General features: G+C 72.1%; 52 protein-coding genes, 5 tRNA genes and 1 pseudogene (2 of these 58 cut by a window edge). 38 read left to right on the forward strand and 20 right to left on the reverse strand.

All coding sequences use genetic code 11. From position 1 onward, the window contains the following. Both LP52_RS28910 and LP52_RS05500 read right to left on the reverse strand, forming a co-directional pair. Window positions 1-57, reverse strand: partial view of a VanZ family protein gene (locus LP52_RS28910; protein WP_157036226.1) — the 5' portion only. Its footprint begins 105 nt before the window's first position; only the first 57 of its 162 coding nucleotides appear in the window; the start codon lies at window positions 55-57; its stop codon lies off the left edge, out of view. Next, window positions 14-331 (reverse strand): hypothetical protein, encoded by a 318-nt coding sequence (locus LP52_RS05500; protein WP_040271308.1) that lies wholly within the window; start codon window positions 329-331, stop codon window positions 14-16. The genes LP52_RS28910 and LP52_RS05500 overlap by 44 nt, the downstream gene beginning before the upstream one ends. A 545-nt stretch (window positions 332-876) precedes the next feature. Between LP52_RS05500 and LP52_RS25625 the strand changes: the two genes are divergently transcribed. Together LP52_RS25625 and LP52_RS05510 are read left to right on the forward strand one after the other, a co-directional pair. Further along, complete coding sequence (locus LP52_RS25625) at window positions 877-1368, forward strand: hypothetical protein (protein ID WP_157036217.1); 492 nt, start codon at window positions 877-879, stop codon at window positions 1366-1368. Between the two features lie 200 nt (window positions 1369-1568). Continuing rightward, window positions 1569-2066: a hypothetical protein gene (locus tag LP52_RS05510; protein WP_040271310.1), complete on the forward strand. Its 498-nt coding sequence runs from the start codon at window positions 1569-1571 to the stop codon at window positions 2064-2066. A gap of 469 nt (window positions 2067-2535) precedes the next feature. Here the strand turns inward: LP52_RS05510 and LP52_RS05515 are convergent, their stop codons facing one another. The 6 genes from LP52_RS05515 to LP52_RS05545 all read right to left on the reverse strand — a co-directional run bounded on the left by LP52_RS05515 (window position 2536) and on the right by LP52_RS05545 (window position 9817). Beyond that, complete coding sequence (locus tag LP52_RS05515; RefSeq protein ID WP_040271311.1) at window positions 2536-2853, reverse strand: transposase; 318 nt, start codon at window positions 2851-2853, stop codon at window positions 2536-2538. A 707-nt stretch (window positions 2854-3560) separates the two neighbouring features. Beyond that, a complete protein-coding gene (locus tag LP52_RS27985) occupies window positions 3561-5261 on the reverse strand; it encodes a restriction endonuclease (RefSeq protein WP_202966047.1) in 1701 nt (566 codons plus the stop codon). Between the two features lie 443 nt (window positions 5262-5704). Beyond that, complete coding sequence (locus tag LP52_RS25630) at window positions 5705-7558, reverse strand: caspase, EACC1-associated type (protein ID WP_052809467.1); 1854 nt, start codon at window positions 7556-7558, stop codon at window positions 5705-5707. Then, a complete protein-coding gene (locus LP52_RS27090; protein ID WP_052809470.1) occupies window positions 7555-7944 on the reverse strand; it encodes a hypothetical protein in 390 nt (129 codons plus the stop codon). The genes LP52_RS25630 and LP52_RS27090 overlap by 4 nt, the downstream gene beginning before the upstream one ends. A gap of 161 nt (window positions 7945-8105) precedes the next feature. After that, the gene (locus LP52_RS25640; RefSeq protein WP_052809472.1) at window positions 8106-9257 is read right to left on the reverse strand and encodes a DUF429 domain-containing protein; all 1152 of its coding nucleotides are present in this window, start codon (window positions 9255-9257) and stop codon (window positions 8106-8108) included. A 487-nt stretch (window positions 9258-9744) separates the two neighbouring features. Beyond that, window positions 9745-9817, reverse strand: a tRNA-Lys gene (locus LP52_RS05545). Window positions 9818-9978: 161 nt separating this feature from the next. Between LP52_RS05545 and LP52_RS05550 the strand changes: the two genes are divergently transcribed. Next, a complete protein-coding gene (locus tag LP52_RS05550; RefSeq protein WP_040271315.1) occupies window positions 9979-11040 on the forward strand; it encodes a glucose 1-dehydrogenase in 1062 nt (353 codons plus the stop codon). Between the two features lie 183 nt (window positions 11041-11223). Then, window positions 11224-11487, forward strand: coding sequence for a PspC domain-containing protein (locus tag LP52_RS05555; protein ID WP_040271316.1), 264 nt, complete (start codon window positions 11224-11226; stop codon window positions 11485-11487). Between the two features lie 269 nt (window positions 11488-11756). Here the strand turns inward: LP52_RS05555 and LP52_RS05560 are convergent, their stop codons facing one another. Together LP52_RS05560 and LP52_RS05565 are read right to left on the reverse strand one after the other, a co-directional pair. Continuing rightward, window positions 11757-13280, reverse strand: a complete 1524-nt coding sequence (locus tag LP52_RS05560) for an MFS transporter (RefSeq protein ID WP_238580742.1) — start codon at window positions 13278-13280, stop codon at window positions 11757-11759. A gap of 267 nt (window positions 13281-13547) precedes the next feature. Next, entirely contained in the window at window positions 13548-13901 is a 354-nt protein-coding gene (locus LP52_RS05565) for a metallopeptidase family protein (RefSeq protein ID WP_040271318.1), read from the reverse strand. Between the two features lie 100 nt (window positions 13902-14001). On the opposite strand from LP52_RS05565, the gene LP52_RS05570 reads away from it, so the two are divergent. The 6 genes from LP52_RS05570 (at window position 14002) to LP52_RS05595 (ending at window position 16887) form a co-directional block, all read left to right on the forward strand. Beyond that, window positions 14002-15651: a metallophosphoesterase family protein gene (locus tag LP52_RS05570; protein ID WP_084722949.1), complete on the forward strand. Its 1650-nt coding sequence runs from the start codon at window positions 14002-14004 to the stop codon at window positions 15649-15651. A gap of 104 nt (window positions 15652-15755) precedes the next feature. Beyond that, window positions 15756-15828: transfer RNA gene (locus LP52_RS05575), tRNA-Glu, on the forward strand. Between the two features lie 106 nt (window positions 15829-15934). Further along, window positions 15935-16009, forward strand: a tRNA-Asp gene (locus LP52_RS05580). 26 nt (window positions 16010-16035) lie between these two features. After that, window positions 16036-16109 (forward strand) — tRNA-Phe (locus LP52_RS05585). Window positions 16110-16251: 142 nt separating this feature from the next. Continuing rightward, a complete protein-coding gene (locus LP52_RS05590; protein WP_040271319.1) occupies window positions 16252-16596 on the forward strand; it encodes a VOC family protein in 345 nt (114 codons plus the stop codon). 48 nt (window positions 16597-16644) lie between these two features. After that, on the forward strand, window positions 16645-16887 hold the full coding sequence (locus LP52_RS05595) for a hypothetical protein (RefSeq protein WP_040271320.1): 243 nt from the start codon (window positions 16645-16647) through the stop codon (window positions 16885-16887). A gap of 457 nt (window positions 16888-17344) precedes the next feature. On the opposite strand, the gene LP52_RS05600 is transcribed toward LP52_RS05595, so the two are convergent. Then, entirely contained in the window at window positions 17345-17722 is a 378-nt protein-coding gene (locus LP52_RS05600) for an RNA-binding S4 domain-containing protein (protein WP_040271506.1), read from the reverse strand. Between the two features lie 522 nt (window positions 17723-18244). Between LP52_RS05600 and LP52_RS05605 the strand changes: the two genes are divergently transcribed. The 8 genes from LP52_RS05605 to LP52_RS05635 all read left to right on the forward strand — a co-directional run bounded on the left by LP52_RS05605 (window position 18245) and on the right by LP52_RS05635 (window position 27897). Further along, a tRNA-Asp gene (locus LP52_RS05605) sits at window positions 18245-18319 on the forward strand. Between the two features lie 67 nt (window positions 18320-18386). Continuing rightward, window positions 18387-19115 (forward strand): rRNA methyltransferase, encoded by a 729-nt coding sequence (locus LP52_RS05610; RefSeq protein WP_040271322.1) that lies wholly within the window; start codon window positions 18387-18389, stop codon window positions 19113-19115. A gap of 543 nt (window positions 19116-19658) precedes the next feature. Next, window positions 19659-20297: a nitrate reductase molybdenum cofactor assembly chaperone gene (locus LP52_RS05615; RefSeq protein WP_084722927.1), complete on the forward strand. Its 639-nt coding sequence runs from the start codon at window positions 19659-19661 to the stop codon at window positions 20295-20297. A 345-nt stretch (window positions 20298-20642) separates the two neighbouring features. Next, window positions 20643-22121, forward strand: coding sequence for an alanine/glycine:cation symporter family protein (locus tag LP52_RS05620; protein ID WP_040271323.1), 1479 nt, complete (start codon window positions 20643-20645; stop codon window positions 22119-22121). 647 nt (window positions 22122-22768) lie between these two features. Continuing rightward, on the forward strand, window positions 22769-23368 hold the full coding sequence (locus LP52_RS05625; protein ID WP_040271325.1) for a GNAT family N-acetyltransferase: 600 nt from the start codon (window positions 22769-22771) through the stop codon (window positions 23366-23368). A gap of 241 nt (window positions 23369-23609) precedes the next feature. Continuing rightward, window positions 23610-23768, forward strand: coding sequence for a hypothetical protein (locus LP52_RS27095; protein ID WP_157036219.1), 159 nt, complete (start codon window positions 23610-23612; stop codon window positions 23766-23768). 142 nt (window positions 23769-23910) lie between these two features. Then, window positions 23911-26250: a heavy metal translocating P-type ATPase gene (locus LP52_RS05630; protein ID WP_052809476.1), complete on the forward strand. Its 2340-nt coding sequence runs from the start codon at window positions 23911-23913 to the stop codon at window positions 26248-26250. Window positions 26251-26514: 264 nt separating this feature from the next. Beyond that, the gene (locus LP52_RS05635) at window positions 26515-27897 is read left to right on the forward strand and encodes a cytochrome P450 (RefSeq protein WP_238580743.1); all 1383 of its coding nucleotides are present in this window, start codon (window positions 26515-26517) and stop codon (window positions 27895-27897) included. A 75-nt stretch (window positions 27898-27972) separates the two neighbouring features. Here LP52_RS05635 and LP52_RS05640 read toward each other — a convergent pair whose 3' ends face one another. Beyond that, complete coding sequence (locus LP52_RS05640; RefSeq protein WP_052809477.1) at window positions 27973-28674, reverse strand: AAA family ATPase; 702 nt, start codon at window positions 28672-28674, stop codon at window positions 27973-27975. A 75-nt stretch (window positions 28675-28749) separates the two neighbouring features. After that, window positions 28750-29112 carry a TFIIB-type zinc ribbon-containing protein gene (locus LP52_RS05645; protein WP_084722929.1) on the reverse strand — a complete coding sequence of 121 codons (363 nt, stop codon included), beginning with the start codon at window positions 29110-29112 and terminating at the stop codon, window positions 28750-28752. A 293-nt stretch (window positions 29113-29405) separates the two neighbouring features. Between LP52_RS05645 and LP52_RS05650 the strand changes: the two genes are divergently transcribed. From LP52_RS05650 to LP52_RS05660, 3 genes are all read left to right on the forward strand, one after another. Then, a complete protein-coding gene (locus LP52_RS05650; RefSeq protein ID WP_040271328.1) occupies window positions 29406-31064 on the forward strand; it encodes a serine/threonine-protein kinase in 1659 nt (552 codons plus the stop codon). Window positions 31065-31136: 72 nt separating this feature from the next. Continuing rightward, the gene (locus tag LP52_RS05655; protein WP_040271330.1) at window positions 31137-31592 is read left to right on the forward strand and encodes a TIGR03668 family PPOX class F420-dependent oxidoreductase; all 456 of its coding nucleotides are present in this window, start codon (window positions 31137-31139) and stop codon (window positions 31590-31592) included. Between the two features lie 221 nt (window positions 31593-31813). Then, the gene (locus LP52_RS05660; protein WP_040271331.1) at window positions 31814-32212 is read left to right on the forward strand and encodes a hypothetical protein; all 399 of its coding nucleotides are present in this window, start codon (window positions 31814-31816) and stop codon (window positions 32210-32212) included. Window positions 32213-32318: 106 nt separating this feature from the next. Here LP52_RS05660 and LP52_RS05665 read toward each other — a convergent pair whose 3' ends face one another. Both LP52_RS05665 and LP52_RS05670 read right to left on the reverse strand, forming a co-directional pair. After that, window positions 32319-33566 (reverse strand): cytochrome P450 family protein, encoded by a 1248-nt coding sequence (locus LP52_RS05665; protein WP_040271333.1) that lies wholly within the window; start codon window positions 33564-33566, stop codon window positions 32319-32321. A gap of 385 nt (window positions 33567-33951) precedes the next feature. After that, window positions 33952-35106 carry an acyl-CoA dehydrogenase family protein gene (locus LP52_RS05670; RefSeq protein ID WP_040271334.1) on the reverse strand — a complete coding sequence of 385 codons (1155 nt, stop codon included), beginning with the start codon at window positions 35104-35106 and terminating at the stop codon, window positions 33952-33954. Window positions 35107-35284: 178 nt separating this feature from the next. Between LP52_RS05670 and LP52_RS05675 the strand changes: the two genes are divergently transcribed. Then, window positions 35285-36028: a TetR/AcrR family transcriptional regulator gene (locus tag LP52_RS05675; RefSeq protein WP_040271336.1), complete on the forward strand. Its 744-nt coding sequence runs from the start codon at window positions 35285-35287 to the stop codon at window positions 36026-36028. 71 nt (window positions 36029-36099) lie between these two features. Next, window positions 36100-36567 carry a YbaK/EbsC family protein gene (locus tag LP52_RS05680; RefSeq protein WP_040271340.1) on the forward strand — a complete coding sequence of 156 codons (468 nt, stop codon included), beginning with the start codon at window positions 36100-36102 and terminating at the stop codon, window positions 36565-36567. Window positions 36568-36602: 35 nt separating this feature from the next. Here the strand turns inward: LP52_RS05680 and LP52_RS27100 are convergent, their stop codons facing one another. Continuing rightward, the gene (locus tag LP52_RS27100; protein ID WP_157036220.1) at window positions 36603-36749 is read right to left on the reverse strand and encodes a hypothetical protein; all 147 of its coding nucleotides are present in this window, start codon (window positions 36747-36749) and stop codon (window positions 36603-36605) included. A 204-nt stretch (window positions 36750-36953) separates the two neighbouring features. Here LP52_RS27100 and LP52_RS28240 point away from each other — a divergent pair, with 204 nt between their 5' ends. From LP52_RS28240 to LP52_RS05740, 13 genes are all read left to right on the forward strand, one after another. Beyond that, window positions 36954-37196, forward strand: a complete 243-nt coding sequence (locus LP52_RS28240) for a methyltransferase family protein (protein WP_238580744.1) — start codon at window positions 36954-36956, stop codon at window positions 37194-37196. Then, window positions 37127-37303 carry a hypothetical protein gene (locus tag LP52_RS28245; protein ID WP_238580756.1) on the forward strand — a complete coding sequence of 59 codons (177 nt, stop codon included), beginning with the start codon at window positions 37127-37129 and terminating at the stop codon, window positions 37301-37303. The genes LP52_RS28240 and LP52_RS28245 overlap by 70 nt, the downstream gene beginning before the upstream one ends. A gap of 316 nt (window positions 37304-37619) precedes the next feature. After that, window positions 37620-38909 carry a citrate synthase gene (locus LP52_RS05690; protein WP_040271345.1) on the forward strand — a complete coding sequence of 430 codons (1290 nt, stop codon included), beginning with the start codon at window positions 37620-37622 and terminating at the stop codon, window positions 38907-38909. Window positions 38910-39109: 200 nt separating this feature from the next. Further along, window positions 39110-39706: an HdeD family acid-resistance protein gene (locus LP52_RS05695; protein WP_052809478.1), complete on the forward strand. Its 597-nt coding sequence runs from the start codon at window positions 39110-39112 to the stop codon at window positions 39704-39706. A 192-nt stretch (window positions 39707-39898) separates the two neighbouring features. Next, a complete protein-coding gene (locus LP52_RS05700; RefSeq protein ID WP_238580745.1) occupies window positions 39899-41179 on the forward strand; it encodes a sensor histidine kinase in 1281 nt (426 codons plus the stop codon). Window positions 41180-41275: 96 nt separating this feature from the next. Next, the gene (locus LP52_RS05705) at window positions 41276-41941 is read left to right on the forward strand and encodes a response regulator transcription factor (RefSeq protein ID WP_040271350.1); all 666 of its coding nucleotides are present in this window, start codon (window positions 41276-41278) and stop codon (window positions 41939-41941) included. Between the two features lie 294 nt (window positions 41942-42235). After that, entirely contained in the window at window positions 42236-44707 is a 2472-nt protein-coding gene (locus tag LP52_RS05710; protein WP_040271351.1) for a serine/threonine-protein kinase, read from the forward strand. 208 nt (window positions 44708-44915) lie between these two features. Further along, window positions 44916-45962, forward strand: coding sequence for a PP2C family protein-serine/threonine phosphatase (locus tag LP52_RS05715; protein WP_040271353.1), 1047 nt, complete (start codon window positions 44916-44918; stop codon window positions 45960-45962). Continuing rightward, a complete protein-coding gene (locus LP52_RS05720; protein ID WP_052809479.1) occupies window positions 45959-46723 on the forward strand; it encodes a hypothetical protein in 765 nt (254 codons plus the stop codon). Before LP52_RS05715 ends, LP52_RS05720 begins: the two co-directional genes overlap by 4 nt. A 19-nt stretch (window positions 46724-46742) precedes the next feature. After that, entirely contained in the window at window positions 46743-47474 is a 732-nt protein-coding gene (locus tag LP52_RS05725; protein ID WP_040271355.1) for an FHA domain-containing protein, read from the forward strand. Window positions 47475-47483: 9 nt separating this feature from the next. Then, entirely contained in the window at window positions 47484-48977 is a 1494-nt protein-coding gene (locus tag LP52_RS05730; protein WP_052809480.1) for a hypothetical protein, read from the forward strand. Window positions 48978-49068: 91 nt separating this feature from the next. Next, window positions 49069-49899 carry a glutamate ABC transporter substrate-binding protein gene (locus LP52_RS05735; RefSeq protein WP_040271357.1) on the forward strand — a complete coding sequence of 277 codons (831 nt, stop codon included), beginning with the start codon at window positions 49069-49071 and terminating at the stop codon, window positions 49897-49899. Between the two features lie 251 nt (window positions 49900-50150). After that, entirely contained in the window at window positions 50151-50450 is a 300-nt protein-coding gene (locus LP52_RS05740) for a DUF6221 family protein (RefSeq protein WP_040271358.1), read from the forward strand. A 13-nt stretch (window positions 50451-50463) separates the two neighbouring features. On the opposite strand, the gene LP52_RS27105 is transcribed toward LP52_RS05740, so the two are convergent. Together LP52_RS27105 and LP52_RS05750 are read right to left on the reverse strand one after the other, a co-directional pair. Next, complete coding sequence (locus LP52_RS27105; RefSeq protein WP_157036221.1) at window positions 50464-50859, reverse strand: hypothetical protein; 396 nt, start codon at window positions 50857-50859, stop codon at window positions 50464-50466. Window positions 50860-51631: 772 nt separating this feature from the next. Continuing rightward, a complete protein-coding gene (locus tag LP52_RS05750; protein WP_040271362.1) occupies window positions 51632-52987 on the reverse strand; it encodes a dihydrolipoyl dehydrogenase family protein in 1356 nt (451 codons plus the stop codon). 334 nt (window positions 52988-53321) lie between these two features. On the opposite strand from LP52_RS05750, the gene pgi reads away from it, so the two are divergent. Next, window positions 53322-55016: a glucose-6-phosphate isomerase gene (pgi, locus tag LP52_RS05755; RefSeq protein ID WP_394298184.1), complete on the forward strand. Its 1695-nt coding sequence runs from the start codon at window positions 53322-53324 to the stop codon at window positions 55014-55016. Between the two features lie 137 nt (window positions 55017-55153). Further along, window positions 55154-55756, forward strand: coding sequence for a histidine phosphatase family protein (locus tag LP52_RS05760; RefSeq protein WP_040271365.1), 603 nt, complete (start codon window positions 55154-55156; stop codon window positions 55754-55756). 66 nt (window positions 55757-55822) lie between these two features. On the opposite strand, the pseudogene LP52_RS29095 reads toward LP52_RS05760, so the two are convergent. Together LP52_RS29095 and LP52_RS05770 are read right to left on the reverse strand one after the other, a co-directional pair. Continuing rightward, a pseudogene (locus LP52_RS29095) lies at window positions 55823-56918 on the reverse strand (IS30 family transposase). A 78-nt stretch (window positions 56919-56996) separates the two neighbouring features. Then, window positions 56997-57006, reverse strand: partial view of a sensor histidine kinase gene (locus LP52_RS05770; protein ID WP_052809483.1) — the 3' end only. Its footprint extends 1469 nt past the window's final position; the window shows 10 of its 1479 coding nt (coding positions 1470-1479); its start codon lies off the right edge, out of view; its stop codon occupies window positions 56997-56999.

Below are 57006 nucleotides of genomic sequence, written 5' to 3' on the forward strand. Positions count from 1 at the left end.
GTTGAGTAGAACGTCATCGATCGAGGTGACGCGGCCGCCGGTCAGTGTGTACTGCAGGCACGTTCTTCTCGCGGCGGTGCACCTGCTTGGAGTAGAAGCACCAGGCCATCCGGCGCATCAATCCCGGCAGGCTGTCGACGGGCTTCGCGGCCTCCAGGCGTCGGCGAGCCTCACGGTAGGCGTGGGCTGCGGAATCCTCAGCATCCGCCGGCGGTACGCCGCGGAAGAGCAGGTAGGAAACGGTCTTCGCCGTGGTGTCGATCAGCTCCTCAAGGGAGTACTGCCTCTCATCCTCCGCCGAGGCGTGCTGGGTGGAATCGTGGTCTGCCATGGATGCCCTTTCTTGATAGCGAGCCGGGGTGGGCTCATTGGCACCACCCCTGTCGTCCGGCAAGCAGTTCAGTCGCGACGGCAACTGGGAATCGGGAACTGCCAACTGCTCCCCTTGACCTGCTAATACGCAGATGGGGTGCCGGGCGGAGCTGGGGGCACATCACGGCCCTGTGGAGGGTGCCGACCTCTCGGTCAGCGCTCCTCAGCGCAGCCGCTGCGTGCACCTGCACCGTGCAGGCGCACACAACGGCGATGATGCCGTGGAGCAGGCGGACCAGTCGGTCGACCTGCTCCTCACCCAATTCGGCTCCTTAGCTGGCTGTTGGGCATCCATGAGGCTCCTTTCCTGTTCGCCGGGGCGGTGCCTATCCGCCTCGGTTGCTCGATAGTGGCTCCGAGGCCTTGGATTTGTGACGCTCCGAGGCGTGAACTGCGTCACGCCCAGGGGAACCCGCGCCCTGTGGGCACGTACTGGCGGGACCGCTCGAAAGCCGATAATCAAGTGCGTGCCAGGGGAGCCTGACGCCATTTTCGGGATTGCTCTTGTGTGCGTCAGGGTGTCCTGACAGATTCGGCGGTCAGGAAACCCTGACACCGGGAGCGCACCTGGGGTACTTCCTCGAAGGTCTGGACGGCCACGAAGGCTTCACCGCCGCCGTGCTCAACAACGGCACCGACAACGACGGCATCTGGACCACCGACTTCGCAGAGCGGGTGGTGGGCTGGCGGGTGGCGTGCAGCTGCGGATGGCGCGGATTCCGCTTCCACGCCCTCGCCGACCACCCTGACGCCGAAAGCGCCGACGGCTACGGCCCTTTCCCGCCCGCGGCCCTGGGGCGGCTGATCCGCGGCGAGCTGCGTCTGGCGGCCGAGGCCGCAGCCGAGGCCCAGGAGCGGCTGGCCGCCGCAGTGAAGGCCGCACGCGAGCAACTCGCCACCGGGGAGGAGATCGATCAGGAGCTGGACGTCAGTCGTCAGAGCGCTTGGGAGCGCTGGCGCCACGTGACCATCGACGACGCCCAGGAGGCGACCTGATGACGACCACCGGCGAGACCGTGTCCGTCCTGCTGCCCGAGCTTGAGGGCGACCTGTCCCACGAGCTGACCGCGTTGGAGGAGTGGGCGATCGAGCTGTAGATCACCGACGAGGACGGCGCGGAGTTGGGCGTCGACGCTGCCGCAGTGCGCGCCGCGCTCGCGGTGAATTCCCGTCTCACCAGGAAGGAAGGGCCACGTATGGAAGAAGAACCGGAGACGCCGAGCGCAGGCTTGATCACTTTGAAGGAATGGGTCGGCCAGTGCGGCTATAGCCACTCCTACGTCGTGCATGTTATGCCGCGCTATTACCCGGATTTTCCCGCCCCGGAGCGGACGCGGCAGGGAGCAACCGACAAGGGCGGCGGGGGCGGGAGCAACCTTTATGACTCTGCCAAGCTCGAACCGTTCCGCCCTCGCAGGCCGGATCCTGTGGAACTTCCCGCCGAATTCTTGGACGAACAGGTCACCCTTGGACGCTTCGCCCGGATGATCGGCGTCCACGGGCGCAGCGTGAGCCAGATCAAGGATCAACGCCCCGATACCGTGCCGCCCACGGTGGACGGCAGTCGGCACTGGTATCCGCGCGCCCGCTATTTCGTCCGGGATCTGCTGTTGATGTGGAACAGTCGCCCCGGTCGAGGGCAGGGCTCGGACAAGCGTCGGCCGCGTCTGCCTTGGCAAGCGGAGTCCGAGTAGGGGCGACGCTTCTCTGCGAGTAGGGAGCGCGCAGGGATCACAGATCCAGCGCCATGATCCGTCTTTCTGCCGGGGGAGCGCAGGCCCCCGGCCCTCCAACGGGCCGGGAGGGTGCTTCTATGGGTTGTCAAGCCGCTTGCGCGACCGGTGGTTGGTAGGACGTGCCGTCGCGCAGCATCGCGAACAGCACGTCGCAGCGCAGCCGTGGTTATGAAGTGATCATGACCGTAATTCTCGTCGAACACCCGTGTGATCCGCTTTATCAATTCCTCGTCCCGGAGCCTGCGCGCCGAGGGTGCGCGCTCCTTCGATGCGTCATAGGTCCTCGGTGCGATCCGCGCCCCTGCTTGGTTCAGGACGGCGCAGATCGGCTCGACTCCGAGCCTTTGCCCTTCGACGACGCGGTCTGGGTGGCCGTCGATGTAGTCGATGACCGGAACCTCGCGCCTGCGGCCCGAGGACGCGGGGATTACTTGGTCTTGCGGTCGAACTCCGCTTGCGCGAAGAACGCCGCGGACGTCGTCAGGATCTCGTTAGCCCGCCGCAGTTCCCGGTTCTCGCGTTCGAGTTCGGCAATCCGCTCGGTGACCTCGCTGGTCTGGCCGGGTGCCCGGCCGGCGTCGATCTCGGCCCGCTTGACCCACGACCGCAGCGCCTCGGGATGGATGCCCAGTTGCCGGACGATCTGGCGGATCGGGCCCATCCTCTGGCTCTTGGCCGCGATCGCCTCCGCCATCCGCGTCGCCCGCTCACGAAGCTCGTCGCTGTACTTCTTCGGTGCTGCCATGCTCGGCATCCTTCCTGCCTGGGAGGAATCAGAGCCTGCACAGAACCCGAGGCGCAACAGGACGCCCGCCCATCGTATGGCTACATGCTCGAAGACATCGGCCCCCACCCCGATCCCTCCAAGGCCGCCGACGGCAAACGCGCGCATCGCTTGGTACCTGACCCCAACACCGAGTGAGTGGTCCGGCTGATCTTCGCGCTGTTCCTCAACCGCCGGGGGATCGGGGCGATCGCCGAACACTGGCCTACCGGCTACGCGACCTGGGGCTGCTCAGCGACTGGCAGCGCCGGGCGGCCTGCAAACGGCCGAACTGGGGTTCCGAAGCGACGAGCCAGGCGGCATACCCAGGGAGACCTCAGGTCCTGACCAAGGTCTCAGCCAGGCTCCGCGAGAGTTGGAGGCCTTTGGCGCGGCGCGCCTGGCCGTCGAACTCGGCCTCTCCAGCGATGAGCTCAACTCCCTGATACTCGGGCTGACCTTCACACCCTCAGCCATCACCAGGCTAGTGGGGGCTCGGCGGCACCTCCCCGTCTCCACTTAGTTTGCCGTGCTTGATGGGCGGGTGAGCACTGCCCAGCCGAGCGGTGGCCGCGCCGAGAAAGCGTTCCCGTGCCCGACGACGACGGCGACGGAGAGCCAGGGCCACAGTCTCGCTGACCGAAGCCCGGCACTCCGTGACTCCGTCCCGACCGGCGTGAGCTCTACGGTCATTGTGTCGGCCCAGGCCGCCCAGTCTGCTTGTTGCTGGACGCGCGGGGCTTGTGCTTCGGTGCGACGCCGGGTACGACCTCGATGCCGAGGTGCTCCTTGATCAGGTGCTTCAGCTCGGCGCCGTTGATGAGTTTAATGCGGTTGCGCTGGGCGAACTGCTCGCTGGCGCGGCCGAACCACGAGGTGGTCACCAGGACCCCCGTCGTTGCGTTGTGATCGGCCATCACTCCGGTTAGCGCGTGGACCGCGTCGAGCCCGACCAGATTTGACCACCGTTTCGCCTGGATGAGGCAGACACCGCCGAAGAAGATGTTCTTACTCGTGGCCACCGCGTCGACACCTCCGTCCTTGGACGGGAGGGTGGTCCACGCCTCGGCTCCCATAGCGCAGAAAAGCTCCCTGACGAGGTGCTCGAATTCGGTCGGGTTCAGCTTGAGGAGGTTCTTGCGCGAGTCAAGGTCCGATACCATGTCGATATCTTCGGTGAAGCGAAAGCGCTTCAGATCGAATTCGATGAGCGGCTCGATGGCTTCCAGATCGTAGGGGTTTGGGGAGACCAGCGCGTTGAGCCGTTTCAGGCAGGCGACGGCATCCACCTTGGAGAGCACCAGGTCCTCGAACTCGGCGCGTTCGCTCTCCACGCTGAGCAGGTGGAGCAGGGTGGTCTTACCGGTGGCGCGGTCGGTGGTCGTCAGCCTTCCGTTGAAAACGACGGCCTCTACTACGTCGGCCGACGTTGCAATGAGAATTTCGTGCACGGTGCGCAGTGCCACGGATGCGATGAGTCGCGCGTAGCGCTTCCTCACCTCGATCGCCGGGCGTGGGATCGGATCGATCGCGTCGCGGGTCTTCACGTACTTGTAGCCGCGCACATCGGGGATCACGGACGTCGGTGGAAGTTCGAGTTCAACCACGATGTCACGGTTCTGCGGGCGATAGGCGACCTGGTATTTCTTGGGGAATTCCTCCGGGTACGCTGACCTTTCCAGGATGCGCGTGACGAACCACTCGACCGCTTCAGATCGGCCCTGGGCGAACTCCACGGATCGAGTTTCGAGCGCGGCGTTTTCTGACCGTGCCGCATCCTTGATTGCCCGAACACGCGCCGCGTGTTCGCTGCGGGCTGTTGACAGGGCGCGCAGCCGTTGGCTCTCCCGTTTCTTGTGCGCGGTGACCGCGTCCTGGAAGGCCTGCTTGGCTCGTTCGACGTCTCGATCATGACGAGCGGATCCGCCGAACAGCAGACTGAATAGCCCGGGAGGCTCCGGCTCATACTCGGCCCAGGCGGGCTGGGCCTCGGGGGTTTCGAGGCGGCCCGGGTCGAACGGGGGGATCTTCGGGTTCACGACAAGATCATCGAACCTCACAGGGGCACGCTGAAGAGCGTCGGCGAGAACACAATCGAGCACGGCAACGCGTTGCTCGACTTCCCGCGTCCGGTCCTCGGAGCGCTTCTGCTGGTCCTCGACGTGCTGCTGCTTGCGACGGCGCTCGGCTTCCTTCTCGCGACGTGCTGCCTCTTTCGCTGCGCGTACGGCCTCGCGACGTGCTGCCGCCTGCTGTCGTTCCCATTCAGATCGGCCACCGCGTTGCGTCATTCCGCAGGTTCTCCTGTCCGACTCGGACGAACGGTTCTTCACGAAGATAATCCGCGGATCTGACAATCGGAAGCGGATTGTTGGGCCGTCATCAGTCACGACAGACGAAGCATTCCAGGCAATACGGATATAGGCGCACCTGGGGGTGTCGCGCGCGACAGTTACGTCTCACGGGATGGACACGCACACCTAGCGCCGGAGACCCCACTGTTCGCGTCCCTGGTGTCGCACCAGGTGGGCAGCATGGCGTCGCTCAGCTGTCCGCGAGCGAGATCTCCCCATCTCTGGGAGGTCCGTTGTGCATGCTCGAAAATTCGGTGGCCAGTTTTCCGACTGATCGACAAGCGTGATCGTGATCGCCGAAATTCTTATCGTCACCTCGGGCGAGACGTCTACCAGTCACCCCGCCTCTACACCGTGCCCGAGCGCGGCATCGACGTCCCCCGGGAGTTCTTCACCTCAGGCTGGATCAATGCGCTGACCCCATCGGAGATCGCCACTTGGTTGGAGCTGCGCACCCTCAAGTGGCACATGCCCTCCAGCTACGACACTTCCGTCTCCGACGTCCGGACCAGTGTTCGTGCGGCGATGTCGTGCAGCGGGCGGTTCTCGCCATCGGGCAGGGCGACCAGCGATTCGAGTAGGACGAAGAGCTGGCCCAGGCCCGGGACCGATTGCGGGAGCCCGAACACGGCCGCGCGGGTCAGAGCCTGGCCCCATCGGAGCTGGCCGCCGTCGGCGGCGTTGACGACCCGCACACGTAGCACGGCCATGCCCACCGTGTGCCCCCATGTTCGGAGCAGCAGGGTGTCGTAAAAGAAGATCAGTAGCCCCCACCCGAAGATCGCAAGCGCCCCCACGACATTGAGCAGGGCGTCCGCGGCACGCGTTGGGAGACCGACGGCTTCGCCCAGCACGATCGCGAAGATCATTAGTACCCAGCCGGCTCCCCCCACAATGACGAGGTCGATCAGGCGAGCGAGTACGCGGCGCCTCATGCGGGGAGACGGCCTGGGACGGGTTGCCCGCTGCTGGACTGGCGAGCCCCAGTGCGCGGGAGGCGGCGGAGTGGCCGCGGCGGTCGGTGCGGGTTGTGGCGCGGCCTGCTGTGGCACGGTGGGGGTGTCGGCCTCCGTGGCGGGGACGATTTCGGCTGTTACGGGGACGTGGACGTCGCCGGTGGGGCCGGATAGGAGGATCGCGGAATCGAGCGGCCCCGCCCGGTCGGTGGCGAGCTCGACCTCCAGAACGCCATCGGTGCTCGGGGCCGACTGCACGCGTAGGTCGGCACTGCGCGGGCGGGCGGTGCATTGGCGCGCCAAGGGCGGGCCGATCAGGTGGAGCAGCCGGTGCGGGGCGGGAGCGCCTTGGGGGATGCGGCCGAAGTCCAGGACGGCCGGTATCGGGGTGAGCGTGGCGGCCTCCAGTACCCGGTGGGCCTGGCTGGTGGTGGGGCCCGGGGATTGGCGGGTCAACCACAGCAGGGCCTCGTGGGCGGTGGCGGCCGCGGAGATGTCGGCTCCGGTCACTGCACCTTCCAGCTGGGCCACGCCCCAGTGCTGGGCGGTCGGATCCGGGCTGAGCAGGGCCTGGCGTTGCGCATCGGGCAGTTGGTTGAGGGCGCGGTGGCGCCTCGTGCTGCGTGCGAGGTAGACGTCGCCTTGGACATGCACGCTGCAGCTGGGCGTTTGGTGGGGGTTCTCGCTGCGAATGCGGTCGTAGAGGTAGTCGTAGAGCTCGTCGAGGGAGATGCGCCCGTCCTCATCGAGGTCGGCCTCGCCGGTGGAGAGCCCGGTGACCAGGGCGCTGGTGAAAACCGAGGGGGTATGCGGGGCGTCTTCGGCCAGGCGTTCGCCTTCGAAGGCGTATTCGATGGCGTTGGAGGCGGTCACCACCGCCCACCCGCGCCCGCTGCCCATTTCGTGGCCGGAGAAGGTGTCGAGTACGTGGGCGTCGCCGGCGCTGCGCAGTCCCATTCCTTCCAAGAATGCGCCGCCGAAACAGCAGTCGAGCAGCAGCACGGTGTTGCGGGCCCGGCAGGCGCTCATGCACTTGCGTACGAAGTGGGCCGAGACGGCCGTCGAACGCAGGAGCCGCGGCGCGGTGTCGCAGGCCGCGAAAAACAGCTCCCCGGAGACGTTCTTCAACCCGTGGCAGGAGAAGTGCAGCAGCAGAGCGTCCTCGCGCCGGCCCTCGGCGAAGAACTCCTCCACCCGCCCGGCCACCACCGGCGAGGGATCGTTGTGCACGACGGTGACGTCGAAGCCGCCGACCTCGGGATCACCCAGGACCTCGGCCAGCGCGATGGTGTCCTGCGCGGGGGAGCGCAGCTGGGTGAGGCCGGGATCTTCGTAGGTGTCCTGGGCGATGATCAGCGCCCGGCGTGCGCCGCTCACCGTTGCTCCCGAACCGTCCCGTGGCGTTGCAGGAACAGCTGCAGACTCTGTTCGGCTTGCTCGGCCGAGGCCTCGGAGATCTCGACGACGTCGCCGCCGATCTCGAGGCGAATGCTCGGGCGGGGTTCGGCGCGGTCGCGCCAGGCCCGGAGACTGCGCACGATCCGGCTGAGCGTCTCGACCGAGGCGTCGGCGACGACGGCCAAGCTGCCGAGGTCGATTCCCCACTCCGCGCGGGCGCCGGCTGGAGGCGGTCCCGCCCTCAGCGGGCGCACCTCCGCGACGTCGAGCTGCAGCAATTCGTTGTGCAACGCGGCAATCAGATCGGCCAGGTCTTCCGCGTGCGTGTCGTCACTGGAGACGTGGATCTGCATGGTGGTGTCCATCGCGCAGCCCCCCACTGCCCCGTTCCGCCCCCGGATGCGGGCGCCGACCCGGTGTCAGATCACCTGGGTTCCAGTCTGCGCCGCCGGTTCTGCCCAGGGCAACCTCTCACCTGCGGTTTCGGGTCCTGCCGCTCACCGGCACTTCGGACGGGTCGCAGGGTTCAGGGCAGCGCCTGGCTGTGCAGTCGGGGCAGGCTGCCGGGTTCGGGCAGGTGGATCCAGCCTTCGCGGGCGGCCAGCTCGGCCTCGGCGGCGGCGGGCGCAGTGGTGTAGCCGCAGCTGGTGGCGCGCGCGGTCAGCGCGGCGATGAGGGCGTCGAAGGCGTGCTCGTTGCCGTGGCAGACCTCGTAGACGGGCGAAGAGCAACGCAGGTAGGGCGCGGCCTCCAGCACGTTCGCCATGCTGCGCTGAGCGCCCAGGCCCCACCGGTGGCGGGAAGCGGCCGGATACACCTCCACCACCGATCCGGCCCCGGCACGGTCCACCGAGTGTCCCCGGGCGGCCAAGGCATCGGCCAGATGGGCCCACCGCGCAGCGGTCGCGCCCAGCTTGTCGAAGGAGACCGACAACGTCGACCGGCCCGCATAGGTGTCGGTGCGGCGCAATCGCAGGCTCGCATAGTGCGCGGCGCGGTCCTGGCCGCGGCCCGGCCAAGGGGCTGCGGCCATGTGCGCGGCGACGGCGTGGGCGAAGGCCACGGGCCAGCCGAACGGGCAGTCGACGCCGGCACGATCTCCCTTCGCTAACCCGGACAGCAGTGCCAGTAGATCGTCATCACCGCACCCCGAGCGGGCCGTGCCCACATGTGCCCCTCCTCGTCCCAGTCGATCACGCATGCCGCGGTGGTGCGAGCCTGAACAGCCAGGTCGATACCGACGGTGCGCATCCTGCCCCCTTCCCGCACGGATCGCCTCACCACCCATTTTTCCACCGGAAAGCGGCATCGGACCGTCCTCGATGCCGGCGAATATCAGTGCGCCCCGGGGGCCACTGGGGGCCGCGCCCAGCGGCATGAACAGCAGGATGTTGCCTCCGGACTGGTACAGCGCGGTGGCGCTCAGGCCGGTGGCGAACATGTCGCTGAAGGGCACCAGCACCAGCCCGCCGTGGGCGCCCGGGGCGGCTAGGGTCACCGAATACATCGGCAGCAGCGCGAACACGGCCAGCGCATCGGCCGCAGACGTCGCCACGGCCCCCGAGGCGGGTCGGCTCTGCCGGATGCGCCACATCGCCAGCGCGCCGACGACCAGCACGACCGTGGGCAGGAGGCCGACGACCAACTCGGCTACGGGGCGCAGCGTGGAGGTTCCCATGCGGCCGACTCCACCACACGCCGGAATCGCCGACGTGTGACGGCTCCGGAAGCCGCCCCGGCGCATCCCGGCCTGCCCGAGCGCAAGGAGGTCGTAGCTAGCCCTGCATTCTCGTGTCGGGTGGACTCCTGCGTAGCTGTGCGGCCTTCCCGCGTTTGCCTGCCGGTTCGCGGGCGAGGACGCGTCGGATCGACTCCGCTGGCAGGGGAGGGGAGGTCAGCGCGTGGCTGAGTCGTGGGACGAGGCAACCGGGCGGGGCGCCCCGGCTGTCGGGCGCGAGACGCTCGTGCCGGAGCGTGCCGGGTGCTCCGCGTTGCTCCAGCGGCACCGGAGGAGTCGTGGATTCTCGGGCCGCCGGCAGACGCCGGGATGACCCCTGACCTGCACAAACGACACGGCGGCGACACAAGAGCACCCGCGGAGCGACATCCGCCTCGGCGGCGGGCCCCACAGGGCACACACAGGCCATTGACCTGCGAAAACAAGGTGGGCCACCAGGGGATCGAACCCTGAACCCGCGGATTAAAAGTCCGCTGCTCTGCCTGTTGAGCTAATGGCCCGCGGCGTGGGCACGAGGATGGCACACGCGCGGGTACCAGGGTAACGGGTTTTCATGCGCGGCGGGTCCGGGTCCGGTGGGGCGCTGGGCGGGTTTGCCGAGCCGCGGTGCGGCTAGGCATGGGGGTGGACCCTGTGGAGGCGCGACCGGCGGAGGGCAGTCATGCGGGCAGTCACCGTGACCCCCGATAGCGACGACCCGCTGGAGGTGCGCGAGCTGCCCGAACCGGATCCCGGGCCCGGGGAGATGCTCGTCCGCGGATTGGCCCTGGGTGTGTGCGGGACCGACCGGGAGGTCGTCTCCGGCGGCCACGGCGCGCTTCCCGAGGGGCGCGAGTGGCTGGTGGCGGGTCACGAGTCGCTCGGGCGCGTCAGCCGGGCGCCGGAGGGGAGCGGGTTCGTCGGGGGCGACCTCGTGGTGGGCGTCGTGCGCCGGCCCGATCCGGTGCCGTGCGGTGCCTGCGCGCGCGGCGAGTTCGACATGTGCCGCAACGGCCGCTTCACCGAGCGGGGCATCAAGGGGGCCGACGGCTACGGCGCGCAGGCGTGGGTGATCGAGCCCGAGTACGCCGTGAAGCTCGACGCCGGGCTGAAGCGCGTCGGCGTCCTGATGGAGCCGACCTCCGTGGTCGCCAAGGCCTGGGAGCAGATCGAGCGTGTGGGCGGCCGCTCCTGGTTCGACCCGCAGCGGGTGCTGGTCACCGGGGCCGGCCCCATCGGACTGCTGGCGGCGCTGCTGGGCAAGCAGCGCGGCCTGGACGTGCATGTGCTCGACCGCCACGCCGAGGGCCCGAAACCCGCGATGGTGCGCGACCTCGGCGCTGAGTACCACACCGAGGACATCGAGCGCGTGATGTCCGACCTGGCTCCCGATGTCGTCGTCGAGGCCACGGGCGCCGCCCGACCGGTCTTCGAGGCCATGGCGGGCACCTCCCCCTACGGCATCGTGTGCCTCACCGGGGTCTCTCCCTCCGGCCGCCGGATCACCGTGGACGCGGGGAGCCTCAACCGCGACATCGTGCTGGAGAACGACGCGGTGGTCGGCTCGGTCAACGCCAACCTGCGCCACTACCGCCAGGCGGCCGAGGCCTTGGCGGCCGCCGACGAGCAATGGCTGGAGCGCATCATCACCCGCCGCGTCCCCTTGGACCGGGCCGTGGAGGCATTCGACCGCCAGTCCGGTGACATCAAGCCGGTCATCGCTCTCGACCCCTCGGCGGAGTGACGGCCCGCCGTCCCCTCGGCATCGGATCGCTCGAAATCGGCACCGGATCGCCCGAAAGGAGGGCGGCCCGTTCTTTCGGACGGGCCCGTTTACCCGCTCGGGAGGCGGGTCAGGGTTGCGGTCAGGGGAGCGCCAGGGGCGTTCCCGATGGGAAATCGCGCGGCGGAAGGGCAGGCTGTAAGCATGAACGACAACACCGGCAGCACCAAGCTGCGTCGCAGCCGTAGTCAGCGTCTCCTCACCGGCGTGTGCGGGGGTATCGGGGGGTTCCTCGGCGTGGACCCCAACATCGTCCGCCTGGCCTTCGTGGCCTTCGCGCTCCTCACCGGCGGGACCGCGTTCCTGCTCTACATCATCGCCTGGCTGGTGATGCCCGAGGAGAACGGCGAGTCCTCGATGCTCGAGCACATCATCCGCAACTTCCAGGGCAAGAAGTCCGATCTCTGATGTGGTCGCTGCGCGCCAGGCCGGGCTTCGTTCCCCGACTCCCCCACGCACTCGAATCGAGCCGGGGGGAGCCGGACCGGATGCGGTCCGAGGCCGAAGCCGAAGCGCCCGCCAAGCAGGGTGAACGAGTCGGGTCGCCGGCGAACCGGGCGGGGAAGGCCTCCGTCGAGTGACGGCGCGGCGGTAGCGCGGCCGCCGTGCCGCTCGCTTGACGGCCGTCGGTGTACCCGTACGGGGCGGTAGCGGCCGCCCACCGCGGTGGTGCTCTGCTAGCTCGCCGCGGCCGCGGGCTCCGGCGTGTTCATCAGCTCGATGGCGCTGCGCGAGATCCGCGACCAGTGGACCGCGAGCCACACGGCGGACAGGACGCCGACCGTCCCGGCACCGACGATGACCACCTGCGTGCTGGTGACCTCCACCAGCAGGCTGGCCAGCGCGATCCCGATGCCCTGTGCGGCCTGCAGTCCCGCAGCCACCAGGCCGAACGCCAAGCCGCGCCCCTCGGCGGGCACGCACAGTACGAACGCGGCGTTGGCGACGAACTGGTAAGACGCCGCAGCGCCCGAGACCACCAGTAGCGTGACCATCGCCCACATCGGAGGGTCGGCCAGCCACAGCAGCAGCGGCGCGGAGGCGGCCACGGCCATCGGCCCCATCATGTGCATGCGCCTCGTGGGGTTGATGAACCGCGTCAGCACGAAGCCGCCGACCACTGCGCCCAGCGACGGCCCCGCCATGATGAAACCCGCGGCGGTGGAGCCCGCGCCGGCCTCGTCGGCAAGGGGGTTGGCCAGCCCGTAGGGCATCATGTAGATCCCCGCCAGCCAAGCGAACAGGCCGAGCGTGCGCAGGCGGGAGTCGCCGAAGACGAGCCGCGTGCCGTCGCGTGTCACCTGCCACAGGGACGGGCGGGAGTCGCCGTCCTCTCGGGGAGCAGGGCGGTGGCGCACGCCGAAGTAGAGGATCGCGGCCGAGGCGAGGAACGTCAGTCCGTTGAACATCACGGCCGAGTTGGCGCCGATCATGGCGACGATCCAGCCGCCGGCCGCCAGCCCTACCAGTGTTCCGGTCTGGGAGGTCAGCTGCAGGATGGCCGAGCCGGCGATGTAGCGCTCGCCCTGCACGATCTCGGACAGCAGCGCGGCGCGAGCGGCCCCGAACGGCACCAGCGGCAGGGTGGACAGGAACAGCAGCGCCCAGATCGCCCAGATCGGCAGACCGGGGATGCCCATCGCGGCGACCAGTACCGCGCGGACGACGTCGCAGACGATGAGTACGCGCCGCCGCGGGAAGAGGTCGGCGAGCCCGGACAGCAGCGGCCCGCCGACGACCTGGGGGATGAAGGTGAGGGCGAGGGTGATCCCGGCGGCCAGCGCCGACGACGTCTGCTCGTAGACGAGCACCGTGAGCGCGATGTTGAGCAGGAAGTTTCCGGTGATCGCCAGTGCCTGCGCCGACCACAGCGCGCGGTACTCGGGTACCCGCAGGACCTCGCGGTAGCCGCTCCGCCAGTCGGAGGGAGGCTCCGGTCGGTCGGACTCCTCGGGTCCCTGCGCCGCCGCGGTGTCGCCTGGCCCCTCGGGTCCCTCGGGGGAGCCGAAATCGGCCGGGGCGGGGGGATCGCCGTCGGCCTCGGCGACGGCGGCGGTGGTGGTGGGACCTCCCTGTGACGGATCTGCGGCTTCGTCGGGGACTGCTCCGGCTGCGTCGCCTCCAGGGTGCGGTGGGTTCGCCTGTCCGCGGGCCCGAGGGGGGACGCTGGCTTCGCGGCTGTCCATGTGCGGATCGCCCACTCGGCGACTCCCTTACTGGGTCACAAAGGTGTCACTCTAAGTTGTTGGTTGATGACCTACCGTTCCTGATGTGTGCGCTTTTCCGCAAGTCGTTTGGGCCTATTCGTTTCTGTTTCGTTGTAGGCACTTGGCCCGCACCGGGGATTCATGTGGCTGAAGGTCCGTTTTGACCAGGTAATCCGGGGGTAAAGGCTGTGCTGCGCGAAGCGGCTCCGAACGGGCCGAGTCCCGAAATGAAATCCGAAGCGGCGCCCTGCGCGGCCGGTCTCACCCCCAGCCGAGGTCGTGCAGGCGTTCGTCGTCGATGCCGAAGTGGTGGGCGATTTCGTGGATCACGGTGATGCGGACCTCCTCGACCACCTCCTCGGGCGTGGAGCACACGGCGCAGATCTCCCTCCAGTAGATCGAGATCTGGTCGGGCAGGACGCCGAAGTAGCCCTCGCCGCGCTCGGTCAGCGGCACGCCCTCGTAAAGGCCGAGCAGACCTTGCTCGGGCGGGTTCTCCGCGACTGTGATCACCACGTTGTCCATGTAGCCGGTCAGGTTCTCGGGAATGGCGTCGAGGGCGTCGGCGACAAGCTCCTCGAACCGTGCGAGCGTCAGTTCCACCACGCTTCGCATTGTGCGGCATGGGGCAATGGGCGGCGAGGCCGATACCGGTGGTCCGGTCGGTGCGGGCGCAGGGCCGGGTCCGCCGCCGCTGCACGGCCGCCGCGGGCCCATGCGGGCGTCGGCAGCGGGCGCGCAGGGGCATGATGGAGAGGTGTTATCGCGTGTGAGACCCCGACTGGTGGAGGCCGTACGAGTCGCCGCCTCCTGGTTCAGCCGCATCCGCCGGGGCCGCACCTGGCGTTTCGGTGCCGTCGTGGTCGCGGCGCTTCTGGGCGGCTGGCTCGGGCTCGCCCTGGGCGGGCAGATCGTCGCGCCCATCGGCCCTGCCGACGTGGAGTTCAGCGTCAGCCCCGACTGGGACGGCAGGACCGTCGTCGACGTCTCGCCGCTCGGCAGGCTGGAGTTCGACACCCACTCGGCGCCGGTGAGTTTCCGCGCCTCCATCTCCGAGATCCGGCTGTCGGCCGCACAGGAGATGTTCCAGAACCCCGAGGCGATCAACCGCATGGCCCAGAGCATCGGCGACGAGCTGCGCCAGGGTGTCATCCGGCTGTTCGCCCAGGCCGTGGTCGCCTCGGTGGCGGGGGCGGGCGTCACGGCGCTGCTCCTGTTCCGGGACTGGCGGCGGGCCGGGATGAGCGCGTTGACGGCGCTGCTCGTGCTCGCGGGCGCGGGCGGGGCCAGTGCGGCGACGTTCAACCCCGCCGCGATCGCCGAGCCCCGCTACACGGGTCTGCTGGCCGGCGCGCCGCAGGTCGTGGGCAGCGCCGAGAACGCCGTCAGCCGGTTCTCGCGCTACCGCCAGCAGCTCGCGAGCCTGGTGGGCAACGTCTCCCAGATCTACGAGGCCACCTCGGCGCTGCCGGAGTATGAGACCGAGGCCGACACCATCCGCGTGCTGCACGTTTCCGACCTGCACCTGAACCCCGCGGGGTGGAACGTCATCCGCTCGCTGCGCGAGCAGTTCAAGGTCGACCTCGTCGTCGACTCCGGCGACATCACCGACAGGGGCAGCGCCGCCGAGGACGTCTTCGCCGACGACATCGAGTCCCTGGAGGTCCCCTACGTCTGGGTGCGCGGCAACCACGATTCGATGGGCACCCAGCGCGCGGTGGCGGAGCAGGACAACGCGGTCGTGCTGGACGACGAGGCACAGGAGGTCGGCGGCATCGTCTTCTACGGCGCGGGCGATCCCCGGTTCACGCCGGACCGGACCCTGGACAACCCTTCGCGCAAGGAACTCGCGGGGATCGGCGCCGAGCAGGTCTCCTCGGTCGAAGGCAGCGAGCCGCCGGTCGACGTCGCGGTCTTCCACGACCCGCTGCAGGGCCAGGCCTTCAGCGGCCGCGTCCCGCTCGTGCTGGCGGGCAACGCCCAGAGCCGGTGGACGGAGCTGAAGGACACCGGCACGCGCTACATCGTCCAGGGGTCGACCGGCGGTGCGGGCCTGCGCGCCCTGGACAGCGGCTCGGAGGAGCCCACGCCCTACCAGGCCTCGGTGCTGTACTTCGACGCCGAGAGCAGACGCCTGCAGGCCTGGGACGACGTCACGCTGGGCGGTCTGGGGCTGTCCTCGGCGCAGATCGAGCGGCATATCTCCGAGGATCCCGGCCGCGAGATCACCCCGCCCACGTCCACGCCCCAGCCGCCCACGCCCCCCACACCCTCGACGCCCGCATCGGGTGAGGCCACCGCCGGCCCGACGCCGACGGCGCGCCCTGAGGGAGCCGCGGAGTCGCCTGCCGGATCGCCGGGGTGACAGGCGTCCGGCGAACCGCTTTGGCACCGCGGTGGTATCTCCCGTATGCTTGGGCCGTCCCGACGACTGGCGAAGTGGGAATGACGGCCGCGTTCGTCGTCGAGGCCCCCATCGTCTAGTGGCCTAGGACGCCGCCCTTTCAAGGCGGTAACGCCGGTTCGAATCCGGTTGGGGGTACGGCTCCGGTCAAAGCACTGCCGAAGGTCTGGCAGAATGAGACGCAGAGCGCGGAACGAATGATCCCGATCGTTCGGATTTGTCGAGCCGCACGATAACAGAACAAGGTCCTGTGGAGCAGTTAGGAGTGCTCGCCACCCTGTCAAGGTGGAGGCCGCGGGTTCAAATCCCGTCAGGACCGCCTCGCACACCCGACGGTGTGTCTGGGGCCAGGTAGCTCAGTTGGTACGAGCGTCCGCCTGAAAAGCGGAAGGTCGGCGGTTCGACCCCGTCCCTGGCCACACAGTCTGAGCAGTGCGAAAGCCCGGAGCCGAAGAGGCGCCGGGCTTTTTTGGCGGCGACCGTGACAGCGGCCCGCACGACCGTCGTCACGTCACGGGCCGCTTCCTCGCAGTGCATCCGGGTCGTACTAGGCTCTCGTGCATGCGTGCGCACCGGCATCAGATCGTCGTGGACTGCCACGAGCCCACGACCCTGGTCCGCTTCTGGGCACAGCCGCTCGGTAGCGACCCGGTCGACCGCGGTCGCGGTCGGTCCCACGTCGGGATGCCCGGGTTCGCGCAGCTCGCCTTCCAGCCGGTGCCCGAGAGCAAGGCCGCGAAGAGCAGGCTCCACCTCGACCTCGCGGTCGAGGACATCGGCGCCGCCGCCACCGAAGCGGTGGGTCTCGGGGCAGCAGGGCTCGGCGATACGGTCACCGACGACCAGGGGTCCTTCCAAGCCATGGTCGATCCCGAAGGCGACGAGTTCTGCTTCGTCAGCTCATGACCACGACGGTTACCCGGCGCCTGGTGAGTCGGGACGAGGAGGTGCGGCGTGATCGGGCGCTGGACGGTGTGGGTGGCGCTGCTGTGCGCGGCGATCGCCGGTTCTCTCGGCGTGATGTCCTGGAACACCGACGGCTGGAGCTTCGGGACCATCACCTGGGGCGTGGTGTGCTTGGCGATGCTCGACGCCGCGTGGGTCTTCCGCAGGATGTCGCGCAAGCGCCGGCGCGCCCAGGGGGCGGCCGATCCCTCCGACGCCGCCGAGAGCCCGCGCGACGGCGGTACGGAGTGAATCCGGGTTCGCTCCTCGGGCGCTCACCGAGCCGGACCTGCACGCGGCGTGGTGGGCGCCGGGCGCCATCGCCGAGGACGTCGGGCACGCGTTCCACCTGGACGAGCAGGGCTTCGGAGCCGGACCCCGCAGTGCCCTGAAATCCGCGCCTCATGAGCGGTTCGTCTGCTCCTTCGACGGCGGCTGGAGCCTGATGCGACGGCCGGTCGAGGAGGGCGCCCCGGCGCTGGACCACTCCGGCTTCGACCCCGGCGACGAGCGGGACAGCCGGACGCATGAGCGGATGGGAGACGGGGGCGCGCGGCACCGTCGTCCCAGGCTCGCCGAGTCGGCCGCGGGCACGGACCGATCGCCGCACGCGCGTGGATGCCCGAACCCGGGCCGCCCCCTCGGCGCGAAGGGGGAACACGGCCGGGCGCCCGCCCGCCGAAGCGCGCCCCCGGCCTTCTACGCCCCCTCAGAGTCCCTGGCGGCGCAGCTGCTCGATCTGCCGGCGGTCGCGCTTGGTGGGACGGCCCGCACCCTTGTCGCGGCGCAGGACCGCGCCTCGCGGCTGGGGAGTGGGCTCGGGGCTGCGGTCGTCGTAGCAGCGGCGGGCGACCTGCGCGCCGACGCGCTTGTCGATGACCCTGGTCACGTCGACGACGCGGGTGACCCCGTGGAGCCGCACCTGCACCTCGTCGCCCTCGCGGACGGTCGTGGCCGGTTTGGCGGGCCGGTCGTTGACGCGCACGTGTCCGCCACGGCACGCCTGGGCGGCGTCGGCGCGGGTCTTGGCCAGGCGCACCGCCCAGACCCAGCGGTCTACGCGCCCGCTGGTGTGGGCCGGCGGCATCTTGGGGTCGGACTGCGCCGCGGAGTCGTCCTGCTGCGCGGGCTCGGTGCTGCGCTCCGGGTCGTTCACCTGCGATCCCTCCGGCCGCCGCCGAGCCCCGGTCGCCGGCGGCGCTGCCTCCTACGCTGACGGTTCGTCCAAGCGGGCCGCCAGCGGCGGCCCCTTGCCCGCACTGTAGCCGTCGACGCGGGATGCGCGCCGCCGCCGGATGCGCATGTGCGCGGGTCCGCCGCTTCACCGCTCACACCACCCGTCGACGCACGCGCCGCCCGGCGGCATCGTCGCCGTTTACGGGCCACATCGACGTCTCCGGAGTCTCCTGACCACCTGTCGGCGGCACCTGCCCGACGGCCGGATCGAGACGTCGGACACACCGGGGTGGAAGCAGGCCCGCCCCACCGGGGCCGTCGACGGCGGCGGCCGGTGGCGGGGGCTCAGCGGGGATCGCAGGTACGGAGCACTCCTGAATGGGCGCTAGAGTAGTCCGAGTGCGCCGCCGCATCGGCGGATTCGGCGCGCCGAGGTCCTGTGGAGCAGTTAGGAGTGCTCGCCACCCTGTCAAGGTGGAGGCCGCGGGTTCAAATCCCGTCAGGACCGCCCATCCCCGCATCCGCGTCATCCGCGTCGGCGGCCCGCCGCGCTGCGGCCGCGAAGGGATCCCGTGGTGGCCTACCGCTACGCGACCGAGCGCCGCGACCACTCCGACCTGGCAAGCGGGAACGTGCTCCGTTCGGCGCCGGGCCACCCCGGCTTCCCCGTCCGCCTTGCGGACGAGCTGTTCCAGCGGGCCGCGGCCCACCTTCCCGCCGCACCGGTGTCGTTGTGGGATCCCTGCTGCGGCAGCGGGCACCTGGCCACCGCCGTCGGCCTGCTGCACCGCGCCCGCCTGTGCCGGCTGCTGGCCACCGACACCGATCCTGCTGCGCTGTCCATCGCCGAGCGCAATCTCGCCCTGCTCACCCTGTCCGGCCTGGCCGAACGTGAAAGCGGACTGCGCGACGACGCCGCGGCGTTCGGCAAGCCCGCTCTGCTCGAACGCGCCGATACCGCTGCACGGCTGGCCGAGCGGCTGCGCAAGTCGGGCGGCGACCTCGACCGCACCGTGCGCGCGGGCGACGCCTTCGACCCGGTGGCGCCCGAGCACCGGGTCGACCTCGTCCTCACCGACGTGCCCTACGGCGGCCTTACCGCCTTCGCGGGCGCTGTTCCCGCGGGCGAGCCGGTGCCCGCCCTGATGCGCGCACTGGCCGCGGTCGTGCCCGCCCATGCCGTGCTGGCGGTGACCGCGCGCACTCGCAAGGTCCCGCTGCCCGAGGGTGCGCGGGCGCTGGAGCGGATCCGCGTAGGCAACCGCGCGGCCGCACTCGTACGCGCCTCGGAGGCAGCGGTCTGACACCGCGCCTGCCGCTGTGCCGCCGCTGTCGGCACCGAGCGAGCGGCTGGTCCGCCCGCTCGGCCGCGCGCCTACCGGCGAAGCCGGAAATTCGGAATGCATCTGGTGTGGGGGAAAGCGGTCTTCTTGGGTATGTTTCCGGCTAATGGGTCTGTTCTGTACTCGTGAGTGCGGATTCGCACTCAGTGTGGCCCACGGCTACGCAAAAGGCGAGTGGTAAAAATGGATGCTCTCGGTAAAAGGCCAGGTCAGAATGCTGATGCTGTCGAGCTTCTGCTTGGTTTCGACGCATATCTGATTCGATCTTCGCAGGTCGCGAAGCAGGAACCGCATGCGCAGATAAACGGCGTTTTCGATTCCGTTTCCCCGTGCCGTCCGCGCGACCGGTGGTCTGCTCCGCCGGCGCCCGCGTCTGCTGCGAAGCGCGCGTCGGCAGGCGCAGCAGGATCGCTTTACGCGGGGGGAACGGCCGACCATGCTCGTGCCGAGGGCGGGCCGCTGGACGAGTCTGACGCTGAGGCCGTACTCCGCCGGGCCGCCTCGGTGCTGCTGGGCCCGCCCGACACCGGCTTCTACGAGCGGCTCCCGCTGGTCCGCCGCGCTCTGCTGGAACTCCCGGCGATCGCCGCGCGCCGCGCCCTGACCGACGTATGCGACCACGCCGCCTCCGAACCCGAATCCGACCTGCGCGCGCACCACACCCGGATCTTCGGTGCGCGGCGGCGCACGCTGCACCTGCTCGACCACATCGGCGGCGACTCCCGGCGCCGGCGGCGGCTGCGCGCCCGCATCGCCGAGGTCTACGCGCGCGGCGACTGGCGGACGGTCGGCTCCGAGCGGCCCGACCACCTTGCGGTCCTGTTGGAGTTCGCCGCTCGCGGCGCCCCCGAGCGCGGCGAGCGGCTGCTGGCACGGCTGCGGCCCGGACTGGAACGGCTGCGTGCCGAACTCGCCGGACGCGGAACGGCCTATGCCGGGGTGCTGGAAGCGGTGTGCGCGACGCTCCCGCCGCCCGAACGTGCCGGTGCACGCGTCCGCTTCGCCGAAGGGCGGTCGGCCCAAGGGCGGTCGATCAGCGGCGCGGGCGGGCAGTTCGCCGCCGTGCCTCTGCAGGCCGGCCGGTCGGAGGAAGCGTCGGCGGCGCGTACGGAGGCGGCGGTCTCCGACCGCACGCGCCGCTGAGGAAGCCGCAGCCGACCGGCGCGACACGGACTGGGGCCGGGGGACGTGTGCGCCCCGGTCCGCCGGCGGTCGGCGCCGACCGGACGGGAGAAGCGGTCGGCGCGCCGCGGCGAGGACGGCCGGGGATCCGGGGAAGCTGGAAGGCGGAACCGCGCGCGAACGGATGCGCGGGGGTCGCCGCACCAGCGGCGGCGGGGCCAACACGACGGCGCACGCGGCTGCAAGAGAGCACCGTAACGGAACGATTCTCTTCCGGTAACGGGTCGCGCCGATTCGTGAGCAAGTGCCCATATCGGGTACGCAAGGGCGGGTGCCGTCCCCCGTAGCAAAGGAGCCCCACGGGCCGTGGAAGAAGTCAACCAACTAGCAAACGATCTCGTCACCACGTTCACGGACGCGTTCTGGGCGTGGATCCTCATCCCCCTCCTGGCCGGGCTGAGCCTGTACTTCACCATCAAGCTCGGAGTGGTCCAGCTGCGCCTGCTCCCGGAGATGTTCCGGACCCTGCGCAGCAAGCCCGAGATCGCGCCGGACGGGAAGCGGGCGATCTCGTCGTTCCAGGCCTTCTCGATCTCGGCCGCCGCACGCATCGGCACCGGCAACGTCGTCGGTGTCGCGGGCGCGATCGCGATCGGCGGGCCCGGTGCGGTGCTGTGGATGTGGATCGCAGGCCTGTTCGTCGGGGCGACCAGCTTCGTGGAGTCCACCCTGGGCCAGCTGTACAAGGTCCGGGACCCCTCCGGCTACCGCGGCGGCCCCGCCTACTACATGCAGCACGGCCTCAACGCCCGGTGGATGGGCGTCATCTTCGCGATCGCGATCACGGTGACGTTCGGGTTCGTGTTCAACGCGGTGCAGAGCAACACCATCGCCAGCGCCGTCTCCAACTCCGCCGGAGCCCTGGGGTACGAGTTCGGCGGCTGGGTGACCGCCGTGGTCGGGCTGCTGCTGGTGGCCGTGACCTCCCTCGTCGTCTTCGGCGGCGTGCGCCGCATCGCCTACGTCACGCAGACGCTCGTGCCCTTCATGGCGATCTTCTACATCCTCATGGCGCTGATCGTGGTCGTGCTCAACTTCGACCAGATCCCCGCCGTCTTCGGCCAGATCGTGGACAGCGCGTTCGGCCTGCGCCAGTTCGCCGGCGCGACCCTGGGCACGGTGATCATCCAGGGTGTGCGGCGCGGCATGTTCTCCAACGAGGCCGGACTCGGTTCGGCGCCCAACGCCGGCGCCACGGCCGCGGTCACCCACCCCGTCAAGCAGGGCCTCGTGCAGACCCTGGGCGTCTACTTCGACACCCTGATCGTCTGCTCCATGACCGCGTTCCTGATCCTGAGCACCAGTCCGACCCTCGGGACCGAGCGCGGCCCCGTGCTCACCCAGGAAGCCCTGGACACCGGATTGGGCGGCTGGTCGCTGCACGCGCTCACACTGGTGCTGCTGCTCCTGGCCTTCAGCTCGATCCTGGGCAACTTCTACTACGGCCAGGCCAACGTCGCCTTCCTCACCGAGAACCGCGGCGTGATGACCGGGTTCAAGGTGATCTTCCTGATCGCGACCTTCCTCGGCTCGATCGGCACCGTCCAGATCGTGTGGAGCCTGGCCGACACCGCCATGGGCTTCATGGCCCTGGTCAACCTGGTGGCCCTGGCGCCGCTGGCCGGCGCCGTGGGGCTGGTGCTCAAGGACTACGTCGCTCAGCGCAAGCAGGGCCTCGACCCGGTCTTCACCCGCGACCGGCTGCCCCAGCTGCGCGGCGTGCAGTGCTGGGACCCCGAGCAGCAGCCCGGCACGCCCGACACGGTCGGCAAGCCGGGCTCGTAACCCGCCCGCACCCGGCACACGTGCCCTGCTCGGCCCCGGCGCCCCGGTCAGACCGGAGCGCCGGGGCCGGCGTCTGTTGCAGGGGCCTGCGCTCGGGTTCGGGCGCCGGGAGCGGCTATCGCTCGGCGTCGCCTTCGGAGACCGGACTGCCGCCACGGGACGGGCGGCTCTCCTCCCGCCCGCAGCCACATGTCCAGCACGCTGAAGGCGGCGTCGGCGTTGTCCTGCGCACGCGCGCGATGGGCGGGCGTGTGGCCGCGCTCCTTCAGCGCGTCGCTCAAGGTGTCGTAGAGGGCGTCGGCGTGCGCCTCGTCGGGGCGGCGCTAGCAGTCACTGGAATAGGTCATCGCACACCCCCGGCGGCTTCGGCGAAGACAGCGGAGCCGAGGCAGCGTTGCCCCCATCCGACGGCCCGGTGCCGCTCCCAGCGCACGACATAGGGCGGGACGGGGGAGAGGCCGGCGCAGCTGGTCGAGTCCTCCTCGGACCGCGTCGCCGTGCAACCCGTTTCGCGAGGATACGGCTGTGCGCTGGGATGACGGCGGGGCGCGGGAACCGGAGCGCAAGTCGGGCGCTGCGAGGGTGCCTTCTGGGGACGTGAGTCGCTAGTGTTCTAGGTCACAACCACCCGTGTTCTAGGGGGCCAGATGACCATCGTCGCGATCGAGCCCGCCACCCCGGAACGGTGGGCGGACCTGGAACGGCTGTTCGGGCCTACCGGGGCCTACGGCCACTGCTGGTGCGTGTACTTCCGGCGCAGAGCCAAGGACTTCACCGCGAGCGTGTCGTGCGCTCCTCCCGAGCGCGGCGACAGCAACCGCGAGGCGCTGCGCCGGGTGACGCTCGACGGGGACGTTCCCGGTCTGATCGCCTACGAGGACTCCGAGCCGTGCGGCTGGGTCTCGGTGGCGCCGCGCAAGGACTTCGTCCGGCTGGCGCGCTCCCGTTCGCTGCGGCCGACCGACCCCGACGAGCCCGGGGTGTGGTCGCTCGTGTGCTTCTGGCTGCCGCCGCGCCGCCGGCGCAAGGGGATGGGCTCGCAGCTGCTGGACGGGGCGATCGAGCACGCCCGCGCCAACGGCGGCCGCATCCTGGAGGCCTACCCCGTCGACACCGCCGGCGGGCGCGCGCCCAGTGCCGAGGTCTACACCGGCACCGTGCGCATGTTCCAGAAGGCCGGATTCACGTGCGCTCCGCATCCCGGCAGCGGCCGCCCCATCGCCCGGTTGACGCTCAAGGACGACTGAGCCCCCGGTCCCGCCCCCCGGACACGCCTTCCCCCTCGCGCCTCGCGGCTCCCCGGAGATCCTGACCCCTGGCCTCCCGCCCCTTCGGCGGGGGCGGCGGCGCGGCGATCAGCGGATCGCTCTTGCGCGACAGGTACCCTAGGGGGGTATGGTATCCGCATCCGAGGTTAGGGGTGGAGATGGAGACCACGGGCAGCGATCCGAAGGTGCGCGGGGCCGGTTGCGCGGCGGGGATTCGGCGATGACCGCCCCGGTGCGCATCACCCTGTACGTGCTCGTGCTGGCGGCCGCGTTCGCTGTCGGCCTGGGCGCGGGTGCGCTGGCCGATCCGCTGGTGTCCGGCGGGCCGGCCGAGCAGCCGGCGGAGCAGGGGCACGGCAGTGCCCCGGAGCGGCAGTGACCGCCCCGGCGGCGACTCCGCGCCTGTGGGCGCGGATATACCCCAGGCCGGTATCCGACGTAGGCTGGAAAAGGCGGCTCCCGGCAGTCCGACCAGCGTTCTCTCGACGGGCGGCAGCCGCCGCGGAGGAGGTCCCAACGCGATGAGCAGTGAAAGCGCCGAGCTCAAGCACACACCGGAGGGCTCGACCCACCGGATCGAACTCGCGATCGGCGGCATGACCTGCGCCTCGTGTGCGAACCGGGTCGAGAGGAAGCTCAACAAGCTCGACGGCGTCACCGCCGAGGTCAACTACGCCACGGAGAAGGCCAGGGTCTCCTACGCCGACGGCGTCACCACCGACGACCTCATCGCCACCGTCGAGAAGACCGGCTACACCGCCGCGCCGCCCGCGCCCCCCGCCGCCGAGGGCGGGGAGGCCGAGGACGGGCAGGATCCGCTGCGCGCCCTGCGCACGCGCACGATCGTCAGCCTGCTGCTGTCGGTGCCGGTCGTCGTCCTGGCCATGGTCCCCGCCCTCCAGTTCACCTACTGGCAGTGGGCCTCGCTCGCCCTCGCCGCGCCGGTCGTGGTCTGGGGCGCCCTGCCGTTCCACCGGGCCGCCGCCAAGAACCTGCGGCTGGGCCAGGCGACCATGGACACCCTGGTCTCGATGGGCACCCTGGCCGCCTTCGGCTGGTCGCTGTACGCGCTGTTCCTCGGCACCGCCGGGGAGCCGGGCATGACCCACGCCTTCACCTTCACGATCGAGCGCGGCGGCGGCAGCGGTGACATCTACCTGGAGGTCGCCGCCGGCGTCACCTCCTTCCTCCTGCTCGGCCGCTACTTCGAGGCGCGCTCCAAGCGCCGCGCCGGAGACGCGCTGCGCGCCCTGCTCGAACTCGGAGCCAAGGAAGTCGCCGTCGTGCGCGAGGGCCGCGAGGAGCGGGTGCCCGTCGACCGGCTTGCGGCGGGCGACGTGTTCGCCGTCCGCCCGGGCGAGAAGATCGCCGCCGACGGCCGCGTCGAGGAGGGCACCTCGGCGGTCGACCGCAGCATGCTCACCGGCGAGTCCGTGCCCGAGGAGGTCGGTCCGGGCTCGGAGGTCGCCGGTGCGACGGTCAACGTCGGCGGCCGGCTCCTGGTCCGCGCCACCCGCGTCGGCTCCGACACCCAGCTCGCGCAGATGGCCAGGCTGGTCGAGGACGCCCAGAGCGGCAAGGCCGAGGTCCAGCGCCTGGCCGACCGCGTCTCCGGCGTGTTCGTGCCCGTGGTCATCGCGCTGGCCGCGGCCACGCTCGGGTTCTGGCTGAGTGCCGGCGGCGTCGCCGAGGCGTTCACCGCGGCCGTGGCCGTGCTGATCATCGCCTGCCCGTGCGCGCTGGGCCTGGCCACCCCGACCGCGCTGCTGGTGGGAACCGGCCGCGGGGCGCAGTTGGGCATCCTCATCAAGGGGCCCGAGGTCCTGGAGCAGACCCGCAGGGTCGACACCGTCGTGCTGGACAAGACCGGAACCGTCACCACCGGGCGCATGGCCCTGGCTGAGGCCACCCCCGCGGAGGGCGTGGAGGCGGCCGAGGCGCTGCGGCTGGCCGGTGCGGTCGAGGACGCCTCCGAGCACCCCATCGGCCGCGCGGTCGCCGCAGGCGCCCGGCAGCGTGTCGGTGAGCTGCCGGGCGTCGAGGGATTCGCCGCCATCGGCGGTCGCGGTGTCGAGGGTGACGTCGAGGGCCGCCGGGTGCTGGTGGGGCGCCCCGCCCTGCTGGCCGAGCGGGGTATGGAGCTTCCCGAGGAGCTTGAGCGCGCCGCCGACGACGAACGGCGCAACGGGCGGACCGCGGTCGCGGTGGGCTGGGACGGCGCCGCCCGCGCCGTGCTCGCCGTCTCCGACGCGCTCAAGCCCACCAGCGCCGAAGCCGTCGTCCGCCTCCGCGCGCTCGGCCTGCGCCCGGTCCTGCTGACCGGCGACACCGCCGGGGTTGCCGAGGCGGTCGCGGCCGAGGTCGGCATCGACGAGGTCATCGCCGAAGTGCTGCCCGAGGACAAGGTCGCCGTGGTTCGGCGGCTACAGGGGGAGGGCCGCACGGTGGCCATGGTCGGCGACGGGGTGAACGACGCCGCCGCGCTGGCCCAGGCCGACCTGGGCCTGGCGATGGGCACCGGCACCGACGTCGCGATCGAGGCGGGCGACCTCACCCTGGTGCGCGGCGACCTGCGGGTGGCAGCCGACGCCATTCGGCTCTCCCGCCGCACGCTGGCCACCATCCGGGGCAACCTGTTCTGGGCGTTCGGCTACAACGTGCTCGCGCTGCCACTGGCGGCGGCCGGGATGCTCGACCCGATGATCGCGGGTGCGGCGATGGCGCTGTCCAGCGTGTTCGTCGTGAGCAACAGCCTGCGTCTGCGCGCCTTCCGTCCGCTGGCCTCCGGTGGGGGAGACGGCGGCGCCGAGGGGGGCGAGCCCGCCGCAGCGAGGGAGCGCAGGGCGGAGCCCGTGCGCTGAGGCGCGAGACAGCGGACCCGCAGGGGCGGCGGCAGCGTGCCGCCGCCCCTTTTCGTCGTGCGCGCGGATCCCAGCCTTCGCCGCACACGGGGATCCCCGTGTTCGCGGGCGTTGCGGGCACCGTCGAGGGCCCGGCTCCGTACACCGCGTCGCCGTGTGGTCGCATAACGTCTTTCCAACGCTGCTCCGATGGCGTTAGGGTGCTTGCGCCCAAAGTCCCTTTCCGGGAAGTTTCGGCTCATAGGGAGCGCGGGGGGACGACTCGTGCGTACCCGTGCCGCCCCCGTCACGCCCTTCGACCCCGAGGACGATCGAGTGCCCGACGGATGCCCCTTCGCAGAGCTTTACGCCCCTGAGTTCCACCGTGATCCGCAGCGCGTCTACCAGCGCATTCGCGACGCGTACGGGCCGGCCGCGCCGGTGATGATCGAACCCGGCGTACGCGGTTGGCTGGTCATCGACTACGCCACCATCATCGCGTGGTGCCGCGACACCGAGACGTTCAGCCGCGACGCCCGGCGCTGGAGCGACTGGCGCGACGGGCTGGTCTCCGACGACGCCGGTGTGCTGGGCATGATGGAGCACCGTCCCAACGTGCTCTTCGCCGACGGAGACGAGCACCAGCGGCTGCGCCGCGCCGTCACCGACAGTCTCGGCAGGATCGACTCCGCTGATATCGGCGCCTACACCGCCCGCGCCGCCGAGGCGCTGATCGACGGGATCTGCCAGTTGGGCGAGGCCGACCTCGTCGAGGAGTACGCCCGCGTTCTGCCGCTGCTGGTCATGAACCGCGTGTTCGGCTTCGACGAGGACAGCGGCAAGCGGTTCATCACCGCCTTGTCCGCGATGATCGACGCCGTCGACTCCGAGCGTGCCAACGCCGAACTGGAGCGCGTCGTCTCCCAGGTCATCGCCCGCAAGCGCAAGGAGCCCGGGGAAGACGCCACCTCGTGGCTGATGGAGCACCGGGCGGATCTCAGCGACGAGGAGGTGCTGCAGCACCTGGTGCTGATCGTGGGGGCGGGCATCGAACCCACCGCCGACCTCATCGGCAACGCCGTGCGGATGATCCTCACCGACCACGATTTCCGGGACGGCATCACCGAGGGGCGCATGGACATCGAGGACGCGCTCGAACATGTGCTCTGGCACGACCCGCCGATGATCGGCTATCCGGTGATGTATCCGGTCTCCGACGTCGCGCTGCCCAACGGTTCCGTCATGCCCGCGGGATCCCCCGTCCTGCTCGGTTACGCGGCGGCCAACCAGTCGATGGCGGGCGCGCCGTCGGAGGAGGAGGCGGCGGGCACCGCCAACCGCGCCCATCTCTCGTTCGGGGTCGGCCCGCACCGCTGCCCGGCGCAGGACCTCGCCATGATGATCGCGAGCACCGCCCTCAAGGCGCTGCTGCGCAGGCTGCCCGGAATGCGCCTGGCCGCGGACGCCGCCGACCTGGAGTGGCGCACCTCCCCGTTCTCGCGGTCGCTCACCCGCCTTCCGGTCTCCTTTCCACCCCAGACCCCCACGCAGGAGGAGGCGCCGTGGAAGGAGTCCTCCCTGCCACCGGATTCCGGGCCCGGCGAGTCCGCGTTCCCGGCCCGGGCGACGCTGTCGGATCTGCTGTCGATGCTCCGCCGCAGGCGGTGACGCGGTAACCGCTCGCGCGGCCCGCCTCCGGCGGGGGACGGCGCTGTCGGCGAGGGATCGGCCCGGACTCCGCCGCTATCCGCTCGCCGGGTCGGCGGCGGTTTCGGCGGCGCCCGTCCCCTCGGCCGTGCGGGAGCCGCCGCGCGCGGCGGCGCGTTCGACCCAGCGGGCGACCTCCTCGGCGGTGTGCTCCACCGGCACGCGGGTGGTGTCGAGCAGGTCCACGGGCGGGTCCATTTCGTGCGCGGTCTCCTCGACCCACCGGGCGTAGTCGAGCATCTCGGCGATGCGGGGCTCGTCCCACTCTCGCCAGGCCGGACGGTTGCGCAGCCGCGCGGCGAGCACGTCGGGTTCGCACATCAGCCCCAGGTAGCGGATCTCGGAGAACAGCGCGCGTTCGGGCAGGCCCTCCAGTTCCGGCGGCACGACGGTCCCGCACAGGACGACAGGGCGGCCGTTCTGGTGGATCATCGCGGCGGTGCGCAACCATGTGGTGCGAAACTGCGGGTGCTCGGTGCTGGAGTCGCGCAGGCCCCCCGTCCACAGCAGGTCCTGCTCCAGGACGACGAACTCCGCCGACAGCCGCTCCAGCAGCAGTCGCGCGACGGTGGACTTGCCCGTGCCGCTCGGGCCGGTCACGCAGAGCAGTGGCAGGCGCTGGAACGGTGCGCGGTGGCCGCACCGCGCACAGCACACCACGGCCCCCGACGGGCCGGCCGCATCGACGTCGGGGCGGTCGGTGAAGTCCCCGCAGTCCGGGCAGATCAGCGGGTTCACAGGGCACCTCGAACAGGGGCGTCTCGAAAAACGGCGCCGCGGCCCACGGCGCCGAAGGCGGGCATCGCGCGCACGCTAGTCGAAGAGCTGCTCCAGGAAGCTCTTCTTGCGGCGCTGGCCGTAGGGGCGGGGGGAATCCTTGTAGCCGCCGCCGTAACCGCCGCCGTGGCCGCCGTAAGGGCGGGGGGAGTCCTTGTAGCCGCCGCCGTGGCCGCCGTAGGGACGCGGGGAGTCGCGGTAGGGCTGCACCGGCGGGGGAGTGCCCGCAGGCCCGGACGGGCCGGGAGGGGCGGCACCGTAGTGGCGCTGTTCAGCGGAGATGATCTGCTCGAGTTCGCCCCGGTCGAGGAAGATGCCGCGGCAGCTCTCGCACTGCTCGAGGTGGATCCCCATCCGGTCGAACGTCTGCATCCGGCCTTGGCACTTAGGGCATATCACGGGTCCACCATAGCCGCAGGACCGGTGTCGCCGACAGGAGCAGCCGGCTCGGGGGACGGCCCGCGCGGCCGGAACCGGCCGCCGCAGGAGGGAACCCGGTCGCGCGGCAGCTCAGGCGGCGGACCGTCGGCGCTCTGACCGCGCACCGCGCGACCCGGGGGCCGCCCAGCCCGTGCCGGGCCGGTCCGGCGGCCCCCGGCCTGCTCCCGTTCGCCCGACCGGCTGCTCATAGACTCGCCTTGACGCGGCCTCGCCGTGGGCCCCGCCACCCCCGAGACGAGGAATCCCCACCCATGACGAATGAGAGCAGCGAGCCGGGACGCCTGCTGTCCGGCCGCTACCGCCTGAGCGAGCTGATCGGCGAGGGCGGCATGGGGCGTGTCTGGGAGGGCGTCGACGAGCTCCTGGACCGCCCGGTGGCGATCAAGGAACTGATCATTCCGCCGCAGCTGCCCGAGGCCGAGGTCGAGGTGGCCCGGACCCGGATGCTGCGGGAGGCCCGCCACGCCGCCCAGCTCAGCCACCCCTCGATCATCACCGTCTTCGACGTGGTGGAGATCGACGAGCGGCCGTGGATCGTCATGGAACTGGTGCGCGGGCCGTCGCTGGGCGATCTGGTCAAGCGCGACGGCGCCTTCGAGCCCGAGCGGGCGGCGCGCATCGGCGTGCAGTTGGCCTCGGCGCTGGCGGTCGCCCACGAGCGCGGCATCGTGCACCGCGACATCAAGCCCGCCAACGTGCTCCTCGCCCGTGGCGACCGCGCGGTGCTGACCGACTTCGGCATCGCCCACCTGGAGGGATCGAGCCACCTCACCAGCACCGGTCTGCTCGTGGGCTCGCCCAGCTACCTGGCGCCCGAGCAGGCGCACGGCAAGGCGGCGACTCCGGCCACCGACATGTGGTCGCTGGGTGTGACCCTCTACCAGGCGGTGGAGGGGGTGACGCCCTTCCACCGCGACACCCCGATGGCCACGCTGACCGCCATCGTCACCGCTGAGGTACCCCGGCCGCAGTCGGCCGGTGCGCTTGCGCCGGTGCTGGACCGGCTCCTGCACAAGGACCCCGACCTGCGGCCCCCGGTAGAGGAGGCGGCCCGGATGCTGCAGGAGGCCGCCGACAGGGGGTCCGACGCACGCGGCGCCCAAGCCACGACCTCGGCCGAGCCCGTGCAGGACGCGAGCGGCGCGGGCCGCGCCCCGGAATCGGCGGCGGCCTCCGGTCCCGCGGGCGGCGGCGCTGCCTCCGGTCCCGTGGGCGGCCGAGGCCGCGGCGCCCCGCTGGCGGTGCTGGGCGGCCTGGCGGCTCTGGCGGCGGTCTTCGCGCTCGTGCTGTGGCTGGGCACGCGCAGCGGCGCGCCCGAGGAGGCCGGCACCGCGGGCGAGAGCCTCTCGCCCGACGACGAGCAGCCCTCGGCCTCGTCCCCGCAACCGAGTGCCGGGCAGGACCAGGGCGGCGGGCAACAGGACGGCGGACAACAGGACGGCGGCGACAACGAGGACGAGCCCGATCTCCCCGACATGGACGAGTACGAGGACGACACAGGGTTCTCGGTCGACGTTCCCGAGGGCTGGTCCTACGACCGCCGCGAAGGCACCAGCGTCTTCTTCGACATCCCCTCCGGCGGCTATCTGCAGATCGATCAGACCGACGACCCGCCCGGCCACGCCGAGAGCGACTGGCGCGATCAGGCGCCCGCGCTCTCGCAGAACTTCCCCGGATACGAGTTGGTGGGCGTCGAATCGCTCGGAGAGGACTACGCCGACGACTACGTCAGCGCCGCGGACTGGGAGTTCACCTTCGACGGCTCGGGCGGCCGCATGCACGCCGTCAACCGCGCCTTCCACACCGAGGAGAAGGGCTACGCGCTCTTCCTGGTCTCCACCGAGGAGGAGTTCCCCCGCAACCGGGCGGTCCTGGACGAGATGACGGCGTCCTTCGATCCCGCGGACTGAGGCCCCGCCCCGATCCGGTGCATCAGGGCGGGGCGGTTCCGAGGGAGGCGCGGCACGTGGCAGGGTCGCGGTATGCGCTGGAACGCCGAACAGTGTCGGGAGGCCTTCGCCCGCGCCCGGGTGGCGCGCCTGGCCACCGCCGACGCCGAGGGCCGGCCCCACCTCGTGCCCGTGACCTTCGCCCTGCTCGAAGGCGCGGGGCAGGCACCCGACACCGTGGTCGTCGCGATCGACAACAAGCCCAAGCGCACCACCGCACTGCGCCGGCTCGCCAACATCGCCGCCAACCCGCAGGTGTGCCTGCTCGCCGACGAGTACTCCGACGACTGGGAGGAGCTGTGGTGGGTGCGCGCCGACGGTCGCGCCCGCATCGTCGAACCCGGCACCGACACCCAGGAGACGCCCTCAGAGCACCGCACCGCGATCCGCCACCTCCAGGAGCGCTACGGCCCCTACCGCGACGCTCCGCCCACCGGCCCCGTCATCGTGATCGAGGTGACCCGCTGGTCGGGCTGGTCGTTCGGCTAGGGCCCGCCCCGGGCGCGTTCGCTGCCGCTTGGGAGGCGGGGCCATCGGCGGCGGCGTGGGGCACCCGGCGGCCTCGTCAGGCCTCCCGGCCCCGGCGAGGCCTCTAGCGAGGACGGCGGCCCGGCGCCTGGGTGTGCGTTCCGGCCTCGGAAGCCGGCGTGATCAGGCTTGGCGGCGCGGGCTCGGGGAGAGAAAGGTCCGCCGTTGGCTCTGGAGCGCCCATGGTCGCCGTGACACGTCTCGTGACCTTCGTCGACGTCGGTGAGCAGGCCCTCGATACTGTCTGCGTTTCGGTTCTTCAGGAGGCCGAACTCGCCGACGGGAGCCGTGTGGTGCTGCTGGACGACCGCGGATGGACCTCGTCCGGGGGTTGGGCGAGGACCTCTGCGGAGGACATACGTGCGACCGCGCGTGTCGTCGTCGGCCCCGACGAGCCGTTCGGCGGTCGCTCGCAGGCGAATATGGAAGCGGACCATTGGGTGTCCCTGCAGCTCGTGGCCGAGCGCCGGGGGTTCCTCGTCGATGCGGCCGAACTCAGGCAGGCGCCGCACGACGTCGAGCTCGGCCCGCGCGTACTCGCGCGCCTCGGAGACGCCCCGGACAGCGGCGCTGGGGACTGACGCGGATCCGCCGTGGCTCGCCACCGGCATGCACGCCGACACCGGCCCGGCATCTGCTCCCACGCCTCGACGAGGACGGCCGGTGCGGCGCCGCGCCCGCGGCCGGTCACCTCGGGTTCAGCAGGACCGGCAGCCGGGCTAGGCCCTTCGCGCCGGGGCGGCTGCGGTATTCCAGGTCCGCGCGGTCCTCCGCGGGCGAGAGGTCCGGATACCGGGCGAACAGGCGGCTCAGTGCCACCTCGCCTTCGAGGCGGGCCAGCGCCGCCCCCAGGCAGTAGTGCACCCCGTGGCTGAAGGAGACGTGGGACTCCCTTCCCGTCGCCGGTTCCCGGGTGATGTCGAGCCGCTCGGGGGCCGCGAACCGGCTCGGATCGTGGTTGGCCGCGAGAAGGGCGCACATCACGACCTCCCCGCGCTTGACCGGAGCCCCGGCGATCTCCAGGTCTTCGGTCGCCTGCACCAGGCCGCCCAACGGGACGGGAGTGCCCACGCGCAGCAGTTCGTGCACCGCGCGGGGCCACAGTCCGGGATCGCCGCGCAGCCGGGCCGCCTGATCGGGGTGGTCGCTCAGCAGGACGGTGGCGTTGGCGATCAGGTGGGCGGTGGTGTGGTGCCCTGCCTGGACCAGCAGCAGCACCATCGCGATCATCTCGGTTTCGCCGAGTCGGCCGCTCTCCTCGTCGTGAGCGTGGATCAATGCGGTGAGCAGATCGTCGGCGGGCTGTGCGCGGCGCCGCTCGATCAGCTCCCGGGTGTGGGCCACCATGCCGCGGTAGGCGTCGCCCAGCCTGGCGGGATCGCCGGAGGCGACCTCGTCGATCCAGGCGCACCACCGGGGCCGGTCCTGCTCGTCGACTCCGAGAAGCTCGCAGATGACGGTGCCCGAGACCGGGAGGGCGAACTCGCCGAGCAGCTCCACCGCGCCGTCGGCGCCGCCGAGTTCGTCGAGGCGGTGCTCCACGATCCGCTCGACGCCGGGGCGCAGCTCGCTGACACGGCGCACGGTGAAGGCGCGCGAGACGAGCTTGCGCAGCCGGGTGTGCTCGGCGCCGTCCTTGGTCAGCATGGTGTCCAGGTAGGGCCGGTAGTCCGCAGGCAGCCCGTAGGCCCGGATCAGCTGGTCCGCGGCGTCGGGCGGGGCCGTGCCGGGAACGTTGTTCGCGTCCTTGACGAAACGCGGGTCGCTCAGTACCGCCTTGACGTCCTCGTATCGGGTGGCGAGCCAGATCGGCGCCTCGACGCCCGGAATGCTCGCCCGGTGCAGCGGAGCCTGTTCACGCAGCCGCGCATACACGCCGATCGGGTCGTCGAGGAGTCGCTGATCCATCAGGTCGACGGTCGCCTCGTCCATCATCGTCCTCCCGCTGGGGTGGCGCCCCACCGTGTCAGTGGCGCCCGGTCCATCTGACTCTAGGGAGTTTTCAGAAATTTTTGAAGACTCGATACAGACGGGCGCGCCAGGAGTCCACCGGAGGACCGCTGGGTGGCACAGGCGGGACTGAACGGCTCCCCGGCCACCGTGCGCTGGATGCGGTATGCAATGTCGTCGGGTGCGGCGCCCCCTCAGGGCCGAGCGGCCCGCCCCGGAGCCACCCGCGCGCCCTCCAGGGGCGGGGCCACCGAGAACCGGCCCCCGGAAGGACGCGATCGCCCAGCACGGGTCGCCCCGGCCGCGTGGCCGCACGCAGCGGCGCACGGACGCGGCCGGGGAACCCGCGCGGCCGGTCGGCCGCCCCGGCCTACTTCAGCAGTTGGCGGGCCATGACCAGGCGCTGGATCTGGTTGGTGCCCTCGTAGATCTGGGTGATCTTGGCGTCGCGCATCATGCGCTCCACCGGGAAGTCCTTGACGTAGCCCGCGCCGCCGAGGAGCTGGACCGCGTCGGTGGTGATCTCCATCGCCGCGTCGGATGCGTAGCACTTGGCGGCGGCGCCGAAGAAGGACAGGTCGGAGTCGCTGCGCTCGGACTTGGCCGCGGCGACGTAGACCATCTGGCGGGCGGTCTCCAGCTTCATGGCCATGTCGGCGAGCATGAACTGGATGCCCTGGAAGTCGGCGATGGCCGAGCCGAACTGCCTGCGCTCCTTGGCGTAGGCCACCGCGTGGTCCAGCGCGCCCTGGGCGATGCCCACGGCTTGGGCGCCGATGGTGATGCGGGTGTGGTCGAGGGTGCGCAGCGCGATCTTCAGGCCCTCGCCGACGCCGCCGACGAGCCGGTCGCCGGGGATGCGCACGTTGTCGAAGTGCAGTTCGCGGGTCGGCGAACCCTTGATTCCGAGCTTGCGCTCGGGCTCGCCGAGGGAGAATCCGGGGTCGTCGGCGTGCACCACGAACGCGCTGACGTTGCCGCCCCGCTTGCCGTCGGGGTCGGTGACGGCCATGACGGTGTAGTAGCGGCTCACACCCGCGTTGGTGATCCAGGACTTCTGCCCGTTGAGAACCCACTCGTCGCCGTCGGCTTCGGCGCGGGTGCGCATGCTCGCGGTGTCGGAGCCGGCCTCGCGTTCGGACAGGCCGTAGGAGAACATCGCCTCGCCGTCGGCCACCGGCCGCAGGTAGCGCTGCTTGACCTCCTCGGAGCCGCCCAGGATCAGCGGCATCGTGCCGAGCTTGTTGACCGCCGGGATCAGCGAGGACGACGCGCAGGCGCGGGCCACCTCCTCGATGATGATGCAGGTCGCCACGGCGTCGGCGCCGACGCCGCCGTAGGCCTCGGGGATGTGCGCGGCGTGGAAGTCGGTGCCCACCAGCGCGTCGTGGGCGGCCTTGGGGAACTCCGAGCGCTCGTCGACGTCGGCCGCGTGCGGCGCGATCTTGTCGTCGGCGACGGCGCGCACGGCCTCGCGCAGTTCCTGGTGCTCCTCGGTGATGCTGAACAGGTCGAAGTCGCTCATCGACGCTCCCCGCCTTCCTGGTGTCTTCGCTCCCGCGTCCGCCACTTCTGGCACTGCGTGTCCAAGTTTGGCATCTAGTGTCATAGTACGTGTCGTGTGCGCCGCGGGGAAAGACGCCCGATACTCGTAGGGGCGGGCACGGGCGCCCGCGGCGGCAGCGATCGGGAATGGGGCCGAGGTGGCGGAGAGCACGGACGGCGAGCGGGCCAGGCCGGGCGGATCGGCGCGCAGCGCAGTGGTCGCGGTGGCGGTGCGGCTCTTCACCGAAGCCGGCTACGAGGCCACGACCATGGACGACATCGCCGTCGCGGCCGGGATGAGCCGGCGCAGCCTCTTCCGCCGGTTCGGCTCCAAGGAGGACATCCTCTTCGCCGAGCACGACGACCTGTTCGAGACCGTCGAGCGCTTCCTGGAGGCGGCCCCCGACGACGACCCTGTCGCCACCGTGCGCTCCGCGGCGCGCATGGTCTTCCAGGAGTACGTGCGCTCGCCCGAGGTCACCGTGCCCCGGTTCCGCCTCGTGCGCGCGGTGCCCCGGCTGCGCGACAGGGAGATCGCCATGACCGCCCGCTACCAGGCCGCCTTCAGCCGCTTCCTGGCCCGCGGAGAGACGGCGGGGCGGCGCGCGCTGACAGGCGAGGCGCTGGCCGCGTCGGTCATCGCGGCGCACAACCACGTGCTGCGGTCGTGGCTGCACGCACCGCAGGAGCCGGTGCCCTGGCGCCGCTTCGACGAGGCCATGGGGTTCGTGACCGACTCGCTGGGGGCGCTCCTGCGCGAGCCCGCCGAGGCGCCCCGGTCGGCGGCGTCCGGGGCCGGGGCGGGAGCGGAGTCGGTCCTGGTGGCGGTCTATCCCGCGGGGATCCCCGGCGAGGACGTGCTCGCGCGCGTCCGGGGCGCGCTGGGCGCCGAAGGCGGCTGAGCGCTTCCGGGCCGCGTGGCACCATGGAACGGCGGTTCCCGGTCAGCCGCCGACCGACGGGAGGTATCTCCATGCACGCCAAGGCCCAGCGGGTGCAGGACGCGCTCGTCGAGTACGGCGAGCAGGGCCGCGTGCGCGAACTTTCCGACAGCACGCGCAGCGCGGCCGAAGCCGCCGAGGCGCTGGGCACGACGGTCCCCCGTATCGCCAAGAGCATGGTGTTCCTGGCCGGAGGCGAACCGCTGCTGGTCATCGCCTCGGGCGCCAACCGCGTCGACACCGGCCTGCTGGCCAAGCACGTGCCGGCCGGCGCCGAGATCACCCGCCCCAGTGCTGCGGAGGTCAAGGCCGCGACCGGGTTCAGCATCGGCGGCGTCCCGCCCTTGGCCCACGACCGCCCGCTGCGCACGGTCATCGACGCCGACCTGCTCGCCTTCGACACGGTGTGGGCCGCGGCGGGGACCCCGCACAGTGTCTTCCCGATCGCGCCGGACCGGCTGGCGGCGATCACCGGGGGAGAGGTCGCCTCCGTCTGCTGAGGGGGCCGCGGAGCCCGCCCGGTTCGACTCCGGGGTCAGGCCCCGCCGCGTGGGCCCGGGGTGTATCCGCCGGGCGCGGCCGCCACGGCGCGCAGGAACCCGTCGGCGAACATCGCGCAGGCGTCGTCGACCGAGGGCAGGTCCGGGCCCAGTGCGCGGTCCAGCGCCGGGCGGACCATCATGTGTACCGCGGGCGGAGTAGACGATGCGGAGTCGCACGTCGGCGGCGGTCGGCAGCACGGTGTTCTTCTTCGTGGCGCCGGGCACGATGATCGGCCTCATTCCCTGGCTGATCAGCGGCTGGGGGGGTCCACCGGCCGCTGCCGTTCTGGGGCGCTGCGCAGGCCGCCGGAGTCCTGCTGATCTGCGCCGGCCTGTACGTGTGCGTGCACGCCTTCGCCAGGTTCACCGCGGCACGTGGCACGCCGGCGCCCGTCGCGCCCACCGAGCACCTGGTGGTGGACGGCTTCAACCGCTACGTGCGCAACCCCATGTACGTGGCGCTGACCGCGGTCAACGCCGGCCAGGCGCTGCTGTCCGGCTCCTGGGGCGTGGCCGCGTGGCCGCGTGGGCGCTGGGCTTCTGGGCGGTCGTCGCGCTGTTCGTCCGGTTCTACGAGGAGCCGGTGATGGAGCGCTCCTTCAGGGCCGAGTACGCCGAGTACCGGCGCAACGTGCCCGCGTGGCTGCCGCGGCTGCGGCCGTGGCAGGCGCAGCGCGCGCACGCCGGCGGCTGAGCCCGTGCGGGCCGCGGGTCCCGCCGCGCGGCGGGACCCGAGTGGCGGGGGCTTCCCGTGTTTCCCGGGGGTGCAACCGTGTTCGCACGGCAAACAGGTACACTTCTCGCGGGCGCGAAAATCGTCGTTTCTTTGCCTTATGGGAAACCGGTCACCTGCTTAATGGTGTGTCCCATGTCACCGCTTCGCCAATGCGCGACAATTGTACTGTTTTGCTTCACTGGAGTTTAATTAGATCTGAACTCAAGACATGGTCGAGCCGGGACGGCGGCTTTCCCTGATCCCCCGCATCCCCGCCTGGAAAGGTTGCTCAGGCATGAGCGAAGACGGCAAAGAGCGCGTGGTAGAGCTGCGGTACGAAGGTGGGGCGCACACCCTGCCGCTGCTGACCGGCACCGAGGGCGACCGGGCCTTCGAGGCCAAGACCTTGCTGAGTCAAGCCGGCATGGTCACCCTCGACCCCGGGTTCGCCAACACCGCCGCGTGCCAGTCGAAGATCACCTATATCGACGGCGAAGCGGGCATCCTCCGCTATCGCGGGTACCCCATCCAGGAACTGGCGTCCGGGAGCTCCTTCCTCGAGGTCGCCTACCTCCTCATCCACGGAGAGCTGCCCGGTCCCGGCGAGCTGAAGGAGTTCTCCGAGCAGCTGCGCGCCAACGCCGCGCTGCCCGCCGAGATGCGGGCCATGATCGACGCCCTGCCGCGCGACGGACATCCGATGATCCAGTTGGGCTCGGCCGTCAACACCATGGCCGCCTTCTACGCCGACACCGTGGACCCCGGCGACTCCGACCAGGTCGACCGCGCCACCATGCTGCTGATGGCCCAGCTGCCCACCATGGCCGCCCGCATCTACCGCAACTCCGTGGGCGAACAGCCGCTGGAGCCCGACCGCAGCCTCGGCTACGTCGAGGACTTCCTGCGCATGACCTTCGGCGGCGACAGCGGCAGCCGCGAGCTCGACGAGCTCTACGCCAAGGCGATGGACCTGCTGCTGATCCTGCACGCCGACCACGAGCAGAACTGCTCCACCGCAACCGTGCGCGTGGTGGGCTCCTCGCAGGCCAACCTCTACGGCAGCGTCTCCGCCGGCATCAACGCCCTCTTCGGCCCGCTGCACGGCGGCGCCAACCAGGCCGTGCTGGAGATGCTGGAGGAGATCCGCGGCCTCGGCGGCGACGTCGACTCCTACCTGACCAAGGTCAAGGACAAGGAGAGCTCCACCCGCCTGATGGGCTTCGGGCACCGCGTCTACAAGAACTTCGATCCCCGCAGCAAGGAGATCAAGGGGCTGGCCGCCCAGATCCTGGACCGCCAGGAGCAGCCCGACCAGCTGTTCGAGCTCGCGCTGCAGCTGGAGAACCGCGCCCTGGACGACCCCTACTTCACCGACCGCAAGCTCTACCCCAACGTCGACTTCTACAGCGGCGTCATCTACCGGGCGATGGGCTTTCCCACCAGCATGTTCACCGTGCTGTTCGCCCTGGGCCGGCTGCCGGGCTGGATCGCGCACTGGCGCGAGCAGCGTGTGGACCCCGCCGCCCGGATCGCCCGGCCGCGCCAGCTCTACGTCGGACCCGAGCAGCGCTCCTACAACGACTGAGGCCCCTGCGCCGTACCCGGTCGCGCCGGCGGAGCCGCCCTGCCGGCCCGGCCGGGTACTATTCCTGCTCGCGGCACCGCAGCGGATCGCACCGCCACGTGCCGTCCCGCCCCATCATTCGGTAATAATTCCGCCCCCGCGACCATCAGCGCCCGCGCACACGGGCAGAGCGTCACTGTGGTCGATCGATCGGGGGAGACATGCTCGACTACCTGGCTGAGCACTGGTGGGTCCTGACCGTCCGGGGCGCCGCGGCGATCCTCTTCGGGCTCGTCGCGGTCCTGTGGCCCGGAATCACGGCGATCGCGCTGGCCACGGTCTTCGGTGTCTACGCCTTGGTCGACGGTGTGTTCGCCGGATGGGCCGCCCTGCGGGCCCAGGAGGGCGACCGCACACCGCTGGTGTGGGAGGCCGTCCTGGGCGTGGTGGTCGGGCTGATCATCCTGGCCTGGCCGCTGGCCACCGTGCTGGTGCTGACGGTGCTGCTGGGCCTGTGGGCGATCATCACCGGCGTCTTCGAGATCCTCACCGCCTACCGGCTGCGCCGGGAGATCCACGGTGAATGGCTCTACATCTTCGGCGGCGCGCTCTCGGTCGCCTTCGGCCTGGTGATCTGGATCGTGCCCTTCGGCGGGGCGATCGCGATGTCCTTCGCCATCGGCGTCTACGCCATCGTCTTCGGCTCCGCTCTGATCGCACTGAGCCTGCGCATGCGGGGCTTGGGCCAGAGCGCCGACGGCGGCCCTCTGCGCAGCGGCCCCCCACAGGAGGGACCCGAGCCCGGCGGTACCGCCTGAAGCCTCGCGGCCGCCTACATCCGGGGTCGCAGCCGCGGCTGCACCCGGCGGGGGATGCGCGGCGCGGCGGCCGCGCCCCATCCTGGAGACGCGGCCCCCGCCGAGCGGGCGGCCGCAATCCGATGGAGGGGTGATGGGGCGCGACATCGCTGCAGGCGCGGATCAAGAACGGCGCGGGCGCAGGGGGCGGCGGTGATCCCGTCGAGGCCGAGCGGGACCGGTGCCCGCGACCGCTCGACCGCGTCCGGCGACGCCGCGGAACGGGCCGAGCACCCCGACACCACACTGCTGATCGGCCGCCTGCGGATTCCCGCCTGGGCCGCCGACCTGCTGGTGGCCGCCACCGTCACCGCGGTGCAGCTCCTCTTCGCCTACGGCCAGGGCCTCGAACCCGGACTGGCGGTGCTGCCGGCGGGCAACGTCGCCCTGGCGGTGATCACCCGGTTCCCGCGCACCGCCGCGGTGGTGGTCGGGCTCAGTGTCATCGGCTACTACATGCTCGCCGACGCCGACGTCTGGGTCGCCTGGCTGGGGTTCGTGGCCGCGGTGGTGCGGCTGAGCGCCACAGGCAACCGCGTCGCCGCGCTCGCCTCCGTCGCCCTCGTATTCGTGATCTCCGGCGTCGCGGAGATCCTCGCCTTCGACGCGGTGCGGGCGCTGTCGGTGGTGGGCTGGGCCCTGGTGCTGCTGCTGGCGGGCGAGATCGCCCGCAGCCACCGCGCCTACGTCCGCGAGGTCCAGCAGCGCGCCGCCGAGGCCGAACGCACCCGCGAGGAGGAGGCGCGCCGCCGTGCGACCGAGGAGCGCCTGCGCATCGCGCGGGAGCTGCACGACGTGGTCGCACACAGCATCTCGCTGATCAACGTGCAGGCCGGGGCCGCCGCGCACCGCCGCGACGACCCCGAAGCCGCCTACGACGCGCTCGACCGCATCAAGGAGGCCAGCCGCGACACCCTGCGGGAGCTGCGCTCCACGCTGGGCGTCCTGCGCCAGGTCGACGGCGGCGCGCCCACCGCGCCCGCGCCCTCCCTGGCGCGGGTCGGCGAACTGGCCGAGCAGACGACGGCCGCCGGGCTGCCGGTGCGGCTGGAGGCCGAAGGCGCCGACGCGCCGCTGCCCGCCGCCGTGGACCTGGCCGCCTATCGCATCGTCCAGGAGGCCCTCACCAACGCGCTGCGCCACTCCGGTGCGACCGAGGCCGCTGTGTCGGTGGTCTCCGGCGGTACCGAGTTGCGCGTGGCGGTGACCGACGACGGTCGCGGCGCGCCGCCGGAGACCGCGCCCGAAGGCAACGGGCTGCGCGGGATGCGCGAACGCGCCGCCGCGGTCGGCGGCACCTGCAGCGCAGGACCGCGTCGGGACGCCCCCGGCTTCGCCGTTCACGCCTCCTTCCCGCTGGCCGCGCCGTCCGGTGGCGCCTCCACCACCTCCGACGGGCGTGCCTCCGGGCCTCTTGGCTCCGATTCGCCGTGACGCGCCCGCCCTGGCTCCCCGCAGGGGCCGTGGACTGGTAACAAAGGGGGCAGCGCGCCGAGAACAGGCCGCGGCCGAGACGGAAGCGGGGCACGCATGACCACGGTGGTGCTCGCCGACGACCAGACGCTGGTGCGTGCCGGTTTCCGCTCCATGCTGGAGGGCGAGGACGACATCTCCGTCGTCGCTGAGGCCGATGACGGCGAAAAGGCCGTGCGGGCAGCCCGCGCCGAGCGCCCCGACGTCGTGCTGATGGACATCCGCATGCCGGTCCTCGACGGCCTGGAGGCCACCCGCCGCATCGCCGCCGACGAGCGGCTGCTCGACGTCAAGGTCCTCATCCTGACCACCTTCGACCTCGACGACTACGTCTACGGCGCACTCAAGGCCGGCGCCAGCGGCTTCCTGGTCAAGGACACCGAGCCCGAAGAGCTCATCCACGGTGTGCGCGTCGTCGCCCGCGGCGACGCGCTCCTGGCGCCCTCGGTCACCCGCCGCCTCATCGGCGAGTTCGCGGGCCGTATCAAGGATCCGCCGCCGGCGCCCCGGCTCAACTCGCTCACCGAGCGCGAGCGCGAGGTCATGGCCGCCGTCGCCGCCGGGTTGTCCAACGAGGAACTGGCCCGCCGCCTGACGCTGAGCCCCGCCACCGCGAAGACCCACGTCAGCCGGGTGCTGACCAAGCTGGGCGCGCGCGATCGGGCCCAGCTGGTCGTCATCGCCTACGAGACCGGCATGGTGCGCCCGGGCTGGCTCGGCTGATCCGCCTGACCGCCCCGTAAGCCACGCATCACCGGCCGGATACGGCCGCCGTTGCCGCGTCCGCTTGTGGAGCGCCGGCAACGGGGTAAGACTCGGATCGCGACAAGCGTGCGGTGCTCTGCCCGGAACGACGGCGACGCGGTCGGCGCCGCCGGCGCGCCCGCAGCGCACGGCGGCTCCGCGGCACCGCCGCCCGCGCGCCGGACACGACGGCGCCGGAGCGGGGTGCGCCGATCCGCCCCACCGCGTCGGCGCGGGGGAGAGCTGCGCCCACAAGACCACAGGAGCGTGCCGATGACCGAGTGCACCGACCCCGACTGCACCGGTGTGATCGACGACGGCTACTGCGACCAGTGCGGCATGGCACCGCTCGCCTCCGAGGCGATCGTCCCCGCCCCGCGGGTCTCCGGCACCACCACCACAGCGGCGGCGCCCACCGCCCCCGCGCCCCGCCCGCCCTCGGCGCCGCCCCTCGCCCACGGCGACAGCCCGGCCGAGCACGGCGGCGGGCCCTCCGCGCCGGCTGCGGACCCGGAGCGCTCCCCCGACGCCCCCGACGTCGAGGACCCCTTCGCCTCGGGCCCCGCGTCCAGCCTGCGCGAGTCCCGCCTGTCCGGGGCCTCCGGGGCGTCCGGCTCATCGGGGCCGCGGCCGCGGGAGGGCGCCGATCCCGCCGTCGGCACCGTGAGCCGCCCCGGGGCACCCTCCTCCCGCGGGCTGCTGGGGCTGGGCATGGTCCAGGTGCCGCCCGTGCCCTACCGCGACCCCGCCAGCGCCGTCCTCAGCGACCCGGTGGTCGCCGAGAAGAACCGCGTCTGCGGCTACTGCGGCGAGGCCGTGGGCCGCTCCCGCAACGGGCGCCCCGGCCGCACCGAGGGCTACTGCCGCGCCTGCCGCACCGAGTTCTCCTTCACCCCCAAGCTTGCCGCCGGCGACCTGGTCGCCGGCCAGTACGAAGTGCTCGGCTGCCTGGCCCACGGCGGGCTCGGCTGGATCTACCTCGCCCGCGACCACAACGTCAACGACCGGTGGGTCGTGCTCAAGGGCCTGCTCAACGTCGGCGACGCCGAGGCCCACAAGTCCGCCGCCGCCGAACGCGGCGTGCTGGCCGAGGTCGAGCACCCCAACGTCGTCAAGATCTACAACTTCGTGCAGCACCCGGACCCGCGGACGGGCGTGCCCACCGGCCACATCGTCATGGAGTACGTCGGCGGCAAATCCCTGCGCGACCTGCTCCTGGAGCACCGGGCGCGCAACCCCGGCGCCGACGGCCTGCCGGTGGACCGGGTGATCGCCTACGGCCTGGAGGCGCTGCGCGCCCTGGGGCACCTGCACAGCAAGGGCCTGCTCTACTGCGACTTCAAGCCCGACAACGTCATCCAGAGCGAGGAGCAGATCAAGATCATCGACCTGGGAGCGGTGCGTCCCGTCGACGACCTGGTCACCCCCGTCTACACCACCGTGGGTTACCGCGTCCCCGAGCGGGAGCTGCGCGAGACCGGCCCCTCCGTCAGCGCCGACATGTACTCGGTGGCGCGCTGCCTGGCCGTGCTCAGCTTCCGGTTCGACTTCGCCCGCGCCTACGATCACGACCTGCCCGACGCCGAGTCCGTGCCGGTGCTGCGGCGCTACCCCTCCTACGACCGGCTGCTGCGCCGGGCGCTTCAGCTCGAACCCTCGCTGCGCTTCTGCGACGCCGCCGAGATGGCCGAGCAGCTCACCGGTGTGCTGCGCGAGGTCCTCTCCGGCATGCACGGCCGCCCGCACCCCGCCCAGTCGGCCCTGTTCGGCGCCGAGCACCCGCTGTTCACCTCGGGCAACCTGGTGCGGGTCATCGACGAGACCGACCGGCTGCTGGGTCCGCCCGGCCCCGAGCGCGCCGCGGCCGCCCTGCCGCTTCCGCTCGTCGACTCCGCCGACGAGGCCGCCGCCCAGCTCAAAGGGCTCGCCACACTGCCCGACGAGGACCTGGCCGCCACTCTGGAAGGCGACGCCGACCCCACCCCCGAGGCGCAGCTGATGCTCGCCCGCGCCCTGATCGGTTTGGGCCGCCGCGAGGAGGCCGCCCACCGGCTGCAGGAGTTCGGCGCCTGCGCGCCCGGCGACTGGCGGCCGTTCTGGTACTGGGCGGTCATGGCGCTGGGCGCCCGCGACGGTTGCGACGCCCGCGAGCGGTTCGAGGAGCTGTTCGACCACCTGCCCGGCGAGGCGGCGCCCAAGCTCGGCCTGGCCGCCGCTTGCGAGCTGACCGGGGATCACGCCGACGCCGAGCGGCTCTACCGCATCGTGTGGCTGACCGACCGCTCCTACGTCAGTGCCGGGTTCGGCCTGGCCCGCATCCGTCTGGCCCGCGGTGACCCCGCCGGGGCCGTCGAGGTGCTGGACATGGTTCCCGAGCTCTCCAGCGTCTACATCGCCGCGCAGATGGCGGCGGTGAGCGTGCTGGTGATCGACAGGGACCCGCGCGCGGTGTCGGAGGAGGTGTTCCTGGACGCCGTGGGGCGCCTGAGCCGCCTGGGACTGCGCGGCGAGGCCCGCGACCGCCTCAACGCCCGCGTGCTGCGGGGCGCGCTGGACTGGGTGCTGTCCGGATGCGCCCCCGAGCCCGCGTACACCCGGCTGCTGGGAGCCCCGATGACCGAGGAAGGGCTGCGCGCCGGCCTGGAGCGCAGCTACCGCGAGCGCGCCCGCATCACCACCGACGCCATCCGTCGCCGCGAACTCGTGGATCGGGCCAACGCCGTACGGCCGAGGACGCTGCTGTGACCGGCCGCCCCGCCGCGGATCCGCCGCCGGGCGTTAGCCCCACCGTCCGGCGCGGGTATGGCCGTATCCGGGGGGACACGGCCCGAGGGGCCGCGGTCCGGGGGAGGACCGCCGCGCGGTCGGCGCGGTCCGATGGCGCCGCCGGCCGCCGGATTCGGCCGCACTGCGCGGGAGACCGCGCGTACGCGGCAGAGGGGAGGCGCGCAGCGTGCTGACCTGTCCGGTGTGCGGTGACGCCGTCGCGGCCGAGGACGCCTTCTGCGAGCACTGCGGCCACGCCCTGCGCGGCGAGGGCGCACCGGGCGCCGGGGGTGTCGCTGCGGCCCCGACCGTCCCGGACACCGCCGGTTCGCAGCCCCCCTGCGCCCGCTGCGGCGCCCGCGTGAGCGGGGGCGCCTGCACCGAATGCGGGCTGCGCCGCCGCACCGGCGACCACAGCGAGCTGCGACTGGGGACGGGTGCCGCCGGGGTGAGCGACCGCGGACTGCGCCACGAACGCAACGAGGACGCCATGGCCCTGCGCGCCGTGGACCTGCCGGGCGCGGGCGATCGGGCCGCCGGGTCGGCGACCGCCGCAGTCGTCTGCGACGGGGTTTCCTCCTCGCCGCGCCCCGACTCCGCCGCCGCGGCCGCGGTCGAGGCCGGGGCCACGGCCCTGGCCGCGTCGCTGGAGAGCGGCCAGGGCACGGCCGAGGCCCTGAGCGCGGCGCTGCGCCGGGCGGCCGTAACCGTCGCGGCGCTCGCCGAGGCCCCCGGCCAGGCGCCCGCCTGCACCTTCGTGGGCGCCGCGGTGCCGGCGTCGGGCGGGCCGCTGGGCGTGGCCTGGGTCGGCGACAGCCGCGCCTACTGGGTCAGCGAGGGCCGCCCCGCCGCACCCTCGGCCCTGCTCACCCGCGACGACTCCTGGAGCGAGGCCATGGTGGCGATGCACGTGCTCAGCCCCGAAGAGGCGGCGGTCTCGCCGCACGCCCACACGCTGACGGCGTGGCTGGGCGCCGACTACAGCGGAGCCGCCGGACGGGTGGCGGCCTTCGATCCGGGCGGCGCGGGCCGCCTGCTGCTGTGCAGCGACGGACTGTGGAACCACCTGCCCGAGCCCGCCGAGCTGGCGGGGCTCGTGCGCGGCGCCGGGGCCGACCCGCTCGCCGCGGCACGGGCGTGTGTCCGCTTCGCGCTGGAGCGCGGCGGGCGCGACAACGTCACGGCCGTGGTGATCGACGTACCCGGCCCCCGAACGGGGGAGGGGGTGCGATGACCGCCGCCACGGGTCTCGTGCCGGGCCGCGGACCGGAGTTCGCCGTACGGGTGGAGGGCGACCGGCGGTTGCCGCCGGGCGGCGGCGATGTGCACGCGGTCGTGCGCGTCACCCGGATTCCGCCCGCCCCGGCCGCCGGTCCCGCACCGGCCGCCGAGGTCGCGCTGCGGCTGTGGACGCCCCGCGGCGCCCGGGTCGCCGCCCTGGTCCAGATCGCGCCCGGCGTCTGCGACCTCACCGATCGGCGCACGCCCTGCGGACCACGCACCGGCGGCTACCCCGCCGGTTCCTGGGCCGACGAGAGCCGCGCCTACCACCTGCACCTGCGGGTGCCGTCCGCGCAGCCGGGCCGGCGGATGCGTGCGGCGCGCCTGCGCGTGCTGACCGCAGGCGCCGACCCGCAGGTCGCGGTCTGCGGCGACGTCCTCGCCGAGTGGATCGACGAGGACCGTCCGGCCGACCTGGGCCCGGCGACCGCCGGCGTCTACGACGGGCCCTCCCGCGCGGTGCAGGAGGGGCTGCACACGCGTCCGGACGACGACACCGACACCGCCACCGTGCGGCTGGGGCGGGCGCCGGCGCCCGCCCGCTACGGGACGGCCGCCGCCGGACCGTTCGACACCGCCGCCGGGGCCGCCGAAACGGCCTCGGGCACGGTACGGCTGCGGGCGCTCGATGGAGCCTCCGAGGCGGCGCCGGAGACCTGCACGACCACAACGGAGCGCACGCGCGCGGGCGACCGCGAATCGGGGGCCGTGTGAGAGGAAGAAGGGGCCGATCATGCCGACGTGTCCGGCCGGACACCTCTCGTCCGCCCGCGTCCGCTGCGACGTGTGCGGACTGCCCACCACCCAGCCGCCGACCGGTCCGGGCGCCGACGCGCCCGCCACTGACGAGACCTGCCCCGACTGCGCCGCCGTGCGCGACGGCCGCTTCTGCGAGGAGTGCGGCCACGACTTCACCGCCGCCGACAGCACCGAGGCCTCGCCGCTGCCCCTGACCCCGAACCGGCCCGCCCACCCCGCCGAGCACGACGGCACCGCCGTGCTCGGTACCGCCCGAAGCGCACCGCAGCCCGGAGCCGCCGCGGGACCGCAGCGCTCCACCTGGTGGGCGATCGTCTGCGCCGACCCCGCCTACTACCAGGCCATGGCCGACGGCGGTGTACTGGACCCCGCGGTCATCGCATTCCCCGCCCACGCGCCGCAGCGCCGCATGCCGCTGAACCGCGCCCGCGTCCGCATCGGGCGGCGCAGCCTCACGTTGGGCATCCACCCCGAGATCGACCTGGCCGGACCTCCCGAGGACCCGGCCGTCTCCCACACCCACGCCATGCTCATCGCCCGCCCCGGCGGAGGCTGGGTGCTGGTCGACGAGGGTTCCACGAACGGGACCACCCTCAACGGAACCGCCGAAGCGGTCCCGTCCAACACGGAGGTGCCCCTGCATGAGGCCGACCGCATCTACGTCGGCGCCTGGACCGTCATCGCCCTGCACCACCAGCGGGGGTGAGGCGGAGTGGTGAAAGGCAGCACCGAGGCCCCCGAGATCGCCGACCGCCTGGCCACGCGGGCGGCCGACCGGGCGCGGCCCCGCACGCGGCTGCCGGCGTGGGTGGGGCGGCCCGGCACCCGCGGCTGGGTGTGGCTGCTCAGCGTGCTGTGCCTCGGCCTCACCGGCGTGCTGTTCGCCGTCACCGGCTCGGCGATCGCGCAGACCCGGGACGGGCTGGACGTCATCGGCCGCGACGAGGGGCCCAAGGTGGTGGCCACCGCCGATCTGTACTTCGCGCTGAGCGACATGGACGCCCAGATGGCCAACGTGCTGCTCATGGGTTCCGACCATTCCCTGGGCGACGGCCGCGACGCCGCCCTGGTCCGCTACGAGCAGCGCCGCTCCGACGCCACCGACGCGCTCCTGCACGCGGCCCAGTTGGCCGAGGGCGACGCGACCGACGAGGAGAACGTCCGCGCCGTCATCGAGGACATGAGCCGCTACGAGAACCTCGTGGCCCAGGCGCGCCTGCTCAGCGACGAAGCCGGACTCCCCGCCGGCTCCCAGCCCGAGGAGGTCGTGCGGCTCTATCGGCGGGCGGGCGAGCTGATGCGCCGCGACCTGCTGCCCAAGGCCTACAACCTCACCCTCGACAGCGGTGCCACCGTGCGCAGCACCTACCAGGAGAACAGTTCGGCCGCGTCGGTGCGGATGGCCCTCGTCGCGGGGGCCGCCACCGCCCTGCTCGCGGCGCTTCTCGCCCTCCAGTACTTCCTGCGCACCCGCTTCCGGCGCCGTTACAACATCCCCCTGGCCGCGGCGACCGCCGGTGTCCTCGTGCTGGGCCTGGGGGCGATCGGCATGCTGGAGCAGCAGGCCGTCCTGCTGCGCACCGCCAAGGCGGACGGGCTCGACTCGGTACTGGCGCTCTCGCGCGCCCGCGCCATCAGCACCGGGATGAACGCCGACCAGAGCCGGTGGCTGATGGACCCCGGCCGCGCCGACATCTACGAGCAGAACTTCCTGGAGGACGCGCAGATGGTCCTGTTCCTGGTTCCCGACGACGACGGCGTGCCCGGCGACCTGGAGGAATACACCGCCGAGGTCGCCGAGGCCGTTCCCGACCACACCGCCTACCCCGGGCGGCTGCTCGGGCTGCTGGGGCAGGAGATCCACGCCGGGGGAGTCGAGGGCCGCGAGCAGGCCCAGCGGCGCGCCCTGCGCGATTACAGCGCCTACCTGCACGCCGACCAAAGGATGCGCGGCCGGGCCGAAGAGGAGGGCGCCGGCGCGGCCATCGACGCCCGCATGGCGGGCGAGGAGTCGGTGGCGGACCACTTCGACCGCTATGAGCGGTCTCTCGTGCAGCTGACGGCGCTGCACACCAACACCTTCGAAACCGCCGTCGCCGACGCCCGCGCCGGACTGCGCGGCTGGGACGCGATCCTGCCTGGCGCGTGCCTGGGGTTCGCGGCCCTGGTGGTGCTGGGTGTACGGCCCCGGCTGGCCGAGTACCGCTAGCGGGGGCCTCGGCACGGTCGGCGGCGTGCCGGCGGAGACCACAGGAGGGCGGAGGGGTGCAGCGGAGGACCGCGAAGAAAGGCGAGGGCCGATGGGACTGCGCCGACTGCTGACCGCGGCCGCCGCCGCGCTGGTGCTGGCCGCGTCGGGATCGTGCACCGAGGCCGTGGGCCGGCCCGCCTCGATCACCGACGCCGAACGCTTGCGCATCGGCGTCAAGACCGACCAGCCGGGGCTGGCCCTGCGCGCCGACGACGGCACGTTCGCCGGCTTCGACGTGGACGTGGCCCATTACATCGCCGACGAGCTGGGTGTGGAGCGGGCCGAGGTGGACTTCACCGGGGTGAGCCCCCAGGAGCGCGAACAGGTGCTGGTCCGCGGCGAGGTCGACCTGGTGCTGGCCACCTACTCCATCACCCCGCTGCGCAAGACCGTCGTCGCGTTCGGCGGGCCCTACTACGTCGCCCACCAGGACATCCTGCTCCGCGCCGGCGACACCTCCGTGGCGGGCCCGGCCGACCTGGAGGGCAAGGTGCTGTGCCAGGGCGCCGACTCCGACTCCGCCGACCGGATCATCGGCGAGCGCGGCATCGCCGCCGAGAGCGTGGAGCGCCCCACCTACGGCGACTGCATCGACCTGCTGGCCGCGGGCGAGGTCGACGCCGTCTCGACCGACGACCTGGTCCTTGCGGGCTACCTGGACACGGCACCGTCGTCGTTCAACCTGGTCAACGCGGCCTTCACGAACGAGAAGTACGGAGTGGGCATCGCCAGGCAGGACGTCGCCGGCTGCGAGGCGGTCAATCGGGCCATCACCCGGATGTACCAGGACGGCACCGCGGCGTGGTTGCTGCGCAAGTGGTTCGGCGACAGCGGCCTGGACATCAACACCAGCGTTCCCCAGTTCGAGGGGTGCGTGTAGGGCTCGGCGCAGTGGGGCCCGTGTGTGCATGCCGCGCTCTTCTACGGAGCCGTCACCACCGGCCGCAGCGGATATCCGTACAATCTGCGGACCACTGCCATACAAGGAGTGAGGTACGGGCATCGGGGGAGAAACCCCGCGGTGGGCCGACGCGGCGCGCGCCGCTGCTCCGAGGTCGGTGGCAGCGGTGGAACGCCCGGGCGGTCGGGGGCGTCGATGGGAGTGGACTCCGGCGGAAGGAGTGGAGCAGGGTGACGATCGTCGAGTTCCTCAACGCGCGCTTGGCGGAGGACGAGCAGGCCGCGCACGCGGCGTCGCCGGGTACCGGCGGGCCCGAGCGCGTCCGCGCCGACGTCGCCGCCAAACGCGGCATCGTCGAGCAGTACACGGCCACCTACCGCGAGTGCATGGACACCCTCGACAACGGCGCCCAGTCCGCCGCCGAGGAGGACGGAGTCTGGTCGGCGCTGCACGCATGGCGCCGCGCGCTGGAGCACCTGGCGGCCGTCTACGCCTCCCACCCCGACTACGACCCGGCCTGGAAAAGCTGAGCCCCCGACGGCGTCAGTCGGCGCGCGCGGGCGCCTGCGCCTCGGGGCGATCGAGGGCGGAACCGGGAACCGGCCAGCGCCAGCCCCACGCCCACAGCGCCACCCACAGCCCCGGCGCCACCAGCACCGCGCCGAACAGCAGCAGGTAGAGCGGCTCCACGGACTCCAGGCGCCCCTGCACCACGCCGCCGACCAGCAGCAGCACGCTGAACACCGCGGGCCACCACGAGACCCGCGCACAGGCCGCGATCGCCGCCGCCGCTGCCGCCTGCACCGCCCCCGCGGCCAGCAGCGGCCACAGCAGCGGACCGTCCAGGAACCCGGCGCCGAGTCCGGCGGGCTCGGTGGACGCGGCGCCGACCGTCGCCGACCGCGCCAGTGCGGCCGCCACCTGCACGAGTACCGCCACCCGCAACCACCACAGGGCAGCGGGACGCCACGCGGAGCCCAGGGCGCGCAGCCACGATGCCGCCGTGCTCGGTACCCTCTGCGCGCGGCGGCGCCGCGCGGGCTCCTGGAGCGCACCGGCGCCCGGCGGCACCGGGGGGCGGGGCAGCGGCGTCCGGACCGGGACGGCCGGAAGCGCCGGAACGCGCTGCGTGGGAACGCGGGCCGAGGCCTGTGCCGGCTCGGGTCCGCCGGGAGGCGGCGGACCGGCGGACGGAGGCACCGATCGGCCCGACGCCCCGGCGCGTGCCCACCGCAGCGGGGCGGCCGCAGCCGACGACAGCGCGGACGCCGCCGACGCCGAGGAAGCCGAGAGCCCTCGCACCGCCGGCGGGCACAGCCGCGCGCCGTGGATCACAAGCAGGGGCACGGGCCAGGCGGTTCCCGCGCGCCGCGCAGCCCGGCGGCCCGCGCGCCCGGCTGTCTCGGCTCTCATCAGGACCGCCCCTCGTGCCGTCGGCTCTTCGCGGGCCGAGTCTGCCCGGCGCCGCGCCGCCCGTCGTCCTCCCGCAGGCGGCACCGCGCCTACCGCACCGGGCGCAGGTCCCGTGCCCGAGCCCACTCCCGGCGCCGTATCCCCTCGATCCGGGCGGCGCACCACGGCACGACCTGGACCGCGATTCGAAAAAACTCCTCTGTCCGACTGTGGCATCGGTTACACGTGCGCGCCAGTCTCCGGACGGGTCGAGCTCGATCGGGCACCCCTCTGCCGGCCCGCGAGGGCCGCCCCGCTGTCACATGTCCAGCGCCTCGACCGCCAGCATGTAGCCCTCGCTGTAGGTGGGGAACTGGAAGACGCCTTCGCGCAGCCGGTCGATCCCGATGCCCTCGCGCACCGCCAGAGCGGCCGTGTGGATCCATTCGCCCGCCAGCGGGGCCACGGCCCACGCACCCAGGAGCCCGCGGCCGGTCCGATCGGCCACGACGCCGGCGTGGCCCCGCGGCGAGGTCTCATACGTCCAGGGCCGGGCCAGCCCTTCGGTGAGGTCGACCTCCGCCGACACCGGGTCGTACCCCTCCTTGCGCGCCTGCTCGGCGGTCAGCCCCACCGCGGCGATCTCGGGATCGGCGAAGACCACGCGCGGAACGCCGGTGTACTCGGCGGTGCGGTCGCCGCCGAGGATGTTGGAGGCGACGATGCGGCCCTGGTACTTCGCGACGTGGGTGAACATCGATACGCCGGTGACGTCGCCGACCGCCCACAGGCCCGGCGCCGCCCGGCAGCGCTCGTCGACCGCAAGACCCCGGCGCCCGGTCTCGACGCCTACCCGGTCCAGCTCCAGGCCCTCCAGGCGCGGGCTGCGCCCGGTGGCCAGCAGCACCACGTCGCCGACCGCCTCGGAGCCGTCGTCCAGCTCCAGCACGCTTTCGCGGCCCCGCCGGTACGCACGGCGCGGCGCGGTCCCGGTGCGCACGTCGACGCCGTCGCCGCGCAGCGTCTCGGCCGCCAGTTCGCCGACGCGCGGCTCCTCGCGGTCCATCAGCGCGGGGCCGCGCTGCACCATCGTCACCGAGCAGCCCATACGGGCGAGGAACTGGCCCAGTTCCACTCCCACGGCGCTGCCGCCGACCACCACCGCGCTGCCGGGGATCTCCTCGAGCGTGGTGGCCTGCCGGTTGGTCCAGACCTCGACCTCCTCCAGGCCCTCGATCGGGGGCTTGGACGCCGACGACCCGGTAGCCACGATCACATGCTCGGCCGTCAGCCGGTGCCCGTCCACCGCCACCACCCACGGGTCGCGGTCGACGAGGTGCGCGCTGCCCCTGAAGACGGCGGCGCCCTGGGACCGGTAGCCCTCAGCCTGCTTGGAGTCGTCCAGGTGGCGGATCATGGTGTCGCGGTAGGACCGCATGCCCGCCCAGTCGGGGTGCGGCCCGTCCAGCCCTGCCACTCCAGCGGCGCCGGCCGCGGCCTCCAGCGGGCGCAGGAGCGTCTTGGAGGGGATGCAGGCCCAGTACCCGCACTCGCCGCCGATGAGTTCGCGCTCGACCACGGCGACACGCTTGCCGGCCTTGATGAGCTGCGATGCGGCGACCTCGCCGCCCGGTCCCATGCCGATGACCACGGCGTCGTATTGATCGTTCACCATACGGATGCTCCCTCTGCTCGCGTGCGGCCCGCCTCGGGCGGGACGCGACGGGTGCCGCCTCGGCCGGGGCGGCCCGTTTCCCGGTATGCCACGGTCGGCCTCCCGGCGGGCCGTGGCGCGCCGCGCTGCCACCGACTCCCCTACCCGGCCCCGCACCGGAACCGATCCCGCCGCCGGTTCGGGACGCGGGAAACCCCGCGGGAGGAGTCGGGGCGCGACACGGCGCGCAGCGGGGAGGGCAAGCGTGCATGATTCCGGGTAGTGGTGTGCTCCGGCGGCGTTCGACAGGACGCTCGGCCGACGGCGGCCCGCAGAGCACGACATCCGAACGGACATGCGAGGAGCGAGACCGATGCCCGACACGACCGCGAACGAGCGCACGCGCCCGGACCGGCTGCCCGAATGGACGGCGCTGGCCGAGCACCGCGCGAAGCTCGGGGACGCGCACCTGCGGGACCTGTTCGCCGCCGACCCCCAACGCGGCGGCCGCTACACCGTGCAGGTCGGCGACCTGCACCTGGACTACTCCAAGCATCTGGTCAACGACGAGACCCTGCGGTTGCTGCACGCCCTGGCCGACGCCTCCGACGTCGCCGGGCTGCGCGACGCCATGTTCCGCGGCGAGCGGATCAACACCACCGAGGACCGCGCGGTGCTGCACACCGCCCTTCGCGCGCCGCGCGACGCGGTCGTCGAGGTCGACGGCGAGAACGTGGTGCCCGGGGTGCACCGGGTGCTGGATCGGATGGCGTCCTTCGCCGACCGGGTGCGCTCGGGCGCCTGGCGCGGGCACCGCGGCGACGCCATCACCGCCGTCGTCAACATCGGCATCGGCGGCTCCGACCTCGGGCCTGCGATGGCCTACGAGGCGCTGCTGCCCTACACCGCCTCCGAGACCGAGGGGGAGGCGGGGATCGAGGTCCGCTTCGTCTCCAACGTCGACGGCGCCGACCTGCACGAGAAGCTGCGCGGCCTGGACCCGGCGACCACCCTGTTCATCGTGTCCTCCAAGACCTTCACCACAGTGGAGACCCTCACCAACGCCACCTCGGCACGGGCGTGGCTGCTGTCCGGGCTCAACGGCGAGGTGGAGGCCGTCGCGCGGCACTTCGTCGCGGTCTCCACCAACGCGGAGAAGGTCGCCGAGTTCGGCATCGACACCGAGAACATGTTCGAGTTCTGGGACTGGGTGGGCGGCCGCTACTCGCTCGACTCGGCGATCGGCCTGTCGCTGATGGTGGCCGTCGGCCCCGAGCGCTTCCGGGAGATGCTGGAAGGGTTCCGGATCGTCGACGAGCACTTCCGCACCGCCCCCGTCGAGGCCAACGCCCCGATGCTGATGGGGCTGCTGGGGGTCTGGTACGGCGCCTTCCACGGCGCCCAGTCGCACGCGGTGCTGCCCTACAGCCACTACCTCACCCGGTTCCCCGACTACCTCCAGCAGCTGGAGATGGAGTCCAACGGCAAGTCGGTCGACCGTGCGGGCCGACCGGTGACCTGGCCGACCGGCCCCGTCGTGTGGGGCACGCCCGGAACCAACGGGCAGCACGCCTACTTCCAGCTGCTGCACCAGGGCACCAAGCTGGTGCCGGCCGACCTCATCGGATTCGCGCGCCCGGTGCCCGGCATGGCAGCGGAGCTGATCGCCCAGCACGACCTGCTGATGGCCAACATGTTCGCCCAGGGCCAGGCACTGGCCTTCGGCAAGACCCCCGACGAGGTCGCGGCCGAAGGCGTGGAGCCCGAGCAGGTTCCGCACCGCACCTTCGGCGGCAACCGGCCCACCACGACCGTCCTCGCGGGCGAGCTCACACCGTCGGTGCTGGGACAGCTCATCGCGCTCTACGAGCACAAGGTGTTCGTGCAGGGCGCGGTCTGGAACGTCAACTCCTTCGACCAGTGGGGCGTCGAGCTGGGCAAGGCGCTGGCCAAGCGCATCGAGCCCGCCCTGACGTTGGGCGAGGAAGTGCCGGGGCTGGACTCCTCCACGGCGGCCCTGGTCAGCCGGTACCGGTCGCTGAACGGGTGACGAGCCCCGCCGGCCCTGCGCGGCGGTCCGGCCGCCGCGCAGGGCCGAGCGGCGGGCGGGACCATGGGAGCCCGTGCTCGCCGGTAGCGAAGCCGGGAAGGCCGGGGAGTCCGCGAACATCTTTGGAAGGGAGCCGCGTGGGAGGACTGCTGCTGATCCGCCACGGCGAGACCGAGTGGAGCGTCGCGCGCCGGCACACCGGGCGCACCGACGTACCGCTGACCGAGGAGGGCGAGAAGCAGGCGCGCGCCCTGCGGCCGCTGCTCTCCTCCTACCGGCTGTCGCGGGTGCTGACCAGCCCGCTGCAGCGGGCGAGCCGCACCGCCGAGCTGGCGGAGCTGACCGGGGTCGAGACCGACCCCGACCTGATGGAGTGGGACTACGGCGGCTACGAGGGCATCACCACCGCGGAGGTCCAGCGGGAGCGACCGGGCTGGAACGTCTGGCGCGACGGCGTGGTGCCGGGCGACGCCGAGCACCCGGGCGAAAGCGTGCAGGACGTCGGAGCCCGCGCCGACCGGGTGCTGGAGCGGCTGCGCCCGGTCCTGGAGGACCCGGAGGCCGACGACGCCGCGTTGGTCGCCCACGGCCACCTGCTCCGCGTCCTCACAGCGCGCCGCCTGGGGCTGGCGCCGGAGCACGGCGCCCTGTTCCGCTTGGAGACGGCGGCGACGGCGCGCCTCGGATGGGAGCACGGCCGCCCGGTGCTCACCGACTGGAACACACTGCCCCAGCCCTAAGTAGCGTTGATCTTGTACCTACCGTCATTAGCAGCGCCTTGGTGTCAACTGGTGAGTGCAAGCGGGTCAGGTCGCCTGGAGCACCTCGTTGAGGCGCCGGGCCGGGGTGCTCCATCCCAGGGTCTGGCGCGGCCGGGTGTTGAGTTCGTGGGCGACCCGGTCCAGCCCCTCCTGGTCGATATCGTCGAAGTCGAAAGCGCCCTTGGGGAAGTACTGGCGCAGCAACCCGTTGGTGTTCTCGTTGCTGCCCCGCTGCCAGGGCGCATGCGGATCGCAGAAGAACACCGGGCAGTCCGTGGCCACCGTGAAGGCCGCATGGCCGGCCAACTCCACACCCTGGTCCCATACCAGCGAGCGCCGCAGATGCCGGGGCAGGCGCCGGGCCAGCCCGCTCAGCACCGCGGCCACCGCGGCCGCATCGCGCCCGCGGGGCAGCGACCCCAGCAGCACATAGCGGGTCGAGCGCTCGACCAGGGTGGCGATGGCCGAAGCGGTTCCCGCGCCGATGACCAGATCGCCCTCCCAGTGGCCGGGCACCGCCCGATCCTCAGCCTCGGCCGGGCGGGCGGGCGGAGATATGCAGCCCCCGCACCCACGGCTTGCGGTCGGCTCGGGCCGCCCGGGACTGGGGGTGGCGCCCCGCCCGGCCGCTGCGTAGCGCCTCCCGCCCGCCCGCGGCGGTGACCCGCTTGAGCTCGGCGCGCAGACCACCGCGGGACTGCACGTAGATCGCCTGATAGATCGTCTCGTGGCACACCTGCATCTCCGGCCGGTCGACAAACGCCTCCGTCCGCAACCATGCCGCGATCTGCTGGGGAGACCAGCACCGGCGCAGCTTGGCCAGCACCACCCGCCGCAGCCGCCCCGCGATGGCCAGCGCGGCCGGCTTGGGTCGGCCCAGCCGCTTGTCAGCGCGCCGCTGGGCCCACTCGGCCCGGTAGCCCACCCGGTAGCGCGTGCGCCGCGCGTCCCCGCGCGCCAGCGTGGCCGGCAGCGGATTCTTCCCCCCGTGCTTGGCCGAGTGGTTGCGATCGAGTTCGCGGCCCACCGTGGAGACGGCCACTCCCAGCGCCTGGGCGATCTCGCTGATCGTGTGCCCCAGTCCCCACAGATTCTCCAGCACCTGCCGGTGCCCCGGCGTTAACGCACCCGGCTTCGCCACAACAGCCTCCCCAGCACAAACCATCGTTTGCACTGAACAGTAGAGACCGCCCGATTTCTCGTGACCGTAGGTACAAGATCAACGCGGT

This window comes from Streptomonospora alba (assembly GCF_000826685.1).
Taxonomy (GTDB): domain Bacteria; phylum Actinomycetota; class Actinomycetes; order Streptosporangiales; family Streptosporangiaceae; genus Streptomonospora; species Streptomonospora alba.

Coding starts and splice junctions, on each gene's coding strand:
- LP52_RS05500 (WP_040271308.1), bottom strand. CDS start 331: ATGGCAGACCACGATTCCACCCAGCACGCCTCGGCGGAGGATGAGAGG.
- LP52_RS27100 (WP_157036220.1), bottom strand. CDS start 36,749: ATGATGGTCCGCCCGGCGCTGGACCGCGCACTGGGCCCGGACCTGCCC.
- LP52_RS05680 (WP_040271340.1), top strand. CDS start 36,100: ATGCACGCCAAGGCCCAGCGGGTGCAGGACGCGCTCGTCGAGTACGGC.
- LP52_RS05705 (WP_040271350.1), top strand. CDS start 41,276: ATGACCACGGTGGTGCTCGCCGACGACCAGACGCTGGTGCGTGCCGGT.
- LP52_RS05650 (WP_040271328.1), top strand. CDS start 29,406: ATGACGAATGAGAGCAGCGAGCCGGGACGCCTGCTGTCCGGCCGCTAC.
- LP52_RS05695 (WP_052809478.1), top strand. CDS start 39,110: ATGCTCGACTACCTGGCTGAGCACTGGTGGGTCCTGACCGTCCGGGGC.
- LP52_RS05665 (WP_040271333.1), bottom strand. CDS start 33,566: ATGATGGACGAGGCGACCGTCGACCTGATGGATCAGCGACTCCTCGAC.
- LP52_RS05625 (WP_040271325.1), top strand. CDS start 22,769: ATGACCATCGTCGCGATCGAGCCCGCCACCCCGGAACGGTGGGCGGAC.
- pgi (WP_394298184.1), top strand. CDS start 53,322: ATGCGAGGAGCGAGACCGATGCCCGACACGACCGCGAACGAGCGCACG.
- LP52_RS05690 (WP_040271345.1), top strand. CDS start 37,620: ATGAGCGAAGACGGCAAAGAGCGCGTGGTAGAGCTGCGGTACGAAGGT.
- LP52_RS05655 (WP_040271330.1), top strand. CDS start 31,137: ATGCGCTGGAACGCCGAACAGTGTCGGGAGGCCTTCGCCCGCGCCCGG.
- LP52_RS05515 (WP_040271311.1), bottom strand. CDS start 2,853: ATGGCAGCACCGAAGAAGTACAGCGACGAGCTTCGTGAGCGGGCGACG.
- LP52_RS05660 (WP_040271331.1), top strand. CDS start 31,814: ATGGTCGCCGTGACACGTCTCGTGACCTTCGTCGACGTCGGTGAGCAG.
- LP52_RS05570 (WP_084722949.1), top strand. CDS start 14,002: ATGCGGGCGTCGGCAGCGGGCGCGCAGGGGCATGATGGAGAGGTGTTA.
- LP52_RS05750 (WP_040271362.1), bottom strand. CDS start 52,987: ATGGTGAACGATCAATACGACGCCGTGGTCATCGGCATGGGACCGGGC.
- LP52_RS05720 (WP_052809479.1), top strand. CDS start 45,959: ATGACCGCCGCCACGGGTCTCGTGCCGGGCCGCGGACCGGAGTTCGCC.
- LP52_RS05710 (WP_040271351.1), top strand. CDS start 42,236: ATGACCGAGTGCACCGACCCCGACTGCACCGGTGTGATCGACGACGGC.
- LP52_RS05590 (WP_040271319.1), top strand. CDS start 16,252: ATGCGTGCGCACCGGCATCAGATCGTCGTGGACTGCCACGAGCCCACG.
- LP52_RS05550 (WP_040271315.1), top strand. CDS start 9,979: ATGCGGGCAGTCACCGTGACCCCCGATAGCGACGACCCGCTGGAGGTG.
- LP52_RS05510 (WP_040271310.1), top strand. CDS start 1,569: ATGGAAGAAGAACCGGAGACGCCGAGCGCAGGCTTGATCACTTTGAAG.
- LP52_RS05555 (WP_040271316.1), top strand. CDS start 11,224: ATGAACGACAACACCGGCAGCACCAAGCTGCGTCGCAGCCGTAGTCAG.
- LP52_RS27095 (WP_157036219.1), top strand. CDS start 23,610: ATGACCGCCCCGGTGCGCATCACCCTGTACGTGCTCGTGCTGGCGGCC.
- LP52_RS05600 (WP_040271506.1), bottom strand. CDS start 17,722: ATGCCGCCGGCCCACACCAGCGGGCGCGTAGACCGCTGGGTCTGGGCG.
- LP52_RS05725 (WP_040271355.1), top strand. CDS start 46,743: ATGCCGACGTGTCCGGCCGGACACCTCTCGTCCGCCCGCGTCCGCTGC.
- LP52_RS05565 (WP_040271318.1), bottom strand. CDS start 13,901: ATGCGAAGCGTGGTGGAACTGACGCTCGCACGGTTCGAGGAGCTTGTC.
- LP52_RS27090 (WP_052809470.1), bottom strand. CDS start 7,944: ATGGACACCACCATGCAGATCCACGTCTCCAGTGACGACACGCACGCG.
- LP52_RS05630 (WP_052809476.1), top strand. CDS start 23,911: ATGAGCAGTGAAAGCGCCGAGCTCAAGCACACACCGGAGGGCTCGACC.
- LP52_RS05670 (WP_040271334.1), bottom strand. CDS start 35,106: ATGAGCGACTTCGACCTGTTCAGCATCACCGAGGAGCACCAGGAACTG.
- LP52_RS25640 (WP_052809472.1), bottom strand. CDS start 9,257: ATGGGAACCTCCACGCTGCGCCCCGTAGCCGAGTTGGTCGTCGGCCTC.
- LP52_RS05735 (WP_040271357.1), top strand. CDS start 49,069: ATGGGACTGCGCCGACTGCTGACCGCGGCCGCCGCCGCGCTGGTGCTG.